62 protein-coding genes and 1 tRNA gene (2 of these 63 only partly in view) are annotated in these 56203 nt (G+C 51.0%); 20 read left to right on the top strand and 43 right to left on the bottom strand.

Features of this window, described 5'->3' with window-relative positions; translation table 11 throughout:
- Positions 1-414: the 3' portion of a superoxide dismutase gene (locus AQULUS_RS03035; protein WP_148340266.1), read on the top strand. It extends 168 nt beyond the left edge of the window; 414 of the gene's 582 nt are visible here — the last part of the coding sequence; its start codon lies off the left edge, out of view; the stop codon is at positions 412-414.
- 126 nt (positions 415-540) lie between these two features.
- Here AQULUS_RS03035 and AQULUS_RS03030 read toward each other — a convergent pair whose 3' ends face one another.
- Positions 541-1929, bottom strand: coding sequence for a C2 family cysteine protease (locus AQULUS_RS03030; protein WP_148338504.1), 1389 nt, complete (start codon positions 1927-1929; stop codon positions 541-543).
- A 266-nt stretch (positions 1930-2195) separates the two neighbouring features.
- Between AQULUS_RS03030 and AQULUS_RS03025 the strand changes: the two genes are divergently transcribed.
- From AQULUS_RS03025 to AQULUS_RS03010, 4 genes are all read left to right on the top strand, one after another.
- Positions 2196-2579: a hypothetical protein gene (locus AQULUS_RS03025; protein ID WP_148338501.1), complete on the top strand. Its 384-nt coding sequence runs from the start codon at positions 2196-2198 to the stop codon at positions 2577-2579.
- Positions 2580-2657: 78 nt separating this feature from the next.
- Positions 2658-2897, top strand: coding sequence for a hypothetical protein (locus AQULUS_RS03020; protein ID WP_148338498.1), 240 nt, complete (start codon positions 2658-2660; stop codon positions 2895-2897).
- A gap of 116 nt (positions 2898-3013) precedes the next feature.
- Complete coding sequence (locus AQULUS_RS03015) at positions 3014-4177, top strand: SGNH/GDSL hydrolase family protein (RefSeq protein ID WP_172622710.1); 1164 nt, start codon at positions 3014-3016, stop codon at positions 4175-4177.
- Positions 4178-4385: 208 nt separating this feature from the next.
- Positions 4386-4751 (top strand): nucleotide pyrophosphohydrolase, encoded by a 366-nt coding sequence (locus AQULUS_RS03010; RefSeq protein WP_197737280.1) that lies wholly within the window; start codon positions 4386-4388, stop codon positions 4749-4751.
- Positions 4752-4776: 25 nt separating this feature from the next.
- Here AQULUS_RS03010 and AQULUS_RS03005 read toward each other — a convergent pair whose 3' ends face one another.
- The 19 genes from AQULUS_RS03005 to ruvA form a co-directional block, all read right to left on the bottom strand.
- Positions 4777-5637, bottom strand: coding sequence for a phosphatase domain-containing putative toxin (locus tag AQULUS_RS03005; RefSeq protein ID WP_172622709.1), 861 nt, complete (start codon positions 5635-5637; stop codon positions 4777-4779).
- A gap of 155 nt (positions 5638-5792) precedes the next feature.
- On the bottom strand, positions 5793-6116 hold the full coding sequence (locus tag AQULUS_RS03000) for a chaperone modulator CbpM (RefSeq protein ID WP_148338489.1): 324 nt from the start codon (positions 6114-6116) through the stop codon (positions 5793-5795).
- Positions 6117-6128: 12 nt separating this feature from the next.
- The gene (locus AQULUS_RS02995; RefSeq protein WP_148338487.1) at positions 6129-7091 is read right to left on the bottom strand and encodes a DnaJ C-terminal domain-containing protein; all 963 of its coding nucleotides are present in this window, start codon (positions 7089-7091) and stop codon (positions 6129-6131) included.
- 9 nt (positions 7092-7100) lie between these two features.
- Positions 7101-7529 (bottom strand): universal stress protein, encoded by a 429-nt coding sequence (locus tag AQULUS_RS02990; RefSeq protein WP_148338483.1) that lies wholly within the window; start codon positions 7527-7529, stop codon positions 7101-7103.
- A 65-nt stretch (positions 7530-7594) separates the two neighbouring features.
- Positions 7595-10186, bottom strand: a complete 2592-nt coding sequence (gene clpB / locus AQULUS_RS02985) for an ATP-dependent chaperone ClpB (protein ID WP_148338480.1) — start codon at positions 10184-10186, stop codon at positions 7595-7597.
- 176 nt (positions 10187-10362) lie between these two features.
- A tRNA-Lys gene (locus AQULUS_RS02980) sits at positions 10363-10435 on the bottom strand.
- A gap of 165 nt (positions 10436-10600) precedes the next feature.
- Complete coding sequence (locus AQULUS_RS02975; RefSeq protein ID WP_197737279.1) at positions 10601-11341, bottom strand: SDR family NAD(P)-dependent oxidoreductase; 741 nt, start codon at positions 11339-11341, stop codon at positions 10601-10603.
- Positions 11338-12072 carry an SDR family NAD(P)-dependent oxidoreductase gene (locus AQULUS_RS02970; protein WP_148338478.1) on the bottom strand — a complete coding sequence of 245 codons (735 nt, stop codon included), beginning with the start codon at positions 12070-12072 and terminating at the stop codon, positions 11338-11340. Before AQULUS_RS02970 ends, AQULUS_RS02975 begins: the two co-directional genes overlap by 4 nt.
- Positions 12073-12121: 49 nt before the next feature.
- On the bottom strand, positions 12122-12763 hold the full coding sequence (queE, locus tag AQULUS_RS02965; protein ID WP_148338475.1) for a 7-carboxy-7-deazaguanine synthase QueE: 642 nt from the start codon (positions 12761-12763) through the stop codon (positions 12122-12124).
- Positions 12763-13791, bottom strand: a complete 1029-nt coding sequence (ybgF, locus tag AQULUS_RS02960; protein ID WP_148338473.1) for a tol-pal system protein YbgF — start codon at positions 13789-13791, stop codon at positions 12763-12765. The genes queE and ybgF overlap by 1 nt, the downstream gene beginning before the upstream one ends.
- A gap of 6 nt (positions 13792-13797) precedes the next feature.
- Positions 13798-14328, bottom strand: coding sequence for an OmpA family protein (locus AQULUS_RS02955; RefSeq protein ID WP_148338470.1), 531 nt, complete (start codon positions 14326-14328; stop codon positions 13798-13800).
- 83 nt (positions 14329-14411) lie between these two features.
- The gene (tolB, locus tag AQULUS_RS02950) at positions 14412-15719 is read right to left on the bottom strand and encodes a Tol-Pal system beta propeller repeat protein TolB (RefSeq protein WP_148338466.1); all 1308 of its coding nucleotides are present in this window, start codon (positions 15717-15719) and stop codon (positions 14412-14414) included.
- 144 nt (positions 15720-15863) lie between these two features.
- Positions 15864-17390, bottom strand: coding sequence for a putative bifunctional diguanylate cyclase/phosphodiesterase (locus AQULUS_RS02945; RefSeq protein ID WP_148338463.1), 1527 nt, complete (start codon positions 17388-17390; stop codon positions 15864-15866).
- A 148-nt stretch (positions 17391-17538) separates the two neighbouring features.
- Entirely contained in the window at positions 17539-18399 is an 861-nt protein-coding gene (gene tolA / locus AQULUS_RS02940; RefSeq protein WP_148338460.1) for a cell envelope integrity protein TolA, read from the bottom strand.
- 9 nt (positions 18400-18408) lie between these two features.
- Positions 18409-18864, bottom strand: a complete 456-nt coding sequence (tolR, locus tag AQULUS_RS02935) for a protein TolR (RefSeq protein WP_408608924.1) — start codon at positions 18862-18864, stop codon at positions 18409-18411.
- A gap of 5 nt (positions 18865-18869) precedes the next feature.
- A complete protein-coding gene (tolQ, locus tag AQULUS_RS02930; protein ID WP_148338457.1) occupies positions 18870-19571 on the bottom strand; it encodes a protein TolQ in 702 nt (233 codons plus the stop codon).
- On the bottom strand, positions 19568-20077 hold the full coding sequence (locus tag AQULUS_RS02925; RefSeq protein ID WP_197737278.1) for a YbgC/FadM family acyl-CoA thioesterase: 510 nt from the start codon (positions 20075-20077) through the stop codon (positions 19568-19570). The genes tolQ and AQULUS_RS02925 overlap by 4 nt, the downstream gene beginning before the upstream one ends.
- Entirely contained in the window at positions 20074-21120 is a 1047-nt protein-coding gene (gene ruvB, locus AQULUS_RS02920; RefSeq protein ID WP_148338454.1) for a Holliday junction branch migration DNA helicase RuvB, read from the bottom strand. The genes AQULUS_RS02925 and ruvB overlap by 4 nt, the downstream gene beginning before the upstream one ends.
- Positions 21120-21725, bottom strand: a complete 606-nt coding sequence (gene ruvA / locus AQULUS_RS02915) for a Holliday junction branch migration protein RuvA (RefSeq protein ID WP_148338452.1) — start codon at positions 21723-21725, stop codon at positions 21120-21122. Before ruvA ends, ruvB begins: the two co-directional genes overlap by 1 nt.
- A gap of 220 nt (positions 21726-21945) precedes the next feature.
- Between ruvA and AQULUS_RS02910 the strand changes: the two genes are divergently transcribed.
- Complete coding sequence (locus AQULUS_RS02910; RefSeq protein WP_148338449.1) at positions 21946-22983, top strand: hypothetical protein; 1038 nt, start codon at positions 21946-21948, stop codon at positions 22981-22983.
- Between the two features lie 39 nt (positions 22984-23022).
- Here the strand turns inward: AQULUS_RS02910 and ruvC are convergent, their stop codons facing one another.
- The 5 genes from ruvC to AQULUS_RS02885 form a co-directional block, all read right to left on the bottom strand.
- Positions 23023-23505 (bottom strand): crossover junction endodeoxyribonuclease RuvC, encoded by a 483-nt coding sequence (gene ruvC, locus AQULUS_RS02905; protein WP_148338446.1) that lies wholly within the window; start codon positions 23503-23505, stop codon positions 23023-23025.
- 119 nt (positions 23506-23624) lie between these two features.
- Positions 23625-24374 (bottom strand): YebC/PmpR family DNA-binding transcriptional regulator, encoded by a 750-nt coding sequence (locus tag AQULUS_RS02900; protein WP_148338443.1) that lies wholly within the window; start codon positions 24372-24374, stop codon positions 23625-23627.
- Positions 24375-24378: 4 nt separating this feature from the next.
- Positions 24379-26145, bottom strand: a complete 1767-nt coding sequence (aspS, locus tag AQULUS_RS02895; protein ID WP_148338440.1) for an aspartate--tRNA ligase — start codon at positions 26143-26145, stop codon at positions 24379-24381.
- A 112-nt stretch (positions 26146-26257) separates the two neighbouring features.
- Positions 26258-26896, bottom strand: a complete 639-nt coding sequence (locus AQULUS_RS02890; RefSeq protein WP_148338438.1) for a DUF502 domain-containing protein — start codon at positions 26894-26896, stop codon at positions 26258-26260.
- The gene (locus AQULUS_RS02885; protein WP_148338436.1) at positions 26893-27219 is read right to left on the bottom strand and encodes an FmdB family zinc ribbon protein; all 327 of its coding nucleotides are present in this window, start codon (positions 27217-27219) and stop codon (positions 26893-26895) included. The genes AQULUS_RS02890 and AQULUS_RS02885 overlap by 4 nt, the downstream gene beginning before the upstream one ends.
- 326 nt (positions 27220-27545) lie before the next feature.
- Between AQULUS_RS02885 and AQULUS_RS02880 the strand changes: the two genes are divergently transcribed.
- The 3 genes from AQULUS_RS02880 to AQULUS_RS02870 are packed head-to-tail and all read left to right on the top strand — an operon-like array spanning position 27546 to position 29441.
- A complete protein-coding gene (locus AQULUS_RS02880; protein WP_148338433.1) occupies positions 27546-28376 on the top strand; it encodes an SDR family NAD(P)-dependent oxidoreductase in 831 nt (276 codons plus the stop codon).
- Between the two features lie 37 nt (positions 28377-28413).
- Positions 28414-29007, top strand: a complete 594-nt coding sequence (gene wrbA / locus AQULUS_RS02875; protein WP_148338431.1) for an NAD(P)H:quinone oxidoreductase — start codon at positions 28414-28416, stop codon at positions 29005-29007.
- 17 nt (positions 29008-29024) lie between these two features.
- Positions 29025-29441 carry a type IV pilin protein gene (locus tag AQULUS_RS02870; protein ID WP_148338429.1) on the top strand — a complete coding sequence of 139 codons (417 nt, stop codon included), beginning with the start codon at positions 29025-29027 and terminating at the stop codon, positions 29439-29441.
- A gap of 33 nt (positions 29442-29474) precedes the next feature.
- Here the strand turns inward: AQULUS_RS02870 and AQULUS_RS02865 are convergent, their stop codons facing one another.
- From AQULUS_RS02865 to rimI, 5 genes are all read right to left on the bottom strand, one after another.
- A complete protein-coding gene (locus AQULUS_RS02865) occupies positions 29475-30038 on the bottom strand; it encodes a GspH/FimT family pseudopilin (protein ID WP_148338427.1) in 564 nt (187 codons plus the stop codon).
- Positions 30039-30140: 102 nt separating this feature from the next.
- Positions 30141-30896, bottom strand: a complete 756-nt coding sequence (locus AQULUS_RS02860) for an FkbM family methyltransferase (protein WP_172622708.1) — start codon at positions 30894-30896, stop codon at positions 30141-30143.
- 178 nt (positions 30897-31074) lie between these two features.
- Positions 31075-32583 (bottom strand): lysine--tRNA ligase, encoded by a 1509-nt coding sequence (gene lysS, locus AQULUS_RS02855; protein WP_148338423.1) that lies wholly within the window; start codon positions 32581-32583, stop codon positions 31075-31077.
- 63 nt (positions 32584-32646) lie between these two features.
- A protein-coding gene (gene prfB / locus AQULUS_RS02850) for a peptide chain release factor 2 (RefSeq protein ID WP_148338421.1) occupies positions 32647-33745 on the bottom strand; the annotation gives its coding sequence in 2 pieces (ribosomal slippage) (positions 32647-33669 and positions 33671-33745; 1098 coding nt in all).
- A 93-nt stretch (positions 33746-33838) separates the two neighbouring features.
- Positions 33839-34285: a ribosomal protein S18-alanine N-acetyltransferase gene (rimI, locus tag AQULUS_RS02845; protein ID WP_148338419.1), complete on the bottom strand. Its 447-nt coding sequence runs from the start codon at positions 34283-34285 to the stop codon at positions 33839-33841.
- A 283-nt stretch (positions 34286-34568) separates the two neighbouring features.
- On the opposite strand from rimI, the gene AQULUS_RS02840 reads away from it, so the two are divergent.
- Positions 34569-35114, top strand: coding sequence for a cob(I)yrinic acid a,c-diamide adenosyltransferase (locus AQULUS_RS02840; protein ID WP_148338417.1), 546 nt, complete (start codon positions 34569-34571; stop codon positions 35112-35114).
- Positions 35115-35220: 106 nt separating this feature from the next.
- On the opposite strand, the gene AQULUS_RS02835 is transcribed toward AQULUS_RS02840, so the two are convergent.
- The 6 genes from AQULUS_RS02835 to AQULUS_RS02810 form a co-directional block, all read right to left on the bottom strand.
- A complete protein-coding gene (locus AQULUS_RS02835; RefSeq protein ID WP_148338415.1) occupies positions 35221-36042 on the bottom strand; it encodes a hypothetical protein in 822 nt (273 codons plus the stop codon).
- A 251-nt stretch (positions 36043-36293) separates the two neighbouring features.
- Positions 36294-37733: a dihydrolipoyl dehydrogenase gene (lpdA, locus tag AQULUS_RS02830; RefSeq protein WP_172622846.1), complete on the bottom strand. Its 1440-nt coding sequence runs from the start codon at positions 37731-37733 to the stop codon at positions 36294-36296.
- A gap of 6 nt (positions 37734-37739) precedes the next feature.
- On the bottom strand, positions 37740-39038 hold the full coding sequence (gene aceF, locus AQULUS_RS02825; protein ID WP_232051820.1) for a dihydrolipoyllysine-residue acetyltransferase: 1299 nt from the start codon (positions 39036-39038) through the stop codon (positions 37740-37742).
- A gap of 85 nt (positions 39039-39123) precedes the next feature.
- Positions 39124-41787, bottom strand: a complete 2664-nt coding sequence (aceE, locus tag AQULUS_RS02820) for a pyruvate dehydrogenase (acetyl-transferring), homodimeric type (protein ID WP_148338411.1) — start codon at positions 41785-41787, stop codon at positions 39124-39126.
- A gap of 294 nt (positions 41788-42081) precedes the next feature.
- Positions 42082-42438: an RT0821/Lpp0805 family surface protein gene (locus tag AQULUS_RS02815; protein ID WP_148338409.1), complete on the bottom strand. Its 357-nt coding sequence runs from the start codon at positions 42436-42438 to the stop codon at positions 42082-42084.
- Between the two features lie 39 nt (positions 42439-42477).
- The gene (locus AQULUS_RS02810; RefSeq protein WP_148338407.1) at positions 42478-42834 is read right to left on the bottom strand and encodes an RT0821/Lpp0805 family surface protein; all 357 of its coding nucleotides are present in this window, start codon (positions 42832-42834) and stop codon (positions 42478-42480) included.
- Positions 42835-43029: 195 nt separating this feature from the next.
- Here AQULUS_RS02810 and AQULUS_RS02805 point away from each other — a divergent pair, with 195 nt between their 5' ends.
- From AQULUS_RS02805 to minE, 4 genes are all read left to right on the top strand, one after another.
- Positions 43030-44247: an OmpP1/FadL family transporter gene (locus AQULUS_RS02805; RefSeq protein WP_172622706.1), complete on the top strand. Its 1218-nt coding sequence runs from the start codon at positions 43030-43032 to the stop codon at positions 44245-44247.
- A 127-nt stretch (positions 44248-44374) separates the two neighbouring features.
- Positions 44375-45085 (top strand): septum site-determining protein MinC, encoded by a 711-nt coding sequence (gene minC, locus AQULUS_RS02800; protein ID WP_148338403.1) that lies wholly within the window; start codon positions 44375-44377, stop codon positions 45083-45085.
- Between the two features lie 20 nt (positions 45086-45105).
- Positions 45106-45930, top strand: coding sequence for a septum site-determining protein MinD (gene minD / locus AQULUS_RS02795; RefSeq protein ID WP_148338401.1), 825 nt, complete (start codon positions 45106-45108; stop codon positions 45928-45930).
- The gene (gene minE, locus AQULUS_RS02790) at positions 45927-46205 is read left to right on the top strand and encodes a cell division topological specificity factor MinE (protein WP_148338399.1); all 279 of its coding nucleotides are present in this window, start codon (positions 45927-45929) and stop codon (positions 46203-46205) included. The genes minD and minE overlap by 4 nt, the downstream gene beginning before the upstream one ends.
- Positions 46206-46234: 29 nt before the next feature.
- Here minE and AQULUS_RS02785 read toward each other — a convergent pair whose 3' ends face one another.
- From AQULUS_RS02785 to ampD, 3 genes are read right to left on the bottom strand one after another with little or no spacing between them, the layout of a single operon-like run.
- The gene (locus tag AQULUS_RS02785; RefSeq protein WP_148338397.1) at positions 46235-47116 is read right to left on the bottom strand and encodes a cobalamin-binding protein; all 882 of its coding nucleotides are present in this window, start codon (positions 47114-47116) and stop codon (positions 46235-46237) included.
- Between the two features lie 10 nt (positions 47117-47126).
- Complete coding sequence (ampE, locus tag AQULUS_RS02780) at positions 47127-47966, bottom strand: regulatory signaling modulator protein AmpE (RefSeq protein ID WP_148338396.1); 840 nt, start codon at positions 47964-47966, stop codon at positions 47127-47129.
- Entirely contained in the window at positions 47963-48523 is a 561-nt protein-coding gene (gene ampD / locus AQULUS_RS02775) for a 1,6-anhydro-N-acetylmuramyl-L-alanine amidase AmpD (protein ID WP_148338394.1), read from the bottom strand. Before ampD ends, ampE begins: the two co-directional genes overlap by 4 nt.
- On the opposite strand from ampD, the gene AQULUS_RS13105 reads away from it, so the two are divergent.
- The 4 genes from AQULUS_RS13105 (at position 48522) to AQULUS_RS02760 (ending at position 50837) form a co-directional block, all read left to right on the top strand.
- Complete coding sequence (locus tag AQULUS_RS13105; RefSeq protein WP_269472862.1) at positions 48522-48647, top strand: hypothetical protein; 126 nt, start codon at positions 48522-48524, stop codon at positions 48645-48647. The two genes, ampD and AQULUS_RS13105, sit on opposite strands and share 2 nt — an antisense overlap.
- A 77-nt stretch (positions 48648-48724) precedes the next feature.
- A complete protein-coding gene (locus tag AQULUS_RS02770; RefSeq protein ID WP_148338392.1) occupies positions 48725-48979 on the top strand; it encodes a BolA family protein in 255 nt (84 codons plus the stop codon).
- Positions 48980-48981: 2 nt separating this feature from the next.
- Complete coding sequence (gene murA / locus AQULUS_RS02765) at positions 48982-50253, top strand: UDP-N-acetylglucosamine 1-carboxyvinyltransferase (RefSeq protein ID WP_148338390.1); 1272 nt, start codon at positions 48982-48984, stop codon at positions 50251-50253.
- Complete coding sequence (locus AQULUS_RS02760; RefSeq protein WP_148338389.1) at positions 50253-50837, top strand: pentapeptide repeat-containing protein; 585 nt, start codon at positions 50253-50255, stop codon at positions 50835-50837. Before murA ends, AQULUS_RS02760 begins: the two co-directional genes overlap by 1 nt.
- On the opposite strand, the gene AQULUS_RS02755 is transcribed toward AQULUS_RS02760, so the two are convergent.
- The 3 genes from AQULUS_RS02755 to AQULUS_RS02745 are packed head-to-tail and all read right to left on the bottom strand — an operon-like array spanning position 50825 to position 53558.
- Positions 50825-51838, bottom strand: a complete 1014-nt coding sequence (locus AQULUS_RS02755) for a bifunctional UDP-4-keto-pentose/UDP-xylose synthase (RefSeq protein WP_148338387.1) — start codon at positions 51836-51838, stop codon at positions 50825-50827. The genes AQULUS_RS02760 and AQULUS_RS02755 overlap by 13 nt on opposite strands.
- Positions 51839-51850: 12 nt before the next feature.
- Entirely contained in the window at positions 51851-53005 is a 1155-nt protein-coding gene (locus tag AQULUS_RS02750; protein ID WP_148340260.1) for a DegT/DnrJ/EryC1/StrS family aminotransferase, read from the bottom strand.
- Positions 53006-53042: 37 nt separating this feature from the next.
- Positions 53043-53558, bottom strand: coding sequence for an EamA family transporter (locus AQULUS_RS02745; protein ID WP_197737277.1), 516 nt, complete (start codon positions 53556-53558; stop codon positions 53043-53045).
- 109 nt (positions 53559-53667) lie between these two features.
- On the opposite strand from AQULUS_RS02745, the gene AQULUS_RS02740 reads away from it, so the two are divergent.
- Positions 53668-54273, top strand: coding sequence for a peroxiredoxin (locus tag AQULUS_RS02740; RefSeq protein ID WP_148338385.1), 606 nt, complete (start codon positions 53668-53670; stop codon positions 54271-54273).
- 103 nt (positions 54274-54376) lie between these two features.
- Here the strand turns inward: AQULUS_RS02740 and rnt are convergent, their stop codons facing one another.
- Positions 54377-54982 carry a ribonuclease T gene (gene rnt / locus AQULUS_RS02735; protein WP_148338383.1) on the bottom strand — a complete coding sequence of 202 codons (606 nt, stop codon included), beginning with the start codon at positions 54980-54982 and terminating at the stop codon, positions 54377-54379.
- 80 nt (positions 54983-55062) lie between these two features.
- Between rnt and putA the strand changes: the two genes are divergently transcribed.
- On the top strand, positions 55063-56203 hold the start of the coding sequence (gene putA / locus AQULUS_RS02730; protein ID WP_148338381.1) for a bifunctional proline dehydrogenase/L-glutamate gamma-semialdehyde dehydrogenase PutA. It continues 2003 nt past the right edge of the window; 1141 of the gene's 3144 nt are visible here — the first part of the coding sequence; it begins with the start codon at positions 55063-55065; its stop codon lies off the right edge, out of view.

Below are 56203 nucleotides of genomic sequence, written 5' to 3'. Positions count from 1 at the left end.
ATCATGAAATCTACCGGCGGTATTTTCAATAACGCCGCACAGGTTTGGAACCATACCTTTTACTGGAACAGCTTGACGCCGCATGCGAAAGGCGAACCCGAAGGCAAGCTCGCTGATGCCATTAAAAAGAAATTTGGTTCGTTTGACGAATTCAAAAAAGCCTTCACTCAGTCTGCGACCACCTTGTTTGGCTCAGGCTGGACCTGGCTGGTCAAAAACGCCCAGGGCGAGCTGGAAATCATGAACACAGGCAATGCCGGGCTTCCCATGAAAGATGACAAGACCGCGCTGCTCACCTGTGATGTCTGGGAACACGCTTATTATATTGACTACCGCAATGTACGCGCCAATTATGTGGAAAATTTCTGGAAGCTGGCTAACTGGGATTTCGCCGCGGAAAATTTCGCGGGATAAGCAAACAGCCGCATCAGCCTGAGACGCACTGTCCTGCCCGGTCATCCTGAAGAATGCTTCTTGCAGCCACGGACTTTCCCGCAAAAACAGTGCTCTCGGCTGAAAATCCCCGGACAAAAAGATGAATTAACACTTGTTGCCGGAAACAAGCCTGCAATCCGCTTTCACTCGCTCATTCATTGCTTGCACCGTCACTGCAGAAAACGCATCAATGAATGCGAATGCCTGGCAAAAGTCGCTTAATTCCATGCGGGAAACAGACTGGTCTGTGGATTTGATTTTGACAACCCACTGTCTGACCGCGCCGCTCTGCAAAACATCTTCACTGGTGCGCCCGCCGCTGATAAACATTTTGGACAAAAACGAACGCGAAGCGCCGTGCGGGTTTTGCACAAAAATATATTTACGATGAGTTTCGGCGTTTTCTTCACAGCCTGTCACTGCGTAAGTATGCCTAGGCAGCAAGCCTTCCTTGAAATCCTCATCAGTGCTCACCGTCATGGGACAGTTTTGCCGCAAACGCTTTTGTATGGCGGTAAACAAATCCAATTCTTCACGGGAATATTCCCCTGTCAAAGCCGGGCCTGATAACACTTTTTCTTTCTCCAGCCAGGCCTTCACTTTACCCACCGCTTCTTCAGCTTCCACACTGATCGCGCAGGAAGAAAAAAACTCCCGCACATCCTGTTTGCAAACCGGATGACAACGCTGGATCAGCTTCATCCAGATGTCTTGCTTGCCTTGAATCCATTGCATCCATTGTTGAAATAAATTCAGATTATCCTGAAACACTTGCTGCGACATTCGTTTCTGAATCGCCCTGGGCGTGGAAGGTGTGAGACGCATTAATTCATTAAGCAAGTAAACCCCGTTGCCGTCAACATAGTCGCGCAAAGACGCCAGCGATTTAGCGCTCTGGAAAGGGAACGAACAATAACCTTCCAAAAAATATTGATTGCTTGCTCCTGCCAGCGCCGCCATGGCAGTGTGTGAAAATCCTTTCTCCAGTATGGAATATCGGCCTCCATGGAACGCGGCGTAGGCCTTTTCCATGAGTTTCACCCATAACGCCCCGCTGTTCAGGATGCCAAAATGATGAGGGACAGATTTTTCCAGCCGCATGAAGCGGGGTTTGTGATAATCATCAAATAACCGGACGACCACGGTGCCGCCCTCGTCTTTCATCATGCTCTGTATGCTTGCCGCGCCTTGTGGCAGCGCCAATATCGCGAGCAGCGACGCCAGCAAATAGCAGTCACCGGTTAATCCGCCCTGATTAATATCCTGGAAACAAGGCGGATGAAGAAACAAATCCTGACTGATTTTCGTATGAGTAATAGGTCTCAAAAGGGATTTTCCCTCAGGATCGGGACAGAAATGAACAGCAGCTTCTTCGGGAATATGCAGGGTTCCCCTGGCTGCGAATTCGGCGTCCGACTGATTTTCAGACATTCTGGTCTGCATTTCTATGGCATCCGTTTCCGGCGCCTTGTTCTCAAAAAATCGCAACTGCATAAATGAATCGTTATCCCGGCTGGCGGCAAAAAAAGGCGATTATATCCTCATTACCTGCGAAGTGCACAGGCACAAGACAAGGAAGACATTCCAAACGTTCCCGAAACAAGCAACATTATTGCAGCAAGACCGCAGCGCACCCTTGCTTTCCCATCTAAGTCATTGCTTATATTGTAAAAATTCCACATTCATCCCTTTGTTTGCATCAATCCGGGTCTTTTTGTATAATTTATATACATAATACAAAACGTTGGGTGATAAAATTGATGAAAAGCTTATTCTTTTTTGTGTCAGTTATCCTTTTTACACTATTCTCATCCAGTACTGTCCTGGCCGCTTCCTATCCGGATGGCGAAATCATTTTTTACAATGCATCAGATGACTTGATTACCGCCCAGGTCAGCTCCAGCAGCTTCGGTAAATTTACGCTCTCCGCCAACGAACAAAAGAATGTCGCATACAGTTCGCTCATGCAAGTGTGTTCATCCAATCCCACGAACTGCAAAGCACATTTCTATGTTAATAATGTTCCGGCAGGTTCAGCCACCATCAACGCGCTCACAGGCAAACTGGTGAAGATGAATCTTTCCATGAATATAGCGACCGCCAAAAACGCCCAGCAGGTTTTACGCAGAGTGGTTATTAAGTAGATCGGATGAATCAGGCCAGTCAGCGCAGACAATGCGGGAAATAAAATAAAACCCAAGAAAACAAGAGGAACTTCCAGCTTGCAACGCAATAACAAACCAACCATTTCACATTTCGTCATGATGGGAGACAGTCTTTCGGACCGCGGAACCATGGACCGCAGAAAACTGTTCGGCGTAATTCCCATGTCCTGGTTAAGCGGTCTGGCGGGGCGTTCGCCGCGCGGACGCTTTACAAACGGTTTTGCCTGGAGCGACTACATCAGCGCCATGCTGGCGGATGAATTCATCATTCAGCATGCGGAAAAAAAGGGCATTTAGGCGGACACAGAAAACACCACCTGGATGCCGCCGATGTCGCTGACGACATTCTGACAGGACGGAAACTGAATGCGAACCGAAAATTTTCGCATGAAGACAGTCTGGATGCGATGGACGTGGCTGATGAAGTCATCACTGACAGCCGGTTTAAAAAACGCATTCAAAACAGTTACACGCTGGACAATGATTTGCACGTTCAATATCAAGGACGCGATTTTGTAAGAAGTTACGATGAAGGCGGCCTGACTTCTCATGATTATAGCTGGGTGCCCAGCACTAGCGTCAGCCGGTTTTTCAGCCGCCTCATTTTATCGACCCTGAGTGAGAAACGGCAAAAATTAATGGAAGACGATCACAGGCATGCCGTCACCAAAAAACAAAAATCGGAAACGCTGGTAGTAGAGTGGTCCGGCGCGAACGACCTGATTACAGTAAACAGGGAGCCTTCACGAAAGGAAGCTGACCGCGCCATACGGGACCGGATCCGAAATGCAGAAAAACTCATCGCAAGTGGCTACCGGAATTTTGTCTTGTTTAATTTGCCGGATCTTTCACTCACGCCGCGCTATCAGAACAAGACCGGGCCTGACGGCGAGAATGAGCGCAAAAACGCGCATGAAGTGAGCCTTTATTTTAATGATAAATTAAAGCGGGCCTGTAAAAAACTGCGGAGAAAATACCCTCAATGCAAAATCGATGTTTTCGATGTCTGCTCCACCTTTACTGACATTTACAACGATACAAAAAACCAGACACACAAATATCCCGGCCATTTTGAAAAAGACAAACTGACCACGCCGTTCACTTCAGAAAAGCCTGAAATTCGCAACAACCTGTCACCAGCCACAGGATATATGTTCTGGGACGATGTACATCCGACCGCAGACATGCATGCGTTATTGGGCAATGAATTTTATAAAAAATACCGCAACAAGTTTCATTTCACCCAGCCGGTGGTGGATGCCAGGTCGCTGTGTGAGGCATTCAAGAAAAAATATAATGAAAAACTGGGCGACGATTTGTTTGGCCTGTTTGGCCTGTTCCGAAACGCGAATCCACCCCGTCTTGATCCAGAGAATCCCAGCCGTTCAATCACCATCATTTTGCGCCATGCCTTGTATGAAGGCGGCGGACGCACTAAAAAAGTCATCATGGAGTTGGGGTGGATTGATGACAAAGGCAAGATTAATGTCCAGATTCCGGCATTAAAAATCGCGAAGGCCGCCCTGGATTCAGAAATCTTTGCCCGCGACCGCAAATCACCGCATAGACGTTCGTAACCCCACTGTCTCACAGCCGCAAAACATGCGCCTTTCTTACCCGAAGGGCGCATGCATTCCTTCTCGCATCGTGAATAAACGCAGCAGATGAAACAATCCATCATTGTTTCGCTTTTCCTTCAAAATCCCTATTGCTTGAAACCCGGACACACAGCATAGTATATCTTTGGCTGAAATGAGTCTTATGACCAAAGCGGGAGGATAGGACTTGCCTGACATCATTGATTTTCTGCGTCTGAAAGCGCAGCTTCAGAATTTTGCCGATGCACGCGACTGGAATGGCTTTCATCATCCCAAAAATTTATGCATGGCGTTAAGCGTGGAAACAGCCGAGCTGGTGGAAATCTATCAGTGGATGACTGAAAGCGAGTCAAACAATGCCTGTCATGATCCCGTTGTCAGGGAAAAAACCGCGGAAGAACTAGCCGATATTCTGCTTTATCTCACACGCATCGCTGACCTGATGAAGATAAACATCAGCGAAGCCGTCGAAAAGAAGCTGGCGATTAACAATCAAAAATATCCCGCTGACACGGTAAAGGGCAGCGCGAAAAAATATAATGAATATTTCTGATTGCTGAAAGCGGTTACCGCGTCTATTAATCTGACTTTTCCAGCCATTGCGACCAGCTTGTCTGAAAATGATCCTGGTTGGTCTGGGCATATTCATAAAACCGTTTGATAAAGTTCAACCTGTCCACCGACAATTGATATTTGAAATGATTCCTGGCAGGCAGCTGGGTCAAATCCTTGCCGCCCAGCGCTTTCTGGCGCGCAAGAATATCACGCAGTGATACAGATTTGGCATTGCGCATCATGTCATACATCACCATGAAAACCGTCGTTCTGCCTATGCCGGCGCGGCAATGCAGGTAAACCCATTGATTGGGCGGCAGGTTTCTGACAAACGCGATAAAACGGTCTACCTGCTGGTTGGTTGGCGCATGATAATCCTGCACAAAAATACGTTTATATTTATGCCCCATACCTGTCACCAGTTCTTCTTCCGTCGTGGTTTGATGAACCATGTACTCAGCAGGTTTGACTGCGGCAATCTCGCCATTTTCCGATTTCTTTAAAATTTTATTCACCACAGCGATTTCCTGGCTGCCCAGGTCTACTAGTAACCGCGACTGGTCATTTTCAATTTCGCCGGGAGTTTTTCCAGCATTTTCCGCATTACGCGGCCCATACCAGCTCACGGCATTTCCATTCAACAAACCGTGCGACTCCTGCCGCAAGTCAATAACAGTAAAGCGTTTCACATTCAGCCTGCGCGCGGCTTTCTCCAGTGATGCCCGGGAAAACTGGCCGCTGCCAGCAATGTGCAACTCGGATAATCCGGTGATGTTCACATTCAAGGGCAGGGAGTCTGAGGTGGTGCGAAAATGTCTTGGCAGTTCGGGTGAATTGCGCATATCCATCACCAGCAGTGGTTGGGAATATCTGGCCCACGCCATAGTACTGACTCCAAGCAAAAAGAGACAAAGAATTCTCACTATCCCTGATTTTATCATGCGGTATAAACCTTTTATGATTGATATTTAGAGAACGTTCATCGAACTGTGTCATGCAGCCAAACAGTAGTCTTATGATGACATTCCGGCGTTCAGGTTTAACGCTTGCCAAACTGCCGTTCCAGAAACTCGGCGCGTGCGCGCAACGATTCCATTTCATCCAGCAAATCCAGGACCAGGGCAACGCCCGCCATATTGACTTCCAGATCATGTTGTAAACGCAGCGCCGTTTTAACCCGTTGCAGTTCTGCCAGGCCAAATAACGGCTGATCACGTCTGGATTGCGCCGGGTGAATAATTTCGTAAGCGATGAACTCCTGGACTGTATCAGGCGAGATTTGGCAGATAGAACATAATTCTTCCAGCGTCAGAGACGATTCATCGGAATAATCTGCAATAATCATCAACTCATGTTTTACCATAAAGAGAATCCCTCACGCTGGCCAGTCTTTGCGAGGATTAAACGGCATCACTTGTGCCATTTTCTCATATAGATGTCGTTGTTCATCTGTATGCGCCGGCGGTGTATGTATCTGCAATACGGCATATTGATCACCCGGAGCAGGCTTGCCTGGCATACCTCGTCCCTTGAGTCTGAGCTTTTGCCCGGACTGCGACCCCGGCGTCAGTTTCAAACCCACGCGTCCGCCCAGCGTCGGAATCTTGATTTCCGCGCCCAAGGCTGCTTCCCACGGTGTAACCGGAAGAGTCAAATACACATCACGGCCTTCAAGGGAATACAGTGAATGCGGTTGAATTTCAATTTCCAGATAAAGATCACCCGCATCTGCTCCGCCTATCCCTGGGCCACCCTGTTTCGCGAGACGCAATTGCTGCCCCTGGGATGCGCCAGGCGGAATGGTGACTTTAATCGTGCGCACCGCAGATCGCATAGCACCCGATGCGTCAACTTCCGGCATTTGCAGCTGCAATGTCTTTGTTACTCCATGAAACGCATCTTCCAGTGAAATACTGATCCTGGCAGTTTGATCATTGCCGCGCTGCCTGAAACCGCCGCCCGCGTGGCCTTGAAAATCCGGTCGTGCCCGGCCGAACAGGTTGGAAAAGAATTCGCTGAAACCGCCAAGATCACTTTCTGAAAAATCACCCATATCCTCTGTTGAATAATAACGGGTGCGTCCTTCCCAGTTTGGCGGCGGACGAAATTCCTGCCCCTGTTTCCAGTTGCTGCCGAGCTGATCGTATGCCATGCGTTTTTCGGGATCTTTTAAAACTTCGTAAGCTTCCTGCAAATTTTTGAATTTTTCTTCTGCGTTCGCTTCCTTGCTGACATCTGGATGGTATTTTCTGGCCAACCGTCTATAGGCTTGCTTGATATCATCCTGGGATGCGTTTCTTGGCACACCCAGGACTGAGTAATAGTCTTTATATTCCATGCAGGCAGATTATTGTTCTTCAGGTAGACGTACAGTCAGGACATCGCATTTGGCGCCGTGCAAAATGGCATTGGCTGTTGAACCCAGCAATAAGGACAAACCATGACGGCCGTGACTGCCGCAAATGATCAAGTCTGCGCTGATATCATCAGCCACCTTGAGAATTTTGGTTTTCGTGGGCCCCACTTCCACAAACTGGTCGTTCTTGCTTACATTCATTTTTTCACCCAGCTTTTCTATAGACTGCCGCGCCTCCGTAATCAGCTGGCCTTCAATGTCTTCTATGCCCAGATAAGCATAACTGTAGCCTGGCAGCGGTTCTACCACATGCACCAGGCTGAGTGTGGCACCCGTGAAACCGCGGATAGCACGTACTTTCTCAATGAGGTATTCGGTATCTTCGGTCAAATCCGTTGCAAACAGGATATGTTTATACATGATAGTCATCTCTCGCCCTAGTTAGTGGGAGCACCATCACTGTGCTCCCGCATATACATATTTGTTTATACCGTCGCCGTGGCTTTGGAAAAAACGATTTTGTCGTTCTGAAATCCAATATGGATTGTATCTCCTGGCACAAACTTTCCAGTTAGCATTTCCTGGGCCAGCGGATTTTCCACATGCTGCTGAATAGAGCGTTTCAAAGGCCGTGCTCCATACACGGGATCATACCCTGTCGCCGCCAAATAATCCAATGCTTCATCGGAAATGGATATGCCGTATTCACGCTCCGCCAGACGCGCGCGCAAACGGTTAATCTGGATCTTGGCGATGACTTTTATCTGTTCCTGATCTAATGGATGGAACACGACGATTTCATCGATGCGGTTGATGAATTCCGGGCGAAAATGCTTGCCTACCACATTCAACACTGCTTCTTTCATTTCAAAATAATCGCCATGCTTGGAAATATCCTGTATCAGTTCAGAACCCAGGTTGGATGTCATGGCAATAATAGTGTTTTTAAAATCTACCGTACGCCCTTGACTGTCTGTTAATCGCCCATCATCCAGGATTTGCAGCAATACATTAAAAACATCGGGATGGGCTTTTTCCATTTCATCCAGCAGGATGACAGAATAAGGTTTGCGCCTGACTTGTTCAGTCAGATACCCGCCCTCTTCATATCCCACATAGCCGGGCGGCGCACCCAGCAAACGAGATACGGAATGTTTTTCCATGAATTCCGACATATCCAGGCGTATGACCGCTTCTTCAGTATCAAATAAAAACTCGGCCAATGACTTGCATAATTCGGTTTTCCCGACGCCGGTCGGCCCCAGAAAGAGAAATGATCCTATGGGTTTGTTAGGGTCTGCCAGCCCGGCCCGCGACCGGCGAATGGCGTTACACACTGCTTTCACAGCCTGGCTTTGACCGACAATACGTTTATGCAGCGCGTCTTCCATTTGCAGCAATTTGGTTTTTTCACTTTCCAGCATTTTCGAAACCGGAATATGTGTCCACTTGGAAACCACTTCAGCAATTTCCTCATCCGTCACCCGGTTGCGCAATAAACGTGTTTCTTTTTTCTGGGAACCGGATGCGGCATCCGCAAGTTTTTTCTCCAGATCAGGAATGCGTCCGTACTGCAGCTCTGCCATGCGCGTCAAATCACCGGCACGGCGCGCGCTTTCAAATTCCGTGCGCGCTTTCTCCAGCTCAGTCTTGACAGATTGCGCATCCTGCAAGCTGCTTTTTTCAGCCTTCCAGATCGTTTCCAGTTTTTTATATTCTTCCTCCAGCTTTTGCAAATCGGACTCAAGCTTTTCCAGGTGTTTTTTGGAACCTTCGTCCTTTTCCTTTTTCAGCGCTTCGCGTTCAATTTTCAACTGTATGATGCGGCGTTCGAGATTATCCATCATTTCCGGCTTGGAATCGATTTCCATGCGTATATTGCTGGCAGCCTCATCAATCAAATCAATCGCCTTGTCTGGCAGGTTTCGGTCTGTGATGTATCTATGCGATAAAGTCGCAGCAGCGACAATGGCAGCATCAGTGATTTCCACGCCATGGTGCACTTCATAGCGCTCCTTGAGTCCGCGCAGGATGGCAATAGTGTCGGTCACTGAAGGCTCTTCTACCAGGACACGCTGGAAACGCCGCTCCAGGGCCGCGTCTTTTTCTATGTATTTTCTATATTCATCCAGCGTGGTTGCGCCCACGCAGTGCAATTCTCCGCGCGCCAGCGCCGGTTTCAGCATATTGCCGGCATCCATGGAGCCTTCTGCCTTGCCGGCGCCCACGACTGTATGCAGCTCATCGATAAACAGAATGACTTGTCCTTCTTGCTTGGATAATTCTTTCAATACTCCCTTCAGACGCTCTTCAAATTCACCGCGAAATTTCGCGCCCGCGATTAACGCACCCAGGTCCAGAGAAAGCAGCCGCTTATCACGCAGCCCTTCGGGCACTTCACCGTTGACTATGCGCTGCGCCAATCCTTCCACGATCGCGGTTTTACCCACGCCTGGCTCGCCTATCAGAACCGGATTGTTTTTCGTGCGTCGCTGCAACACCTGAATGGTGCGGCGAATTTCAGCATCACGTCCTATCACGGGATCAAGCTTGCCCTGACCAGCCAGAGCCGTCAGATCAATCGTGTATTTTGCCAGGGCATTACGCTGGTCTTCGGCATTCGGATCTTCAACCTTTTGCCCGCCGCGTTCCTCGTCTATCGCTTTTTCCACAGTGGATTTTATCGCGCCGCACTTGCGCAGGATATCGCCCAGCGTTCCATTGTCTTCGGTCGCAGCAAGCAGAAACAATTCACTGGATATGTACTGGTCCTTACGCTTTTGGGCAAGCTTGTCTGTCAGATTCAATATTCGGTTCAATTCATTGGAAACGTGCACTTCACCGCCGGTGCCTTCCACTTTTGGCAGACGCTTGATGGCCGAATCCAGCTCGGAGCGCAATTTTGAAGTATTGACGCCCGCTTTGGACAGAATGGAAGAAACGCTGCCGCCCTCCTGATCCATTAATGCTTTTAACACATGCATAGGCTCAATCACGGCGTGATCATTACCCAACGCGAGTGATTGCGCGTCTGCCAACGCCGTCTGGAACTTACTGGTCAATTTGTCCATGCGCATTCAGTCAACCCTCTAAAGATTATATTTCTAAAGATAAGGTCAGTTTCAGAAAGTTCAAGTCAACATTATACACCATGAATGGATTGCGCGTTTGCAGCCCAATGGCAAGCCAGGCATCTCCTGGACAGCAAACTGTTCGCTTTTTTTGCAGAAACACAAATAGAGAGGATTTCAAGTGGGTCGTCTGCGATTCGAACGCAGGACCAACAGGTTAAAAGCCTGCTGCTCTACCGACTGAGCTAACGACCCGGCATGATGGACAACAAAATGATAAACAAACATCACTCTGGCAGAGCCGCATATATTACTGATTCTCAGAAAAATATCAACGATTAGAAGCGGCTGATGGAAAAGAATCGTGAAACAGGGCCCATTCCGAGCTGTCAGCGCCTGGATCTTCTTTCGAGAACAGGCTTATGCCAGCACTCCGCCGTCCAGAACCAGCGCCTGCCCCGTCATGCCTGCGCCCGCTTCGGAAGCAATCAGGAAATAAGCCAGGTCCGCTACTTCATGCGGTTCAATGAATCGCCCCAAGGGAACAGACTGCGCAAGACTGCTTTCTTTCAATCCTATGTCACGCATGCGGTTTACCGCCATGTCCGTGCGTACCCATCCCGGGCAAATCGCATTGACCGTAATGTGCCGCGGAGCAAGATCATGCGAAAGCGCCCGGGTCAATCCCACCACCCCGTGTTTGGCGGCACAATAAGCCCCGGCTTGCGGAACGCCTTTAAGGCCCAAGACAGAAGCGATATTGACGATGCGGCCTGTCATATCCGGCAAATGCGCCAGGGCAGACTGACAGACATAATAAGTTCCATTGAGATTTACACTGATGACACGGTGCCAGTTCTCAATGTCTTCGTCAGGTCCCAAACTTTCAGACCCCGCCAGACCGGCATTATTAATGACTGCATCCAGGCGGCCAAACCGGGAAATGAGTGCGTTAATCACCGCGCGCACCTGCGCCGGATCAGACACATCACACACCATGCCCCAATCCGCCCCGCTTCCCCGTACGCCTTCCTCTGTGGTTGAACAGGTTGCCGCCCGCCAGTCATGGGATTGAAATTTTTCTACTATCGCCTTGCCAATGCCGCGAGAGCCGCCAGTCACAAAGACGACCCGGTTATCCAGCTTGTCGTGTATCATCATTGTGCTACAAAACCTCCATCAACAGACATTACCGTACCCGTCACAAAAGAAGCGGCATCCGACGCCAGAAATACAATGGCCCAGGCGATTTCCACCGGGGCAGCGAAACGATTCAATGGCACACTGCTTTGGTAAACGGATTCCTTGTTCGCGGAAAATTGCTCGGGATATCGCTCATGCAATTCATTGATGACACGCCGCAGCATGGGCGTGTCCGTGCTGCCCGGCGCCACACAATTCACGCGTATGCCATGCGGCCCCCAATCCAGGGCGGCGCTCTTTGTTAATTGCGCGACTGCTGCCTTGCTCGCCCCGTAGACGGCGCTGACCCGTTTGCCGACGAAGGCCTGATCACTGGCATTATTCACAATCGCGCCCCTTTTTTTCTTCAGCATGTAGGGAAGAACAGCCTGCATCAGGAATAAGGGCGCCTTGAAGTTAACAGAAAATACCTGGTCCACGTCTTCAACACGGGTTTCAAGAATATTACCCATGACGGTGACACCCGCGTTATTCACCAGGATATCGATGTTACCGCCTTCTTTTTGCGCGACCGCATCGACATGAGAAACAATCCCGGACGTATCCGCGAGATCCACTTCAGGCAAGTCAAACCCGTAAACACGCGCGCCCAATTGCTGCAATAATTGGTAAACCGCTAACCCGATTCCAGCTTTGTGTCCTGTCACAATAGCAACCCTGTCCTGGATGCCTGGCAATAAAAATTTCAATCAAACATTCTCCTGATTAATCCTGATCCGGCCTGATGAGCATGTGGTTTTATTTTCCGGCAACATCACCCCACAGATATTTATGCAGCTGGATTTGCAGTCGTACCGGTAATTGATCATGCAGGATCCAGTCTGCCAGTTCCCCGGCTTTCAGTTGATGATAACTGGGAGAGAATAATACATGACACCGGGACGCAAGCCGGTATTGATCCATGATTTGTTTGGCCCATTCATAATCCGCCTGATCACAGATAACAAATTTGATCTGATCATGAGGAAGCAGGTGAGCGAAATTAGCCCAGTCATTTTTTTCACTCTCTGACGAACCCGGTGTCTTGACGTCTACCACCTTGATGACGCGCGGATCCACTTGAGCAACCGATAACGCGCCGCTGGTTTCAAGCGAGACTTCATATCCCTCATCACACAAGCGGGTTAAAAGTGACAAACATGATTTCTGCGCCAGCGGCTCACCGCCTGTGACAGTGACATAACGGACGGTATATTTTCTTACTTCCGCCAATACCGCTTCTTTCTCCATCCATTGACCGCCCTGAAAAGCATAGGCGGTATCACAATACTGGCATCGCAGCGGACATCCTGTTAAACGCACAAAGACAGTCGGGAGTCCGACTGTCCTTGTTTCACCCTGCAAAGAATAAAAGATTTCAGAGATGCGCAGCCTGTCCACTAATGGCCCGCTTGTTTGATCTGCTTGAGCTGTTCCGCAGCCAGTCTTGCAGATGCGGATCCGGGATAACGGTTAACCACTTTTTTCAACGCGGTCTTGGCATCAGGCCACTTGAATTGGGAAGCCAGTATCATTCCTACTTTCAACTGTGCGTCAGACACACGCGGACTATCCGGATAAGTCTGGACTACGGTATTGAATTCACTCAATGCCTGGTCATTTTTACCCATCAGCCCAAACAATTCTCCCAGCCAATAATGCGCATTTGAGGCAAACTGCCCGGATGGATATTTTTTCAACATACCCTGCAGAGCGCTTACCGCTTCATTATATTTTTTTGCCTTGATCAGATTGTATGCTGTCTGGTAAATCTGTTGTTCTTCGGCAACATTGGGCTGGTCTCCTGCTGATTTTTCAAGCCCGACTGACGTACTGGCTGCCACTGGGGCGGAAGACTTGGCGCTTTGTTTGGATGACGCGGACTTCACGCTGGTCTTGCCTATTGCAGATGGAAGAGTTGCGTCCGGGCCAGGAACGGATGGCGCCTCAGCCGTAGCCGCGGCAGGGCGTGATTCGGGTTTCACAGCTCCCGTATCACCCTGCGCAATCCGCTTGTCCAAATCCGAATACATGGCTTTCTGCTGGTTTTGCATCACTTCAAGTTCATGCGTCAACTGCTCAACCAGTCCGCGCAAGGTCTGCACCTGGTTCTGCAACGACTCGATACGCGAAGCGGCATCGCTGGTCTGCATATTGTTGACTTGCTGCTCAATCCGCTGCACCCGCTGTTCCATGCTAAGCGATGACGCAGGCTGTTGCGCAGGTCCCATAGGCACAAAAGTGCCCGCGCTTTCCTGGCCCGGCGGTGGAGGCGGCGGAAGATATTGATCCGGTACGCCTTCATCCGGCATTTCCTGCTGAATGGTATCGGCATCATAGACTGGCGCAGATTCCGCGAATACGGGCACAGCAAAGCTTAGACATAATGCCATGCCCATGATTTTGATTATCCGTGTAGAAGTCAGCATAAATGACTACTTCAGATAGACAAGAACGACACGGCGGTCTTGGCGGTAATCCGCTTCCGTGTGACCGGGAGAAGCAAGCTTTTCCGCGCCATAGCTGACAACCCGGATTTGCGCGGGGCTGACACCTTTGGCGGTGAGTATGCCGGCAACCGCATTTGCGCGGCGCTCGCCCAGACCGATATTGTATTCACGGCTGCCGCGGGGGTCAGTGTGACCTTCCAGCATCACCTTGCTGCCCGGATGGCTGAGCAGGTAGTTGGCATTCGCGAGAATAGCCGGCTTGTCATCATCGTGGACAATATTGCTGTCATAATCAAAATAATAGACGCGATTGGACAAGAGGCGTTCGCCCCCGTTTGCCCTGTCGCCAAAGCCGGATTCATGACCCAGGCCGGACGCATGCGCCCCGCCATTGCTGTAAGCGGCATTGGCAGCATCAATCGCGGATTGATCAGGCTTTTTATGAGAGGAACAAGCCGCCAGTGTTAACACACTGCAGCCAACCAAAACCATTTGCATCCATTTTTTTATTTCCATGTTCTCCCCCTGTCACCAAAAAGTAAGTTAAGCAAAAGTATACCTTGAAATACCCACTTATCAAGACCGCATGAAGCAGGCCTTTAACCCATAAACGGCGACCACGCCGGATCCTGGGCTTCCCCATTCCGCGCGGGCAGCCGCAGCTGGATACGGCCGTCGGTTGAAACCATCGCCAGCACATTGCGGCCGCCATAAACGGTATCATAAAGAATCATGCTGCCGTTGGGAGCAATGCTGGGCGAGGCACTGTCTCCCGCCGAGCTGCCCAGCACCCGCATGGTGCCGGTGTCCAGATCCAGAAGGCCGATATTATAAATACCGGATACCTTGTGAATCATGGCAATATATTTTCCATCCCGGGTAAACGAAGCACGCGCGTTATAATCACCATCGAATGAAACACGCGATGACGCGCCGGAAGCCAGATTGGCCTGGTAAATTTGTGGTCCGCCGCTGCGATTTGAAGTATACAGCAGGGATTTTCCGTCCGGCGCCCACGCGGGCTCCGTATTGATGTAATAATCACGCGTGATCTGAGTCAGGCTGCCAGACCCTATGTCCATGACATAGATGTTGGGCGAGCCGCTTTTGGATAATACCAGGGCAAGCCTGCCGCCATCGGGCGACCAGGCCGGCGCCCCATTAATGCCGGGGAACTCGCTCAGCAGACGCCGGCCGCCGGTCATGACATCCTGCAAATAGATTCCCGCCTTGCGGTTTTCAAATGATACATAGGCAATCTGGCGTCCGTTGGGCGACCATGAGGGAGACATGATGGGTTCCGGTGAATTCAGGAGCGGACGGGGGTTATAGCCATCCTGGTCAGAAACTTCCAGAATATAGCGCGGTGCCGCGTTAACCGGCCGCTGAATCACGACATAAGCGATTTTGGTCGAAAAAACACCGCGTACGCCGGTAATGCGCTCGTAAATCAAATCGCTGATGTGATGAGACAGCTTGCGCAGTTCCCCGCCGGATACAGTATAGTTTTTTTCCAGAACAACACGTTCAGCACCCTTGCCGCGAAACATGTCCAGCAGCTGAAACCTGACATTATAGCGGTCGCCGGAAAGCGCATTCACCTTGCCAATCACCACATTGTCCGTGCCCAGCCGCCGAAAATACTCCACGGACACCTGGTCAGCCTCACTGGGAAATTCACTGAGTGCATTACGGCCAAACACCTTAAAACGTCCGCTATTAGTCAAATCATTGGTCACTACCCCGGACACATCCTGGGGCGCATCAGCAGCGCCGGCGAAAGGCACAACGGCCACGGGAATCGCACCAGCGACACCCCGGGTCAACTCCATGCTCAAGATGGCGGAAGCGGTATAAGGGAGAGTGATGGTCACGACAAATAAAATCAGGCTCAAAATTTTGCGCATATCGGGATTACCTCTTTCTATCGGGTGTTTTATATCACATCTCTGGTCATTTTTCAGCTATTCCCGCGGACTGAGCCGATCTGACGAGACGGCGCAATACACCCGGCACAGACATAGGACTTTGGACAACTTAAGAATCGCTCATTACCGAAGAGACTGTGCTTCCATGACATCCGCTTCGGAACAAGGCTCGCCCAGATGCCGGCCTTGCATCAGATAACAACCCAGTCCGCTCAGAATCGACAACTGCTGTTCGTCACTCACCCCCTGAATGATCAACGGCGAGGAAAGACTATCTCCCAGCACAGCCAGCGCCTTGACCAGTTTCCTGGCCCGGCTGTTCTGCTGTATATCCTCTATCATGGAGGGATGGAGTTTGAGATAGTTAGCAGGAAAGTGCTTGAGACAGTACAAGGATAGCGGTTCGGCGCCAAAATCATCGATCGCCACCTTGATGCGCAGATAATCCAGCATGTTAAACGCCTTGTCCAGCGCATCCGCACCGATTTGGCCAGCACTCTCCTTGATCTGAAGCAACAGCCATTCCGGCTTGAAATCGAGTTCCCGGATAATTTGTGAAACTCGATAAATAAAATGCGGATGCTTTAACTGTGTAAAGGACAATGACAAACCTAACAATGCCGGTTCAAACCCCAGCGAGCGCCAATGAAGAAACTGTTTGCAGGCTTTTTGCAGCACCCACTCGGAAATCACATTCAATTTGCCCTGTTTTTCAGCATGAATGAAAATCTCTTGCGACTCAATCAGGCCCAGCAGCGGATGATGCCAGCGCACCAAGGTCTCCATGCAAAAAACGCTATGGCTATGAACATTCATGATCGGTTGATAATAGATCTCAAGTTCCTGAAGCATGGACTCATTCATCAGATGGGTGGAGAGCACGAAATCCCGCTGGCTGTTGACAGGCTGCTGCTCTTGATAAAACTGATAAACCTGATGCCCTTTTTTCTTGGCCATGGTCAAGGCCTGATTCGCGTTGCGCAGTAATGAAGACGCATCCTGTGCGTCCGCAGGATAAATGGCTATCCCCACACTGGCGGTGACGTAAATCGAATGTTCGCCTGCCCGGATAGGTTGATCCAGTGTTTGCAGCATGCGCCGGGCTATCATCGCGGCGGTTTCCGGCTTGCTTAACTGCGTCAACAGGGCGACAAAAATATCCTTGTCAAGACGGCTGAGTGTATCGACCTGCCTAATGCAGGAACGCAGCCTTCGGGACACTTCCAGCAAAACCGCATCGCCGGTTTCATCACCCAGCGCGTTATTAATCACATTAAAATCGTTAATATCAATATATAAAACCGCCAGGTTAAATTGATAGCGGTCGCATTCATTCAGGTTCTGACGCATACGGTCGGCAAATAATTCGCGTCCGGGCAGATGTGTCACAGGATCTTCAATCGCATGATGCAGCCGGGTTTGCAATTCAGTCAGCTGCTGCGTCAGCGCAGACCCGGTCTGGCGCAGACCAGCCAGTTCTGTTTCCGCGGCCACAGCACGGCTTTCAGCCTGCCGTGCCAGGCTTTTGATTTTGAAACAGGCATAAACCAGCGCCGCAAAAGCGATGACCAGGATTAAAAACAAGAGTATCAAGACGGCCGTCTCCCTGTGCACAGATTGTTTCCGCAGGCCTTGGAACCCATTTTCCATTCCCGCCTTGCCCGGCGCATCCGGATACAGGCTGTATCCTGCGCATTGGCCAGAATTCACAGACACTGACAAATACTATACCGCCCGCCAGGAGAGATGAAAAATGTTTATTTCGACGTCTGCACTCTGGCAGACAGCGGCTATGGTTTTAACCGACGCCCAACCCGCCATCCAGGACATTTTCAGGCTTCACCTTGAGAACAAACTGTCTGAAGGCTTCAAACGCGGAGGATTCGGACGGAACAGGCAAGGGCGAGGCTTTTAATACCGCCGCGAGCGCCGAACTATCAAGTGAAGGATCGCCGCTGGATTTTGTCACTTGCACATCCAGTACCGCGCCGCCGGGCGCGACACGTATCATCAGTTCACAATACAGACTTTTGTTGGCTTGCGTGGGAATAATCCAGTGTTCACTAATGGCTTGCAGTATCAATGCCTTGTACTTGTTGACCTCACCTTGCGACAAATGCATTTCAGCGCTTTTCAGACGTATATCTTCATTCATGATTTGCTGCCGCAGGGTTTGCTCCGCCTGTTCGCGCAGGGTTTTCTGAAACTGTGACTGCAATTTTTTTTCTTTCAGTTTCTGCTTGTCCGTCTGCTTCTTAATATCCGCCAGTAAATCCTTGCCGAAAATATCGGGTTTTTTTAATGCTTCCAGCGCTTTTTGCTGCTTCAGCTTTTTCTTGTCTTCAGGCTTTTTCAGCGCGATGACTTCTTTCTCTACCTGTGCAGGAACTTGCTGTCTGACCGGCTGCGGCTTGGGCGCCGGATCAGGTTTTTCCCTGACCGGCTGGCGCACGGGTCGGGAAGCTAGTTGTCTGGGCAGTATCCTGCTTTTATCCGTGTCTCCCAGAACCACCGCGCTGATCACATCTTGTTTGTTCGTATTTTCAAAAACCGGCAAGGTGGCGGCGCGCTCAAAGCTCAATACCAGCACACCCAGAATAACGATATGAAAAACCGTCGAGAAAACAAAGTATTTGTTAGATTCTTGAGGTGCCGCCATGTTACCCCGTCAACTCACTGTTTTTTCCGCAGAGGCTGGCTGTGTGATTAATCCGACACTTTTGGCGCCGGCCTGCTGCAGCAGCACCATGGCTTCCACAACCTTGCCGTAATTCACACTCTTGTCGCCGCGCACCAGAACCGGCCGCTGTTCCGCTCCCTGCTGTGCAGACAACTGGGTCGTCACAAGATGACTGAGCGTGCGCGCAGTAATGGGCTGGTTAGGCTTGTCAGAGAGATTCAGATAATAATTACCCGAGGAATCCACCGTTACAATCAGGGGTTCTTTTTGCTGCTCAGGCATGGCCTTCGCTGCTGTTTTTGGCAATTCCACTTTCACACCCTGTGTCAGCAAGGGCGTGGTAATCATGAATATCACCAGAAGCACCAGCATGACGTCAATGAAAGGCACGACATTGATATCAGACATGGGGCGCCGTGATCCGAGTTGGTGCATGTGCGCCATAATAATTACTCCACTGCTTCGAGTTTGGCAGTATTATGCTGCGACTGCCGGATAAGAATGTTGGTAAATTCTTCTTCAAACGCGTCAAACCGGTTCATCAACCTGCCGATGTCAGTGATAAAACGGTTGTAAGCAATCACCGCCGGAATGGCCGCGAACAATCCCAGTGCTGTTGCGATCAAGGCTTCGGCAATGCCGGGCGCGACCATGGAAATAGTCGCCTGCTGCACATTGGCGAGAGCGCGAAATGCCTGCATGATACCCCAGACCGTTCCAAACAGACCAACGTAAGGACTGGTCGAACCCACAATGGCGAGAAACGGCAAATGGGCTTCCAGTTTGTCCTGTTCACGCATTTGCGCGACACGCATGGCGCGTCTGGTATTTTCCATCACCAATTCCATGGTGGCGCCAGCCTGTTTGCGAAAACGTTGAAACTCCTTGAAACCGGCGTAAAAAATCGCTTCTAATCCTTCCAGGGATCCACGCCCTCTGCTGCCCGCAGAGTACAGCTTGGACAAATCTTCCCCCGACCAGAATGCCTGCTCGAATTTGCCCGCCGCCTTGTCGATGTCTTTCAGATAAAATCCACGCTGCAAAATATAGGTCCAGGAAAAAATCGAGGCACCAACCAGGATCAGCATGACAATCTTGACCACCAAACTGGCATGTATAAAGTAACCTAACAAACTGGCATCATAATTCACGATAATGATCTCCGAATCGACTCTAAAATGGGTGCTTCCGGTATGGCCCTCGGCAGCATATCTTTATCAACACAGGCAATCTTAATTTCCGCCCTGCATAATATTTTATCGGGCATACTGTCCAAGCGCAAACACTGATCGAAAATAATACTGGCAGCCCGCACCGAAAGAATCCTGCTCACCACTTCAATGCGGTCATGCAGCCTCGCAGGCTGCATGAACTGGATACGCAGAGAGTGGACCAAAAAATGAACGCCTGCGGATTCACGCCAGTCAGCGCCTATGCCCAGGGAATCTATCCATTCGGAACGGGCGCGCTCCATGAATTTAAGGTAATTCGCATGATACACCACACCGGTACAGTCCGTATCTTCAAAGTGAACCCGTAATGGATAAAAATGTTCGTTCATCATCACCACCCTGTTGTCCTGCTCTGCCACCTGACCTGCCCGCGCCCAACCTGCTTCTAGCAGCCATGAATCCGCCCGGTTTCGGGATAGTTTCATTCCACACTCTCAAAGAGACTGGCTGTCTGAGGGACCTGCAGCTTCTCGGGTGTTTTTAATCCGAAATGCGTATATGCCTGTTTTGTCGCCATACGTCCGCGCGGGGTCCGCAGCATGAATCCCTGTTGTATCAAAAAGGGTTCAATCACATCTTCAATCGTGCCTTTTTCTTCATTGATAAACGCAGCCAGACTTTCCAGACCCACCGGGCCGCCGCAAAAATTTTCCATTAGCGCCAGTAATAATTTTTGATCCATAACATCAAAACCCTGGCTGTCCACATTGAGAAAATCCAGTGCGTGTCTTACGATCTCGCGTGTAACGCTGCCATTGGCTTTCACTTGCGCGTAATCCCGCACCCTTCTTAACAGGCGGTTGGCGATGCGCGGTGTTCCGCGCGAACGGCGCGCGATTTCTTCCGCGCCCAACTGATCAATGGCAACATTGAGAATTTGCGCTGAGCGAATCACGATCTGCGTAAGAGCAGGTATCTGATAAAATTCCAGCCGCTGCACGATACCAAACCGGTCACGCAGGGGAGAAGTCAACAGACCGGCGCGCGTGGTCGCGCCTATGAGCGTGAATTGCGGTAAATCCAGCTTGATGGAACGCGCCGCCGGCCCTTCCCCTATCATGATGTCAATCTGATAATCTTCCATGGCAGGATACAACACTTCTTCCACCACGGGACTCAGACGGTGAATTTCGTCTATAAATAAGACGTCTCCTGCCTGCAGGTTGGTCAACAGGGCGGCGACATCCCCAGGCCGCTCCAGCACCGGGCCTGAAGTCTGTTTCAGCCCCACCCCCAGTTCATTCGCGATGATATTGGCCAGCGTTGTCTTTCCCAAGCCCGGCGGCCCGAAAATCAGCACGTGATCCAGCGCGTCGCTGCGAGCTTTCGCCGCGCGAATAAAGATATCCATTTGCTCGCGCACGGAATCCTGGCCTATATAATCGCATAGCTGCCTGGGGCGCAGCGCGCGGTCAACCGGATCATTTTCCTGTTGTTCCGGCGCGATTATCCTGTCGGTCTGCATCATTACATCATCTCCCGTAACGCCCTGCGTATCAGTTCTTCGCTGCTTGCCGCGCCATCATCAATCCGGGTAACCGTGCGGTTGGCTTCCTGCTGCTTGTAGCCCAACGCAACCAACGCCGCGATGGCGTCTTGTAAAACCTGATGACGGCCTTGTGTATCCTGCTTCAGCAAATCCGCCCCATTCACTGGCACCGCCTGGCACCAGTCTGAAAGCTTGTCCCGCATTTCTATTACCAGACGTTCCGCCGTTTTTTTACCTACCCCGGGCAAACGCACCAGGCTCGCGGTGTCGTTGTTCAACACGCAGCGCACGAATTCATCGGGTGCGATACTGGATAAAATGGTCAGCGCGAGGCGCGGACCAACGCCGTTCACTTTTAACAGCGTACGAAACAATAACCGCTCGTCGCGCGTATAAAATCCATAAAGATGATGCGCATCTTCACGCACCACGAAGTGCGTAAACAAGGTAATTTCCTGGCCCGGATCCGGCAATTGATAAAACGTGCTCATGGGAGCATCGATTTCATATCCCACGCCCTGGACATCCACCAGTAATTGTGGCGGTTGCTTTTCCAGAATGATGCCGCGTATTTGTCCAATCATGTGCCGTGAAATCCTTGCCCGAATGATCCCTCAATGATATAGGCTGCACAGGAGTTTTCAATAAACAATTGATATTCTTTCCCACAGCACAGCATAGCTGTGCTGGACAGGGGTTGATTATTAATTACACAGTCTGATATGATTCAGCCAATATCGTCGCGGATGAGCCGCCACCGCGCCAACAAAAAAAATAAATACCCAACACACAAATGAGGCTTGCATGATCATCGTTGTTTACTACCCTGATTCCACCAGCCATCTGGCCATAGGATTAACCGGCCTGTGCAGAGATAAAAATCTCTATATCAGTTTTTTTCCGGCAAATGAACGCTCACTAGCCGGCTTCCGGCTGCATGAACTGGACCACGACCGGCTCAAAGATTCTGCCAGCCGGACATCCCGCGCCGCCTCCGTCGTCATTCTGCCGACAGAGGAATCGTGCGGATATGGCCTTTCGGAGCAGGCGGTTTATGACTGGTGGAAAAATCATTTCAAGCCGAATCAGGAAAATTTTGGCTGGTTCGATAATAACTGCTCTTCTGTCGTCTACCGCGCCCTGTGTCAGGCTCAGCTGGGTTCTGCCTCGTTAAATCATGCGTTGCTACTGGAGAAAAAATGGTTTTGCACGCCAGGCAGTATCCTGTCTTATGCCAGCGAGCTGGGCGCCGCCATGGTGCACCAGAATTCGGATGAACAGAATCTGCTGCAAAAATACGCCGAAATGCGGGAAATTTGTGAACATAGCAAATTTTGTAATCCCTATGATCAAGCCGTCGCACTCTCTAGCCGACTGCAACAACTGACGACCGACCGCCTCCAGCCTGTCATTAATCAATTCTTTTGTGCCGCTGTCAAAAATGTCTTGCAGCAATTCGGACAACATCTGGCAACGAATGAACAATATGCGTCTTATTCCGATCTGGCAGCCAAAACCCGGACACAGGATTTGTCCGAAGCGGATGTGGCGGCGCATATCCAGCGACTCAATGTTCTCGCCAACACCATCGCTGGAAACCCGTCCCTGCATGACACGCTTTTTCCTGTCCTGCAATCCGGCATAAGTACCATGCTGCTGGCACCCATGGCTGACATCATCGGCGCCTACCTTCCCCGTCTGCTGCAGGAGCGCAAGTTAATCAATGCGACCTTGCAGGATGCCGCGGATAAAATTGATCCGAAAAAAAATCCGCACATGCGCTACGTGCAGAAAAGCGATGTGATGCCGCAGGAGTTTCACCATTTCCACAGAGCAATTTAAAATCGCTCTCCCTCTGACGCGGCAGCAAGTCTGCCGCAGTCATTTTTCAATACCCCATTTTTTCATGCCGCGTGCATGTGCGTGACACAATGCGACCGCCAGTGCATCCGCTGCATCCGGCTGCAAGCTTACGCCTATGTTTAGCAAGCGCTTCACCATGAATTGCACTTGTGATTTGTCCGCGGCACCATGGCCGACCACGGATTTTTTTACCGCCCGAGCCGAATATTCCGCCACTGGAATATCCAGGGCAACAATCGCGGCACCACGCGCCTGTCCCAGCTTGAGAGCGGAATTGGGATTTTCCTGCATGAACACTTGTTCAATGGCCGCCTCGTGCGGCTGATAGGTTTGCATGATTTTTTGCAGGCCGAGATAGATTTGACGCAGACGCTCATGCGCAGGAAATGCCAGCAGATTGAGATAACCGCTGGCCAGATAAACGTGGCGGTTGCCTTCCAGCCGGATCACCCCATAGCCTGTGCGGCGAGACCCGGGATCAATTCCAATGATCACCGTCATAAGAACATCCTTTGCACTGATTTCCACACCGGACCATCCGGATTCAGCAGCCCGCTCTCAGTTTCCACCGGAATACGATTGTATCCATCCGGCGCAGGCTGGGCGAACGGCGCTGCCCATCAGGACAATTCATTCAGTATCTCTTCTGCGATATCAGCATTGGAATAAACAGACTGGACATCATCCAGATCTTCCAGTGTATCGATCAGGTTCATCACTTTTTCAGCCGTTTCCTTATCGCTAATAGAAACACTGGTCTCAGCGCGCATGATAACATCCGCCTGTTCAGGCCTGAATCCTGCTTTGGCCAGAGCGTCTTTGACCATGATAAAGTTGTCCGGCCCGGTGATGACATCCACACTTTTATCACTGTTTGAAATAACGTCATCCACACCCAGTTCCAGCGCGTGTTCCATTAATCGTTCTTCATCCACGCCGGGTGCGAAAGTCATTTGGCCCTGCTTTTTAAAAAGATAGGACACGGAGCCGTCTGTTCCCAGATTACCGCCGCTCTTGGTGAAAGCATGCCGGACTTCAGCGACCGTGCGGTTACGGTTATTGGTCATGCAATCCACCATCACTGCAATACCGCCCGGCCCGTAACCTTCATAACGGATTTCTTCCACACTTTCACCTTCCATGCCGCCCGTACCGCGCTTGATCGCGCGTTCAATGACATCTTTGGTCATGTTGGCTTCCTGGGCCTTATCCAGTGCGGCCCGCAACCGCGGATTGGAGCCGGGATCACCGCCGCCCATTTTCGCAGCCACCGTCACTTCGCGGATGATTTTCGTGTAAATCTTGCCGCGCTTGGCATCCACTTTCGCTTTATGTCGCTTGATGTTTGCCCATTTGCTATGCCCTGCCATCGGTTTATTCCTTTGCCTTGGTAACGCGTATGCCTAATTCGATTAATTGTTCCGGTTCAACGGGAGCCGGTGCATCCATGAGAGGACAGCTTGCCGTTTGTGTCTTGGGAAACGCAATCACATCGCGAATCGATGAAGCGCCCGTCATCAACATGACCAGACGATCCAGACCAAAGGCAATTCCGCCATGCGGAGGGCATCCCAGACGCATTGCCGTCAGCAAATGTCCAAACTTGTCTTCCGCTTCTTCATCGCTGATATTGAGAATATTGAAAACCGCTTTTTGCATGTCCGATGAATTGATACGCACCGAACCTCCGCCAATCTCACTGCCGTTCAAGACCATGTCATAAGCGCGCGCCAGCATGTTGTGGGGGTCCCGCATCAATTCTTCCACGGTATCCGCCTTGGGTGACGTGAAGGGATGATGACATGCGGAGAGACGGCCTTCGCCTTTTTCAAACATGGGAAAATCCACCACCCACAGAATGCGCCAGTCTGACGACACCAATCCGCGGTCCTGGCCCACCTTGAGACGCAGGGCACCCAAAGATTCATTCACCACGGATGTTTTGTCGGCACCAAAGAAAATAATATCGCCGACTTGCGCTCCGGTCCGCTCAAGAATGCTGTTCACGACCGAGTCGGGCAGAAATTTGAGTATGGGTGATTGCAGGCCTTCCTTGCCTTCAGCGTTGATTTTGATATACGCAAGGCCGCGCGCGCCAAAAATACTGATATAACTGGTGTACTCATCAATTTCCTTGCGGCTGATCGCGGCACCGCCTGGCACCCGCAGCGCGGCAACACGGCCATGCGGGTCTTTCGCCGGTTCGGCGAATACCTTGAATTCCACTTCCTTCATCAAGTCGCCAACATCCACCAGTTCCAGCGGGATGCGCAGGTCCGGCTTGTCCGAACCGTAGCGGCTCATGGCTTCCGCATAACTCATGCGTGGAAAAGGATCCGGCAGTTTGACACCGAGTAATTCAGCGAACAGACCGCGTATCATTTTTTCCATGATGGCTTGTATTTCATGCTCGCCCAAAAAAGAAGTTTCAATATCCAGCTGGGTGAATTCCGGCTGTCTGTCGGCGCGCAAATCTTCATCACGAAAACAGCGGACAATCTGGTAATAACGGTCCATGCCCGCCATCATCAACAACTGCTTGAATTGCTGGGGCGATTGCGGCAAAGCAAAAAAACTGCCGGGCTTGGTGCGGCTGGGAACCAGGTAATCACGAGCGCCTTCCGGCGTGGCCCGGGTCAACACCGGAGTTTCAACGTCAATGAATCCTTGTTCATCCAGATAGCGGCGCAGATAACGGGAAATGGCTGCGCGTGTTTTCAGGCGCTCCAGCATTTCAGGCCGGCGGATATCCAGATAGCGGTAACGCAGTCTCGCTTCTTCACCCACTTCATGATATTCATCGTCTATCGGAAACGGCAATGGTTCGGAGCGGTTGAGAATGACCAGCTCGGACGCCGCGACTTCAATTTCACCCGTGCGCAGATTGGGATTGACGGTACCGTCAGGGCGTCTCCTCACCGTACCTCTGACCTGGATCACATATTCACTGCGCACCGTTTCAGCATTGGCAAACGCCGATTTCTGCTCAGGCGCCACCACAACCTGAACTATCCCTTCGCGATCACGTAAATCAATGAATATGACTCCCCCATGATCACGGCGGCGATGCACCCAGCCTGCCAATCTGACTTCCTGGCCTAACAAATCCGCGGTCGTTTGTCCGCAATAATGACTACGCATGAGATACCTTCGTATTAGATTAAATTTGCCCTGAATAACGCAAAGCCAACCGCCTGCCAGCCGCGCGGCTCAAGATACACGCGCAGTCTGAAGCATCCCCAGGTTCAGACTTTCATTGACCAGAGGGATAAGTTGTTTTTACCGGCAGCGAGCCTGGCTGTACCACTCCTAAAGAGATCACGAATTTTAACGCCTGATCAACGCTAATATCTAGTTCTTTCACCCTGCTCCTCGGAGCCATCATCAAAAAACCCGACGTGGGATTGGGTGTGGTGGGAATAAAATAAATGACCAGTCTTTCACCCGTGGGCTTCCCCTGTATGACTTCGTCCACTTCACCAGTCTGAAATGCAATGCTCAAAACACCGGGACAGGGATACTCCACCAGCAGCACCTTGCGGAATGACTGGCCGCCCGGCTTGAACAGTGTTTCGGTAACCTGTTTCACTCCGGTGTAAACCGAACGGACGAGCGGGATACGCGTCATGATGCGCTCGCTCATTTCCACCAAACGCTGGCCGATGAAATTGGCCGCGAACAAGCCGGTAAAAAAGATCACCAAAAGCGTCAGGACAACGCCGATACCCGGCACATGAAAACCCAGTAAAACATCAGGTTGAAAAGCAGGCGGAAGCAGCAACAAGGATTTGCTCAACAGGTCAACCAGAAATTTGATCACGACAAGAGTGATAATGACTGGCAGCCAGACCAATAGACCAGAAATAAAATATTTGCGTATGGCTGCAATCATGAAGCCTCTCCGGAACCGGTGCTGCCGGAACCTGTCGATGATGAGGAAGAGGCGGGTTCCTTGCCCGCGCTGTTCTCAGGCTTGGTTTCTGTGCTGCCCCCGGTGGAAGCTGCTGATTCCTGGGCAGATTTGGATTTACCCTTGGCACTATAATCCGTCACATACCAGCCTGACCCCTTGAGCTGAAAGCCCGCGGCTGAAACCAGCTTGTTGAGAGCAGGCTGATGACATTCAGGGCAATCTGTCAGCGGCTGGTCAGACATCTTCTGGATGGCCTCCAAATGATGCCCGCAGACAGAACATTGATATTCATAAATTGGCATACTTTACCCCAATCACAATGATGAAATACTTGGCCGCTGCTTGTCCTGCGCGGCAATAATCCTAAAATTGAGACAGTTTCTAAGAACCAGATATTTTAATAAGATATGATATCGACAGTACAGATAAAATTAATATTTTTAATATTCTTTTAAAAAATGATCATCAAAAAAGCGCGTATAACGCGCCAATCCACTCATTATTCCCTATAAACACACCCTTTGACAACCGGCATGCGGCATGAATATCCTTACGGAAAGATAATCAGCGCAAGCCCTGCGACCAGCCGATAACCGGCAAATCTGCGCCCAACCACCCGGGGTAACACATGGAATCGAAATCAATTCTGATCACCGGCTGCTCCAGCGGCATCGGTTTTCATGCCGCGGCCTTTCTCAAGGATCGCGGTTATCGCGTCTTCGCCACAGCGAGAAAACCCGAAGATGTGGAAACTCTCAAAGCTCATGGATTTGACGCCTTGCAGCTGGATGTCAATGATTCCCCCTCCATACGCCGCGCCCTGGATCATATTCTTGACGCCACCGATGGGACGTTATACGCCTTGTTCAATAACGCGGGTTATTTGCAAGCCGGAGCGGTGGAAGACTTGTCGCGCGACGCGGAACGGGCACAGTTTGAAACCAATGTCTTCGGCCCCATGGAACTCGTACGCCTGACATTGCCCATCATGCGCAGACAGGGTTACGGGCGTATCATACAGAACAGTTCCATATTAGGCGTGGTCGCCATGCCGTTTTACGGCGCGTATAACGCTTCCAAATTTGCGCTTGAAGGTTTCAGCAATACATTGCGGCAGGAATTGCGCGGCACACCGATTCACGTTTCCATTCTCAACCCCGGACCGATTACGACGCATCTGCGAGAAAATGCCTTTCAGGTATATCAACGCACCCTCAAACACACTGTCGCCAGTCCTTATCAAAAAACGTATAAAAAAATGGAGCAAACGTATTTCGCTCCTCAGGAGAGGAAAATCGCGCAGCATCCGGAAGCAGTAGTCAAAAAACTGCTTCACGCGCTGGAAAGCCCGCGGCCGCGCACCCGTTATTACATCGGCCTGCCGGCACACATACTCGCATTTTTAAAGAGAATTCTGCCGGATTCTGCGCTAGACTGGGTCATTTACAAAATCCGTTAGCAGTCTGCGGAGATATCCAGGCCAAGAGGAACATTACATGTCTTACCTGCTCGTTCTTTATTACAGCCGTCACGGGTCAGTCAAGCAAATGGCGCAATATATTGCGCGCGGAATTGAATCCCGGCCCGGCCTGGAAGCGAGAATACGCACCGTGCCTCCTGTTTCCCCGACGACTGAAGCCACTGATCCCTACATTCCGGACAGCGGCGCACCTTATGCGACACTGGATGATTTGAAACATTGCGCGGGACTGGCACTTGGCAGCCCCACCCGTTTTGGCAACATGGCAGCTCCTGTGAAGTATTTCCTCGACCAGGCCAGCGGTCTTTGGCTGTCCGGCAGCCTGGTCAACAAACCGGCTGTCGTGTTCAGTTCCACTTCCACCATGCATGGCGGCCAGGAAACCACCTTGCTCAGCATGATGCTGCCCTTGTTTCATCTGGGTTTTATTGTGCTGGGCATCCCCTATACCGAACCAGACCTTAATACCACGCAGAGCGGCGGTACGCCCTACGGCGCGTCTCATGTCGCCGGCGTGTCAGGAAAAAATCCCGTCACAGAAGAAGAACAGCGGCTGTGCTTCGCGCTGGGCAAGCGCCTGGCGGATATCACTCTTAAATTGAATGGATGATCGCTCAAGGATGACATATGAAAACGGCTTTTCAAAATGCATCAGGTTTTCACCTGATTGAAATTCTGCTGACTATCGCGATGGCCGGCATTATCGCGGCGTTAAGCCTGCCGTTGTATTCACAATATATGGTCCAGGCGCGGCGCGCGGAAGCCGCCGGCATGCTGGCCAGGCTTGCGGTCGCCATGGAACAGTTTCACATCGAACATAATAGTTACGCCGGCGCAACGCTTTCGGATTTGAAATTTCCGGACGTGATCGCCAGGAATTCGTATCACCTGGCGATTCAGCAAACAAGCGTCGGCGAGTATCAGCTGCGCGCCATTCCGCTGGGCAAGCAAGCGCAAGATGATCAACGCTGTGCTGCGCTCATACTCTATTCCAGCGCACAAAAAGGCGTGAGCGGACCGGGCAGCGTGAGTGAATGCTGGTAAGCCCCGTTTTTAATTAATATTTTAATGTGAGTTTTAATTATCCGTTTTTTCACAGCTCAACGGCTTGCCATGCGCATCTTTAATGATGCCGTCTGCATCCGGATAAGACGTGCGCATGCGTCCTGATTGACTGATCATGACAGCCCATACCGCCAACGCTTCTCGACAATACCAGAATGTGCCATTATCACCATGCGTCAAATTGTAGGGTAAAAGCAACATGTGGTTACGATGAAATGGAAATGCGCGCCAGCGCAGAGAGGCGCGGCGAAATTGCGCCTGTGACATCAAAATGATTTTTTCCCGCGCTTTCGGCACACCGTCAGCACTCTCATCCACAAATACCAGATATCCTCTTCCCTGGCCGCCCGAACACGCGGCCTGATTTTCAATCAAACAAAGTGATACTGGTTTTCGGAGCGTGGTGACCGTGGTTTTTGCAAGCCGTATTGCGTCCATTAATTGTCCCAGCGCCGCCTCGTCTTGTGTGTTTTCATAGAAGTGCCGCAAGACTGGCAGAGCTGACGCCGTCAGCACTGCTGTGATCAGGAGTGCAACCATCATTTCCATGAATGTAAAACCCAGTTGTGATTTCATGAGTGTGTTACCTGGGATCAGATTGGTTTCAAGAAGACATACTCGTCATCTGCGCGCAAGCGGCAACCCAGCGCCGGCGTGTAAACGGTTCTGCCGTGATAATCAGGCGATACGCTGGTAAAGAAAATTCATGACATCTTTTGTTTCCGGAGTCGCAAAAACGGGGTTTTGTTTTTTATGAGCGAAATACAGATTGCCGCGGTTCAAGATTCTTGTCACCCCCATGACTTGCTCATGGTCTGAATCAATCAGCTCTATGGATACCGATTTCACTGCCGGATTTGCAAACGTCCGGCTTCCACCCTGGATGATATCCAATTCGATTCCGTCCACATCAATTTTGAAATAATGGGGTACCGGCAAATTGAAATCGGCAATAAAACTGTCAATATCATAGCCAACCATGCCTTGACGAAATACCGGCTGGTAAGGGTTCCCACGAAAGTCCAGATTGCTCCCGAAACTGGACATGGACGTGCCAAAATCCACACTGGCGAGATTGATGGTATCAACGGACTTTTTATGCGTGAGCGCGAGACACAAAGGCAGGACGCGGTCCTGCAGGTTGTTCAGCATCACGTTCAGGCACAATTGAAAGTAATTGGCGAAATGCGGTTCAAACGCAACCACCCTGACGCCTTTTTTCGCGGCGTAAATCGTATAAATTCCTACGTTCGCGCCTATGTCCCAAAGGATTTCCCCGGGCTGAAAGCTGTCTATCCATGCAATGGTTTCGGGTTCTTTTTCCAGCAGGGTATCAAACCGCCAGCCGCTGCCTTTTGCGAGATAATGGATAAGAAGCTGATTGACTGTGATGGATTTAACTTCACCCAGATTAAGATTTTCAATCAAGCTCATGATATTTCCCTTTTCGAAAAAACAATACCCAGGCATTGCTCTCCGTTGTGCGTCCATGGTTGAAACGCCGCGCGGCAAATGCAACCGCGTGCTGCTGCTATATTTTCAGATTTTATCCCTGATGGCAAGGCAAGGCTAAGCGTATCCGCCGGCGGCCGCACAAATCATTCTGCTGATGTCACTCCCGGGGACGCATATGCGGAAATAAAATCACATCACGAATGGAAGGTGAATCCGTAAATAACATGACCAGCCGGTCTATTCCTATGCCTTCTCCGGCTGTCGGGGGAAGACCATGTTCAAGCGCGGTGATATAATCCGCGTCATACGGCATGGCTTCTTCATCGCCCGCCGCCTTGTCCAGCATTTGCTGGCGGAAACGTTCCGCCTGATCATCCGGGTCATTCAATTCAGAAAAACCGTTCGCGATTTCGCGTCCCGCTATAAATAATTCAAACCGGTCCGTGACAAAAGAATCCGTGTCACTGCGGCGCGCAAGCGGGGAAACTTCCGCCGGATAAGCCGTGATAAACGTAGGCTGCAGCAATTGATGCTCCACTGTTTTGTCAAAAATCACGACTTGCATTTTCCCCAGCCCGTAATTTTCCTCAAAAGGAATTTCCATTTTAGCGGCCGTGTTTTTAATCGCCTCCGGCGAATCAATATCCCGTTCCGATAGAGCAGGATTAAATTTCAAAATGGATTGCCTCAGGGTCAAACGCTCAAACGGCTTGCTGAAATCAAATTCAATGTTCTGATAAGAAAACCGGGTATGACCCAGGACATCCATTGCTATCTGTCTGAACATTTCTTCCGTCAGATTCATCAAGTCATGATAATCTGCATAAGCCTGATAAAACTCCAGCATGGTGAATTCCGGATTATGCTGTGTCGACACACCTTCGTTGCGGAAGTTGCGGTTGATTTCAAAAACGCGTTCAAATCCGCCCACCACCAGGCGCTTCAGATACAATTCCGGCGCAATACGCAAAAACAGCGGCAAATCCAGCGCATGATGGTGTGTGACAAACGGCTTCGCCGCCGCTCCGCCCGCGAGCACCTGCATCATGGGGGTTTCCACTTCAAGAAATTGCCGTTCCTGAAGGAAGCGGCGTATGGAATTGGTGATATGCGAACGCATCATGAAGGTGCGGCGAGTTTCATCATTGGCGATCAAGTCCAGGTAACGCTGCCGGTATCGTGTTTCCTGGTCCGTCAAGCCGTGAAATTTGTCAGGCAGCGGACGCAGCGCTTTTGTCAACAGCCGCATGGCTTGCACCTTGACAGACAGCTCTCCGGTTTTGGTTTTGAATAACAAGCCTTCTGCGCCTATGATATCGCCCAGATCCCATTGCTTGAACGCTTCATACACTTCCTGAGTCACATCGTCCTGGCGTATATAAAGCTGTATGCGTCCGGACATATCGAGAATATGGGTAAAACTCGCTTTGCCCATCAGTCTACGCGTCATGATACGGCCCGCGACTTTCACTCGCACCGGATGCGCTTCCAATTCCGGCTCGGATTTGCCGCTATATTGATCCAGCAGGTCAGCCGCCAGGGCGTCACGACGGAAATCCGTGGGATAGGCGCGGCCTGACCTGCGCCATTCCTCCAGTTTGTGCCTGCGCTGCTCTATCAGGTCATGCGTGTCCAGCGCTTCATGTTCGTGGTTTTTATCTGACATATTCTCTATCCAATTTCTATTTGAACCCAATGTCCGAGCATATCACGCGCTCACCGCAGCGCGTTACAATCCCGCCAGCAGACTGGCTTCTATGAACTTATCCAGATCTCCATCCAGCACCGCCTGGGTATTGCCGACTTCTACTCCAGTCCGCAAATCCTTGATTCGCGACATATCCAACACATAAGAGCGAATCTGGCTGCCCCAGGTAATATCTTTCTTGTTTGCTTCCAGCGCCGCCTGCTTGTCTTCCTGTTTCTGTATTTCCAGTTCGTACAGTTTCGCGCGCAATTGTTTCATGGCCTGGTGGCGATTTTTATGCTGGGAGCGCTCTGATTGGCATTGCACCACAATATTCGTGGGCAAGTGTGTAATTCTGACTGCGGAATCCGTCTTGTTGACATGTTGTCCGCCCGCACCGCCGGCACGATACGTATCCACACGCAAATCCGCGGGATTGATTTCAATCTGCACGTCATCATCAATTTCAGGTGAAAGAAAAACCGAGGCGAATGAAGTGTGACGCTTGTTATTGGAATCAAACGGCGATTTGCGTACCAGTCTGTGCACACCGCTTTCCGTGCGCAGCCAGCCATAGGCATACGGGCCTTCGAATTTGACTGTTGCGCTTTTGATGCCCGCGACTTCACCCGGAGACACTTCAATCAACTCGGCCTTGAATCCATGCCGCTCACCCCAGCGCAGGTACATGCGCAGCAACATGTTTGCCCAGTCCTGGGCTTCTGTTCCGCCTGACCCGGACTGAATATCCATGTAAGCATTATTCGCATCCATTTCGCCCGAGAACATGCGGCGAAACTCGAGGTCTTCAATCTTTTTGGTCAGTTTTTCCACATCTCTGGAAATCGCTTCCAGGGTATCGGTGTCATTTTCTGCCGTAGCGAGTTCATACAGTTCTTCGGTATCGTGCAGGTTTTTTCGCAGCGCTTCCATCATATCGACCACTTCTTCCAGCTGGGAGCGTTCCTTGCCCAATGCCTGGGCTTTTTCCTGCTGCTTCCAGATGTCCGGCGATTCCAGTTCCTGCCGGATCCCGGTCAATCTTATCTTCTTTTGATCAATCTCAAAGATACCCCCAGATACCGTCTAGGCGGGATTGTAATTCCTTGAGGTAGTTCCGCATGGATGTAATTTCAATCATGATGTAAACCTTTTATGCTAATGGGCGACAATTTAACAAGTTTTCGCCCTGGAATCCAGGGTATATGCAAGGCCAGCGGCCAGGGTCACGTTATTACTTGAAGTCGTGCAGGCTGATCGCGAAAATCAGGGCATCTTCATGACCTGACACAGTGGGATAATAATCCTTGCGCTCGCCGACAAGATGAAATTTCATTTTTCTGTAGAGTGCAATAGCCCGGCTGTTGGAACGCCGGACTTCAAGATAGGCGATGCCCACACCGTGGTCCCGCGCGTGGAACAGCGCATGCTGCAGCAGTTTTCTGCCCCATCCCTGGTGCTGGTATTCATTGGCGACGCCCAGATTCAGGATATGACATTCTTCTATCGTGATGGAAATAATAATGAACCCTGCGATTTTCTTGTCGATTTCCACGACCCAGCCCACATAACCCGCCTGAAAACACGCCTTGAATGTCGTATCAGTCCAGGGAACGACATGTACGGCATTTTCTATCGTCAATAACTGATCCAGATCTGAGGGGTATAACGTTCTCAACATAACGGGAAATCAATTCCTTGAATCAGGATTCGTTCTCACAATGCGCTCACCATCCATAATAGCACGACATGGCTTGTTATCTCTCAAGACAGCATGCGCGTCAAGAGTGCAGTCATTCTGGGGAGCGTGTTTCCTGTTTACGTCATCCCGAATAGCGCTTTTTGCGATTCAGAGCCTCCCTGGTAACAACAGGTTTTCATCAATGGATTCTTTAGCACAAAAAACGTGCTTCAGGATAATAACCGGCAGTATAGTATAGGTATTTTTCAGAGAGACAAACCGCATGCCCTATCGACTGACGAAGATTTACACGCGCAAAGGAGATGAAGGTTATACCACACTGGGAGACAAGCCCCTGCCCAAAGATGATTTGTTAATTGAGGCGCTGGGAACGGTTGATGAATTGAATTCTGTAATCGGTTTTATCGTCTCACTGCAAATACGCGACAAAGCGGTTGAAACCGTACTGACACAAATACAGAACGATTTGTTTGATCTGGGGGGAGAATTGCATTTGCCCCAGCGCGCCGCCATTACCGCTGAAAAAGTCACGCGCCTGGAAGAAACACTGGATGCATGGAATCAAACCCTGCCGCCGCTCAAGGAATTTATCCTGCCGCGCGGCACTCCCCCGTCCGCCGCGTGCCATGTGGCGCGCACGGTTTGCCGCCGCGCGGAACGCAGCATGGTCAGACTGCACCGCCAGGTCACACTGGAAAATCCGCAAATTTTGCGCTACCTGAACCGGCTTTCGGATTTGCTCTTTGTCACCGCGCGCAGACTCGCCAGCGAAAACAGCGAAACAGAATTACAATGGCAGCACGACTAGCGGCGAGAGCATTCATTGAGCCGTATCAGTCCTTTGCCATGACTGCTTCGCTCCCAGCGGCTGCCGAACCTGAGCACTCTTATCCAGTCATCTGCGCCCGCGGCTATCATTTACAGAGTATTGCATGCCTTTGAACGGCTGTATCCCGGGCTTCAGCTTTTGTCACAGATTCATCCGCCACTCTCGCAGGCGGAAACAACGTCATGGTGTTTACCGCGGATCTTTTGGCAATGCTGGTAACAGGAGATGGCACCGGGTGCACCATGGCTACTTCCTCATGACGCCATTGCCAGCACTTCACGCCTAAACGATCATACAAACACCGCGATGCTTCCAGCGCGGCAGACATGGGAACATAATACTCCCGTGCACGGCCCGCTCTGTAATTGGCATCAAAAACATAATACTTGTCATCACGATAAAATATACCAATCGTATGAGAATACCTGTTGTTGCTGGAAACAGTAATCGCCGGATAGGCTTTAGCCCGCTCACCCAGTGTTTTGGAAAGGAATTTCGTTGAAAAATACGTGTTCATATACAATTCCGTGGGCGCGTCAAGAATCTTGTCCACATCTTTCTGCCTGATGAGCTGACCATAACCATAATGAAGACTGTTTTGAGCAAATTCGATTTGTGCGATAAACTTTTGCACATCAATATCCTCATCCAGTTCACGGATTTTTTCCAGCGGCTGGTTGATGATTTTTTTGATGACTGCGTAATATTCTTCTTCGCGATAATCAGCCATTTTTTGCAGCCACACCAGAGCCAGACCATGACAATATCCTTTTGTATCCCATGGTTTGCGACCAAATGCTTTTAAATAATTATTGATTTGAGCAAGCAGTCTGTTCTGACTGAAATTTGCCGGCGGGGGCAACACAACGGTGGATGAATCTTCTTCATCATTATTTCTCCCTATCATGGCAACCTCCTGTTTTCATTTTATTCACAAATAATAGCTTCCCACTTTGATCATAGCGCGTAAAGATTAAAAAAATCTGAAAGGAGGATGTGGATAGAGTGAAATTCCACACTCATCAAAAAAAATGAGTGTAAAAAAATAACCTTGCTTTAACTTTCCGGTCTAAAAAATGGATACCTGGACACGCGATTCACTTGATCGCGTATATCACAGGTATCCTCATATCAGATGGGTATGCGGCGCTCCGGCTGCTAACTTCCGGCTTTTTCCGTCTTTTTCTTGGGCATGTACAAATCTGTAATAGTTCCTTCAAACACTTCGGCAGCCAGCGCGACAGTTTCGGAAAGAGTAGGATGCGGATGAATGGTGAGGGCGATATCTTCCACATCACAACCCATTTCAATCGCCAGCGCGGCTTCGGAAATCAGTTCGCCCGCATTGGGGCCCACAATTCCCGCGCCTATCACACGATGTGTTGTTTCATCAATAATCAGCTTGGTCATGCCTTCACTGCGGCCCAGACTGAGGGAGCGTCCGCTGGCGGCCCAGGGAAACACGCCTTTCCCATACTTGATGCCTTTGGCCCTGGCTTCATTTTCAGTCACTCCCACCCAGGCCACTTCCGGATCGGTATAGGCAACACTGGCGATACATTTTGCATCGAAGTAATGCTTTAATCCCGCGATCACTTCCGCGGCAACACGGCCTTCGGGCATGGCCTTATGCGCAAGCATGGGATTACCCGCCACATCGCCGATGGCAAAAATGTGCGGCACATTGGTGCGCATTTGCTTGTCCACCGCAATAAATCCCCTCTCATCCACCTGGATACCGGCCTTGGCCGCGTCAATCTGGTCGCCGTTCGGGCGCCTGCCCACCGCGCACAGTATACGGTCGAATTTTTCAGGTTCGCGCGGAGCATTCTCGCCTTCAAAGGTCACATACAAACCGTCTTTTTTAGCCTCGACTTTAGTAACCTTGCATTTGAGGTAGATATTTTTATAGCGTGACTTGATACGCTTGTACAACGGCATGACCACATCATTATCCGCACCCGGAATGATCTGATCCATTAATTCGACTATGGTAATTTCCGTGCCCAGCGCTTCATAAACCGTAGCCATTTCAAGACCGATAATCCCGCCGCCTATGACCAGCATCCTGCCGCCGGCATCAGCCAGTTCCAGCGCGCCGGTGGAATCCACAATACGAGGATCATCAGGCAGGAACGGCAGTTTCACCGGACGGGAGCCCGCCGCAATGATGGCATTTTCGAATTTCACGGTTTCCTTTGAACCATCCTTTTTGGTCACTTCGATTTCATGTTCCGAAACAAACCGGGCGACGCCGGTCACGACTTCAACCTTGCGCACCTTGGAAAGCGTTTTCACACCGCCTGTGAGCTTGGCTACCACACTGTTTTTCCATTCCAGCAGCTTTTTGAGATCAATCTTGGGCTTGCCAAACTGCACACCGTGCTCAGACATTTCAGAAGCTTCATCAATCACCTTGGCAGCATGTAATAACGCCTTGGAAGGAATACAGCCCACATTCAGGCACACGCCTCCCAGCGTATCATATCGTTCCACCAGGACCACCTTCTTGCCCAGGTCCGCCGCGCGGAAAGCGGCTGTATATCCGCCGGGACCGCTGCCGATTACCACTACTTCAGTTTGCATAGTCATTTTTATTAATCCTTATAGCAACAAATTACGAATGTCAGACAACATATTACCTAAATGCGTGATAAAGCGTGCGCCATCCGCACCGTCAACCACCCGGTGGTCATAAGACAAAGACAAGGGGAGCATCAGGCGCGGTACAAAAGCACCGTCCTGGTAGACAGGTTTATAGCTGGATTTGGAAACACCCAGGATCGCGACTTCAGGCGCATTGATGATGGGCGTGAACGCGGTCCCGCCTATCCCCCCCAGGCTGGAAATTGAAAAGCAGCCGCCCTGCATGTCTCCAGGCACCAATTGTTTATTGCGCGCCTTTTCACTGACCTGGGCCAGTTCCCTGGCAAGATCCACCAGCCCTTTTTTATCCACATCGCGAATCACCGGCACCACCAGACCATCCGGTGTATCCACGGCAACGCCCAGATGAAAATATTTTTTCATAATGAGATTTTCGCCGGATGTGTCAAGCGAAGCGTTGACATGCGGAAACGCCTTCAGCGACGCAACGGCTGCTTTCATGATAAAAACCAGCGGCGTCAATTTGATTTTCTGTTTTTCCATCTCAATCTTGTGCGCCAGCCGGAACTCTTCCAGGGATGTGATGTCCGCCTCGCCGAATTGAGTCACATGAGGAATCATCATCCAGTTGCGCTGCAGGTTTTTGCCCGAAATTTTCTTGATGCGGGACAGTGCCTGCGTGTCAACAGGCCCAAACTTGGAAAAATCCACGACCGGCGCGGGCGGGAAGGACAGAGACATGCCGCCGGACTGTATTTGTGACAACTGGCCTTTCACATACGCCTGCACATCTTCTTTCAGGATGCGCGATTTGGGACCGCTGCCCGCGACTTGCGTCAGATTGACACCGAATTCCCGTGCAAGACGCCGCACGCCCGGACCGGCATGCACATCGCTGTCGGATTGAACGGTGCCGGTCAAGACTTGTTTCACTGGAACAGGTATTTCTGGCTGCCGGACGGCGGGCGCCGGTTTTTCTACCGGTACTTCAGCCGGCTTTTCAGGTGATTTCACTGTCGGTGTTTCTGCGGCAGCCACTTTTGGCGCTGCAACGCCCGCGGCGGCCTCCAGTGTCGCCAGGATAGAACCATTGGAGACTTTATCACCCACTTTGACTTTGATTTCCCTGACTATCCCCGCTTCCGCGGCCGGCACTTCCATCGTGGCCTTGTCAGATTCCAGCGTCACAATGGGCGCATCAGCCTCGATTTTATCGCCTGGTTTCACCAGCACTTCAATCACAGTCACATCAGCGGCGCCGCCTAAATCCGGGGTAGTAATATTCTTCAATGCCAACGTCTTATCCTCCATTGTCCAGGTCAATACCAATTTATCCTCATCCTCATTATCACGAGGATAAGGCGGATGACAACATGATTTTTCATACTGTCACAGGATTGGGCTTCTTGGGATCAATACCATATTTTTTCATTGCGGCTGTGATCTGGCCGGCGGATACGGCGCCGTCTTTCATTAACGCATACAAGGCAGCCACGACTATATAATAGCGGTCGACCTCAAAGAAACGACGCAGATTTTCACGCGTATCACTGCGTCCAAAACCATCCGTCCCCAATGTCACATACGTACGGTCCAGATACGGCCTGGCCAGATCTGCATAGGCGCGCACATAATCAGTCGCCGCGATTACCGGCCCGGGATGCTCTTGCAGACATTTCGTCACATAAGGCACGCCGGGTTTCTTTTCCGGAGCCAGCATATTCGCGCGCTCTGTCGCTGAACCGTCACGATGCAATTCGCTAAAGCTGGTCACACTCCAGACATCGGCTGAGACATCAAAATCCTGTTTCAGCAAGTCTGCCGCAGCAATCACTTCATTCAAAATCGCGCCGCTGCCAAACAACTGAACCTTGTGTGCACCTTTCTTTCCGCTGCTTAGCAAATACATGCCGCGGATAATGCCTTCCTCCACTCCCTTGGGCATGGCAGGCTGCACATAGCGCTCATTCATGGCCATCACATAATAAAAGACATCTTTTTCCTCAGCATACATTTCCTTGAGACCATGTTGAATGATCACGGCCATTTCATATCCAAACGCAGGATCATAGGCACGGCAATTGGGAACATTAGCGGCGGCCAGCAAGCTGGTGCCGTCCTGGTGCTGCAAGCCTTCGCCTTCCAGCGTGGTACGTCCCGCGGTCGCGCCAATGAGAAACCCGCGCGCGCGCATATCACCCGCTGCCCAGATGAAATCACCGACACGCTGAAATCCAAACATGGAGTAATAGGCAAAAAATGGAATCATGGGATAGCGGTGCGTGGCGTAAGAAGTCGCGGCGGCAATCCAGGATGACATGCATCCTGCTTCGGTGATGCCTTCTTCCAGCACCTGCCCGTCTTTTGCTTCCTTGTAATAAAGAAACTGTTCCTTGTCCTCGGGTGTATAAAGCTGACCCAGGGGAGAATAAATGCCTATCTGGCGGAATAATGCCTCAAGACCAAATGTCCGTACTTCATCAGAAAAAATAGGGACAATGCGCTGGGCAATGGATTTGTCTTTAAGCAGCACATTCAGGATGCGGCCAAAGACCATGGTGGTAGACATGGTTCTGTCGGCGGATCCCTGTAAAACAGAGTCAAATGCATCCAGCCCGGGAACTTCCAGGGGACCGGGCATTACCTGGCGCATGGGAAGATGACCGCCAAGCTTTTCGCGCCGCGACCGCATGTAGTGCATTTCCGGGCTGTCGTCTGCGGGCTTGCAGAAACGGAAATTCAAAAGATCCTCATCCGCGAGGGGCAGCTTGAAACGGTCACGAAACGCTTTTAATTCCTGTTCGCTCATCTCAAGCGAGTTATGCGCGACATTCCTGCTTTCCGCCGTCCCGGTACCCAGTCCATAACCTTTTACACCCTGGGTCAGAATCACGGTAGGTTGTCCCTGGTGCCGCACTGCGGCGGAATAAGCCGCGAAAATCTTGAGGGGATCATGCGCTCCCCGGCTCAGACGTCCCAATTCTTCATCTGTCCAGTCAGCGACCAGAGCTTTTAATTCATCCGTATTAAAAAGGAACTCGCGCAGGTAAGCAGGACCGCGCGCATAAGCCGTCTGCAAATCGCCATCCACGCATTCATCCAGACGCTTAAGCAAAGCACCGGATGAATCTTTCTCAAACAGTTTATCCCAGCGGCTGTCCCACAAGACCTTGATCACATTCCAGCCCGCGCCGTGAAATAAACGTTCAAGTTCCTGCACCACTTTGTAATTGCTGCGAACCAGTCCATCCAGACGCTGCAGATTGCAATTCACGACAAATATCAGGTTATCGAGTTGTTCGCGGGCTGCAAACGCAAGCCCCGCCATGGATTCCGGTTCATCCATTTCACCATCACCGCAAAAAACCCATACCCTGCGATCATTCGCAGCCATCAAACCCCGGTTTTCCAGATATTTTAAAAACCGTGCCTGGTAAATACCCTGCAGCATGCCGAGGCCAAGAGAGACAGTGGCAAACTGCCAGAAATCAGGCATCAGCCAGGGATGTGGATAGGAAGAAATCCCTTCACCATCCACTTCCCGACGGAAGTTTTGCAATTGCTTTTCCTGAATACGGCCTTCCAGATAGGCTCTGGCATAATTACCTTCAGAAGAGTGGCCCTGGAAGTAAATCAGGTCGCCCGCAGACTCACTGGTCGGGCCGCGAAAAAAGTGATTGAGACCCACTTCATAAAGCGTTGCGATAGAAGCGAATGAAGACAAATGACCGCCGATACCACCCGCCTGTTTCCTGGCTAACAATACCATGGCGACCGCATTCCAGCGTATATATGCTTCAATCGCTGCCTCAAGCTTGAGGTCACCCGGGTAGTCCGGCTGCTGATCAACTGGTATGGTATTGATATAAGGAGTAACCAATGGCGAAACGCCTGACGTCACGCCTTTCTTTTTGGCTTCATCGAGCAGTTTTTGCAAAACATACTGAGCGCGCTCCCTGCCCTCGTACTTCACCAGAGAGGCAAGCGCATCCAGCCATTCTTTTGTTTCTACGGGATCAAGATCACTCCGCGATTTCGTCATCACAATCTTCCTGTTGGTCTGTTTTGCGGCTAAGTTTACTCGAATACAGCAAAAATCCAAGACCTGTACTGAAAGTGAACCCTATCCTATCCCTGAAAGTCATGTTTGTCTTTTATTTATTGTAACCCAATCCTTATCCCGTTTCTCCGATGAAGCAAAGCCCGCGCCAGCCCGAAGTCAGATTCTTTTCATCATAAAAATAACATGATAGATAGCAGTCACACGCCGCCGCTCAACTGAATGAGCAAGCCGTCCGCCGCATGTGTCAAAATGAAGGGGTTCAACCGGCTGACGTTATCAGACGATTTTCCACTCATTATGTAATTTACAGAAGGTATAACTGGCTTTCTCATTCACCAGGTTAGCTGTATTCAGGATTTTAAGATGCCTGCAAACCGACCCATGTGTATGGGTGGTATGGGAAGGCACATAAATGCCATGGCTGCCGGTACGGGGATTATGCCAGGCCACTTTTATGCCATCCCGGGAATGATTGAGTGCGTCACTGAGCGCCGCCTTGGACAACTGCCAATCATCTTTTGTAAAAAAACTCATGGCCGAGTTGCTCAGGAAGCTGCAATTCGAAGCAGCCGCCGAAAATGACAAAGTGCTCACTATCACCGCGGCCATCATAATCCGAACAGGTTTATTCATAATCACAATCCTTCGCTAAAAACAAAAATACCGATAGACTTAATAAATCATCCATTTATTATTGGTCTTGCAAAACTTGTACGTTCCTTCCCCCTGGATCTGGTTGGCTGTGTTGAAGAAAAACAGTTTGCGGCAAGTCATGCCGTTTTCCTTGTGGGTATCGGATGGAATCATGTAGCCAAACGCGCCTGTGCCGGGATTTTGCCAGGACGTTTTATCCCCATCCTTGGTTTTATCAAGCACATTCGCTTGGGTTTTGTTGAAAATCTGCCAGTCTTCCTTGGTAAAATAGCTCATGGCCGAGTTACTCATAAACGCCTGATTCACCGCCCACGCAGAGAGACCCACCAGACAGAAGAACAGACAAAGGATACTGATTTTGGTCGTGGTTTTCATATTTGCATTCCTTGCCAATACGAAGATATGAGGTATTTATCATATCACAATAAAATAAATCACGCCCCAAGTCACCCATGCCGACCTGCGGGCACGCAGGCAAAATACAGGCCAGCGGCGATTAAAAAACGCTTGCGCTGTCATTGGAAATCATAGATAAGATTATGGTTAAACTTTTTGTCACAAGGAATGTGCATGCGCCGATTACCGCTCTCTTTACTGACACTCCTGGTTTCTTCATCCTTCATGAGCACTTCCGCTCTTGCCGCTGCGTTTCAGCTTTATGAACTGGGGACGCCCATCATAGGCACCGCGGGCGTGGGTCAGGCAGCTGTCGCGGAAGACGCATCCATTTCCTATTTCAACCCTGCGGGCATGGGTTTGCTCAACCAGTCGCAATTCATGCTGGGCGCGCAAGTTCTCTTGCCGTATACCAATTTTTCCAAAAATACGGCCAATACCATCAGCGGAGGCAATGCCAGCAATGCCGGCATGCTCACGCCCGGAATGGATGTCTATTATGTTTATCAGTATTCCCCCAGTTTAAAATTCGGCGTGAGCCTGACTGCGCCCTATGGCGGATCTCTTAATTATACCGATGGATGGGCAGGCCGTTACATTGTCCAGGATGTTTTGTTCTACACTTTGAACCTGAATCCAAGCATCGCTTATCGAGTCAACAACTGGCTGTCCCTGGGCGCGGGGGTAGCCGTGGAATACATGAATCTGCAGGAAACCGTCGCCCTGCCTATCGAGCCGTTAGTTGACGGCCAGATCGATCTCAAACTGGATAATTTCGCCTACGGCTTCAATCTTGGCGCCATGCTGACACCCTACCAGTCAACCCGTATCGGCATCGCCTACCGCTCCCGTATCAAGCATAACCTGCATGGCAGTACGACATTCCTGAGAGTCACGGATGAGCCGGGGACATCCACTCAGATGATCATGCCCCAAAACGTGATTGTCAGCCTCGCACAGGATTTATCCTGCCAGTTCACACTGCTTGCCGAACTGGGCTGGTCGAACTGGTCTTCCATGCAAAATACCATCTTGCACGTAGACAGGTTTTCTGAAACCACGCCCCGGCACTGGAACAATACTTATCGCGCGGGATTGGGAGGGCAATTCAAGGCCACGCCGGATTTCACCCTGCAGGCCGGCGCCTCATTTGATTCTTCACCGACAAACACGTCGCACAGACTGCCGGACATGCCTATGGACAGGCAAATACGTCTTGGCGTCGGCATTCTCTATGCCATGATGAAACCGGTGACGCTGGGTGTATCGTATGAATACATGAACCTGGGCAAGGGTGATATCCATAATGTTTCCTCAAACGGTGTGCTCGCCGGTTCTTACTCAAGAAATTACGCCAATACCGTACAAGTCAGCCTCAATGTTGCAACCTGATTATTACCCCTGATAAAAGCACTATTGCGGGCGACGGGAAGATTGATTTGCCTGACTGTTTAATGGATACTTCAACGATTTATCATTTCAATCTACAAAGGAAAGGATGCGGCACGCTTAAAATCTTATGTCATCATCAAGCAGACTCACAGCTACGGCACAAACTTATTTTCAATTCAAGGCAAGCTTCTCACCTTGTATCGTTTTTGAAATCCTGCAGTATGATCTTGAAGGCATCAAACATCATCTGGCGGAAACCATACGCAAGACACCGAATTTTTTCATGGGCGCGCCTGTCATCATTGATCTGGAAAAAATGAAATCCATAGACATCATTCCGCTTGAACCCGTCAAGAATTTGCTGCTTTCTCACGGCATTCTTCCTATCGGCACACGCGGCGGCAATGAAGAACAGCAAAAAGCAGCGGCGGCCGCCGGACTGCCCGCCGTCATGGCAGGCAGGCAGACGGCCAGCGAACCCGCCAAAAACAAATCCCGAGCGCTGCCTGTGCCGGCGAAGCTGATAACACAACCCATACGTTCAGGCATGCAGGTATACGCCGGGGAAGGCGATCTGATTGTCACGACTCAGGTCAGTCCGGGAGCTGAATTGATGGCAGACGGTCATATCCATGTTTACGGCACACTGCGCGGCAGGGCCATGGCAGGCGTGCATGGCAACCAGGAAGCGAGAATTTTCTGCCGATCGCTGGAAGCGGACCTGGTTGCGATCGCGGGATATTATCTGACCCGGGATGAAATCCAGCTGCCCCAGGATAAAAGCAGTTTCATTCAGATATATTTAAAAAGCGAACAATTGCAAATCGAAACTTTATAAACAGAAAAAAGGAGATGAAGGTGGCCAAAATAATTGTCGTCACATCCGGCAAGGGCGGAGTTGGCAAAACAACGACCAGCGCATCGTTTGCAACAGGATTAGCCACGCGCGGTTTCAAAACCGTGGTCATTGACTTTGATATCGGCTTGCGCAACCTGGATTTAATCATGGGCTGCGAACGCCGCGTGGTATACGATTTCGTGAATGTGATTCGCGGCGAGGCAAGCCTGCAGCAAGCCCTTATCCGCGACAAACATGTCAAGGATCTTTCCATTCTGGCCGCGTCGCAAACCCGCGATAAGGACGCCCTGACACTGGAAGGTGTGCAAACGGTTTTAAACGACTTGTCCAAAATGTTTGATTATATTGTTTGCGATTCGCCTGCAGGCATAGAGCGCGGCGCACAGCTCGCGATGTATTTTGCCGACAGCGCCATCATCGTTACCAATCCTGAAGTTTCTTCGGTACGGGATTCAGACCGGATACTCGGATTATTGGCGAGCAAGACTTTGCGCGCAGCGGAAGGACGCGAACCCGTGACTGAACATTTGCTGCTGACCCGTTACTCTCCCAAGCGCGTGGCGAACGGCGACATGCTCAGCTTGTCTGATGTGAACGATATCCTGGCGATACCCTTGCTGGCCGTGATTCCTGAATCACAAGCGGTATTGCGCGCCTCCAACTCAGGCGTCCCCGTTTTTCTGGACAATGACAGCGACGCGGGCCAAGCCTACCAGGATGCCGTGGCACGGTTTTTGGGTGAAACAGTACCGCACCGTTTTATTGAAGAAAAAAAACCATGGATTAGACGTCTGTTTAGCTTCAAGGAAAAGGAGGCGGTATGAGCATCCAGCTGCAATTGAATAAGATCCTGAATTACTTCCGGCGTCCGGAAGAGACGGCCAAATGCGCAAAGGAACGCTTGCAGATCATCATCGCGCATGAGCGCGGCGAGCGGGACAAACCCGATTATCTGCCTTCGCTTCAGCAAGACTTGCTGGATGTCATTTCAAAATATGTCTCCATCAAAAAAGACGACGTCAAGATCGAACTGGAGCGCCAGGAAGGGTGTTCGATACTGGAATTAAATGTTGTGCTTCCTTCCGCGCAAAAAAAATGACGCGCGTGCCGGATTACCGCGGCTGTTATTCATGTCAGGGTTCGCGCCTGCTGCAAGGACTGGCACACACGTTCCATTCCTTGCAGCAGCCGCGGTCCGGGGCGGTCTATCAAATCTGCGGGGATAGTGAATAACTGTCCGTTTCTGACAGCCGAAATCCCGGGCCATTTCAACCATTCGGTTTTCCAGCCGGCCTGATCCGCATCGCTCAGAATAACTTGCGGGTCTGCGGCCATGACGGATTCCCGGCTGACTTCAGGCGCGGGAAACCGCGTATCAGCGAACACATTCACGCCGCCGCAAAGTGTAATAATCTCGCTGATCCAGCTGTTTTTGTTGATTGTGATCAGTGCGGGAAAACCGATCTGATAGAAGACACGCAGGCGGGAAACGTGTTGATATTGTTTGGCGAACCGAGCCAAGCGCTGGTTATAGGCGTTTGCAGCATCCTGCGCTTTCTCTTGCTGACCGAGCAGACACCCCAGATTTTGCATGGTGCGCGGAACATCGCTGATTTGCCGCGGCTCGCTGACATAAACCGGAACTCCCATTTTTTTTAACACTTCCAGCGGCCTGGCGAAAGAATTGCCCCACACCACAATCAAATCCGGCCGCAGTGAAATGATTTTTTCAAGATCAATGCCCTGATAAGAACCAACGAGAGGAAGCTGCCGCGCCGCGGGAGGATAATCGCTGCCTTGTATCACACCGGCAATGCGCTCGCCGCCGCCGATAGCGAACAGAATCTCGGTGATATCGGGAGCTAGACTAACGACTCGCCGCGCCGGCTGTTTTAACTGCACAAGATGATGATAATCATCCGCGACACTGCAGACGGCATGAGCGGCAGGGGAACATAAAACCGTCATCATGAAAATCACGGCCGTCCCTGCGGCGCAGCAAATACGCACTGCGGTTCCTCTAGCCCAGCAATACAATAATGGCAACCATCACCAGGGTGATGACGAATGAACGATCCAGCAAGCCGATTGCGTTTTTAACCGCCGCACCCTCGCCTTCAGCCGCATTCTCTGCGCCCAGCGCTGCGGCGCCGCATTCTGTCAGCAGTTTTTCGTTGATATCCAGTGACAGAACTGATTTTTTCCGCCAGCAGGAGAATACTTTCACAAAATGTCCGCCCAGGGCGAACACGCAAGTCAGGATACGGACGGGAATCCAGTCCAGCACAGACTCCACCCATCGCGCTTCTTTCATCTTGTCTGCCGTGACATCACGCGCAGATGGCATTCCTGTTAAAACGGTGACGGCACGATACAATACCGCGCCCGCCGGACCTAGCACCATAAACCAGAATACGATTGCAAACACGCGGCGGTTGGCGGCAATGAAAACCTGATTCAATAACTGGTCAGGACAGGTTTGCGTGTCCTCCCCTTGGGGGGCGCCAAACGCAGCCCGCAGTTTTTGCTTCGCCGCGGAAGCATCTCCCTGCACCAGCGCATTGACACAGGCGAAGGTATCCGCCCAAAGATTTTGCGGACCCAGACAATAGAGAAACACCAGCAGCTGGAATAATAATTCGACAAATCCGAACAAGGCGTCTTTCAGCATGAACTGGACCAACACGGTAACAAACAGGGGAGGAATCAGGGTGACCGCCAGCGACAGATACGGCGGCATGCCTGCGGCACGCTGCGAAACCATGCGCTGATAACCCAGGAACCAGTTCCAGCGCCGCAGATGGCTCCAGTCAAAAAAACGCTCTATCAGCAATGCGATTAATGTCACAATGAAAATCATTTGAGTATTCCTCTCAAGTAAGCCCAGTCAAATGAATGCCCCGGGTCGGTCTTGCGCCCGGGAGCAATATCAGCATGCCCGACGATACGGTCACGCAAAATAGCAGGATAAGCCCGCACCAATGCATTGATTACCTCCCCTAGCTGAGAATACTGCACCGGCTCGTAAGGGATATCATCCGTTCCTTCCAGTTCAATTCCGATGGAAAAATCATTGCAGCGAGCACGGCCATGGAAATGCGACTCGCCTGCATGCCAGGCGCGGCGAGTGAATGGAACAAATTGAATGATTTCACCCGAGCGGCGAATCAGCAGGTGTGCTGACACCCTGAGCGCAGCGATATCAGCAAAAGCAGGATGGGAAGCGAAATCCAGCCGGCCGCAAAAAAAATCCTCAATCGCTCCGGATCCGAATTCTCCCGGCGGGAGACTGATGCCATGGACGACAATCATATCGACAGGCATCCCTTCCGGCCGCTCGTCATGGTGCGGGGAAGGCCGGTAGGCAACAGGCTCAAGCAAGCCTGTTACGGCATTGATTTTAAAGGTGTCTGTCATGACGGTCATTATAATGTGCGCACCGGATTTCGTCATCAGGATTGAATCGGATTTAAAACCCGCCCAGGCACGCGCAAAGCCGGGAACACCACTTTCTCATTGCAAATCCGGTCAAAATATGTAAAAAATGACACCCTTTATGTTCCAGAGTAACCTCGGCATCCTTTCAATGAACCAGTCCAATTGATGAGATAGACTTCCATGCAGCCTGAAGAAATCAAACGATTGATAGAAGCAGGTCTCGCCGGCAGCGAAGCGTTTGTTGACGGCGACGGCGCCCATTTCCTGGCGTGCGTTGTCTGTCCAGCGTTTGCCGGCAAATCCCGCCTGCAAAAACAGCAAATGGTATATGATACTGTAAGAACCCGACTCCTGGATGGCACATTGCACGCGCTTTCCGTGAAAGCCTACACGCCGGAAGAATGGGACCAACTAGACCAAGATGAGAACAAGTAATCATGGAAAAACTGATCATTAAAGGCAACATTCCCTTAAATGGAGAAATCAAGATCTCCGGCGCCAAAAATGCCGCTCTGCCAATTCTGGCAGCCACTTTACTCAGCAGCGCACCCATTCAGATCAGCAATATTCCCCACTTGCAGGACGTCACCACCATCGTCAGCCTGCTGGGCCAGATGGGTGTTCGCATTACACTGGATGAACGCTCCAACATCGAAGTGGACGCATCACGGCTGGAATCCTTTCATGCTCCCTATGAACTCGTGCGCACCATGCGCGCCTCGGTTCTGGTACTGGGACCGCTGTTAAGCCGATTTGGCGAAGCAGAAGTTTCCCTGCCGGGCGGCTGCGCCATCGGAACACGCCCCGTTGACCAGCACCTGAAAGGCATGCAGGCCATGGGCGCGGAAATCCGCATAGAAAATGGCTATATCAAGGCCAAGGCCGCCAAACTGCGCGGCGCAACCATCGTCATGGATATTGTCACTGTCACCGGCACAGAAAATATCATGATGGCCGCAGCCCTCGCGAAAGGACAAACCATCATACATAACGCCGCCCGCGAGCCGGAAGTGGAAGACCTGGCCAACTTCCTGAATACCATAGGCGCGAAAGTCAGCGGAGCGGGAACATCCACCATCGTCATAGACGGCGTGGAGAAACTGGGCGGCGGTCGATATCACGTATTGCCCGACCGTATTGAAACAGGAACTTATCTTGCTGCCGCAACCATTACCCGCGGAAAAATCAAACTTAAAAATACCCGGCCGGACTTGCTGGAATCCATTCTGCTCAAGCTGGAAGAAATCGGTGCGATCATTGATACCGGCATAGACTGGATTTCACTCGACATGAAAGGCCGCAGGCCGTACGCGGCGAACATCAGCACCGCGCCTTATCCTGCATTTCCCACCGATATGCAGGCACAAATGATGGCTGTCAACACGATCGCCGAAGGAACCGGGGTCATTACCGAAACCGTGTTTGAAAACCGCTTCATGCATGTGCAGGAATTACAGCGCATGGGCGCGAATATCGCCTTGAAAGGCAACACGGCTATCTGTACCGGCTCGGATCATCTGCATGGCGCGCCGGTCATGGCGACCGATTTGCGCGCATCCGCCAGCCTGGTGCTGGCCGGCCTCGCGGCGCATGGCGAAACCACCATAGACCGTATATATCACATAGACCGCGGCTATGAATGCATAGAAGAAAAACTCGCGCAGCTGGGAGCGCAAATTCACCGCATTCCCTCGGAGCATAGAGAGTAATGAAAGCGTATGCCATGCTGATCGTTTTATTGACGCTCCCCGCGCTCTCAGCGGGTGCGAACCAGAGCGACCTGGAAAAACTCGCGCCGTTAACACAGCCGCATCCGGGCAGGCTGGATTTATCCAGCGCCGACTTGCGCAGTTATCAATTCACGCCCGGCAAGGTTGATTTGCAAAATGCCAACCTGTCCCATAGCAATTTGTCCGGCATGGATTTATCCAAAATGAATCTGGGCGGCGCGGATTTGAGCTTTGCCGACTTGTCCAACACCAGACTGAACCAGGTCAATCTGGCAGGCGCAAATCTTGATCATGCCAATCTGAGCGGCGCGCAATTGCAGCAAACTGATTTGACTCGCGCCAACCTGAGTTTCGCGGATTTGTCCGCGAGTAATCTGACGCAGGCGGTATTGACAAAAGCCAACCTGCAATGCGCCAACCTCAATCGGGCCGATCTGACCCGCTCCCGATTCAATGAAGCCGTGATATCCGGCGCCACTTTTGTCAATACGGTAACAGCGGATATCACCGGCTATGACTCCATCGTCGAAAACACGGTCAACTGCGATTCTCAGGCCAGGTAAAAATCCAGCGTCTTGCGCAGCCCGGTTTCCATATTAACGCGCGGTTCCCAGCCCAGTTGTTCGCGCGCATGCTGTATGGATGGAACCCGCAGCGACACATCCTGGTAACCTTCGCCAAAATAATTTTTCGCCTCCACGTCAATCAGCCTGACCCCCCGCGCCTTGTCTGCGTACTTCGGGTAATGCGTTGTAATAAACCGCACCAGCATTTCCGCCAGACTGCGTATGGAAATATTTTCCACCGGATTGCCAATATTGAAAATCCTGTTATGCGCGGCGTTATCCTTGTTTTCAATAATGCGCAGCAAAGCCTCGATACCATCTTCGATGTAGGTAAAACAACGCTGCTGAGCACCGCCGTTCACCAGATTGATGTTTTCTCCGCGCAAGATATTGCCGATGAACTGGGTCAACACGCGGGAACCGCCCGGTTTGGGATTGAAAACATTATCCAGCCTGGGACCGTACCAGTTGAAGGGACGAAACAGGGAGTAAGACAAACTCTTGTGTTTGCCCATGGCATAAATCACCCTGTCCATCAATTGTTTTGAAGTTGAATAAATCCAGCGTTCCTTGCTGACAGGGCCGGTAACCAGATGGCTCTTTTCTTCGTCGAATTCCGGATCCGGGCACATGCCGTAAACTTCCGAAGTGGAAGGAAAAATGACCCGCTTGTGATGGTCCGCGCACAATCTTACCACTTCGAGATTGGCTTCAAAATCCAGTTCAAACACACGCAGCGGATCCTGCACATACAAAGCGGGTGTTGCGACCGCGACCAGGGGCAATACCACATCGCATTTTTCAACATGTTCACGCACCCATTGTTTTTCCCGTGTCATATCACCTGCAGCAAAATGAAACCGCGGCTGGTTCACGCAATGGCCCAGCTTGTCTTGCGCGAGATCCATCGCGTGCACGGTCCAGGAAGTTTTGGCAAGAATTGTTTCGCTTAAATGACTGCCAATGAAACCGTTGGCGCCAAGAATCAAAATTTTCATAAGGGTACCTGATCAAGAATTAAAAAGGGTATACATCACATCCAGCACTCTATCGTGTTCCGCATCGGTCATCCCTGGGAATAATGGCAGGCTGACTATCCGCTCGCACACGTCTTCGGCGTTCGGATAATCTCCGAGATTAAAACCGAATGCCTGGCGGTAATACGGATAAAGATGGACCGCGCGGTAATGCAATCCCGTGCCAATATTCTTTTCTTTCATCGCCTGCATGAATTCATTGCGATTCATGCCTGCGGCATCTTCATTGATAAGAGGCGTATAAATATGCCATGAATGCAAATGATCAAAAACCGGGCGCTGCGGCAGCGTCCATTGAGGCCAGTCAGACAATGCCTGCTGGTAACGCGCGGCCAGCTCATTGCGGCGCACGATGAATCCGCCGAGTTCCCGAAGCTGATGAATGCCTATGGCGGCCTGAATATCCATCATGTTGGATTTATAACCCGGCAGCACGATTTCATAATCCTGGGTGCCGCTTTTACCGTAGCGGTTCCACGCCTGACGGTCTATGCCGTGAAAGCGCAGACGGGCAATCTGATCAGCCATCTGCTGATCGCGGGTGATCACGCATCCGCCTTCGCCGGTGGTCATGTTTTTATTGGGGTGAAAACTGAAGACTTGCGTATCGCCAAAACTGCCAATGCGCCTGCCCTTGTATTCCGTTCCTATCGCATGCGCCGCATCTTCCAGAACACGCAGCCCATGCCGGCCGGCGATCTCATACAAGGGATCCAGGTCAACGGGCAGCCCGGCGAAATGCACAGGTAACACGACACGGGTACGCGGGGTGATCGCGCTTTCGAGCAAATTGATATCCATGTTTAACGTGCGCGGATCAATATCTACCAGAACAGGCTTTCCGCCAGCGAGGACAATAGTGTTAAGCGTGGCCGCGAAAGTCAATGGGGTGGTGATGACTTCATCCCCAGGTTCAAGATGCATGGCCAATAATGACAAATGCAGCCCGGTTGTCGCGGACATCAGCGGCAAGGCATAAGGGGCATTGAAATAGTTTTTGAGATCGTCGGTGAATTGAGCGACTTTCGGGCCGGTCGCGATCCAGCCGCTTTTTAAACAGGCGACGACATCATCGATCGCGGCCTGGCTGATGGAAGGCTTTGAAAACGGTAAAAATTCTTCTGACATGGTTTTCTCTCTATGATTATCCAAGCTCACAGACTTCTCAGGCACCGCGTGCCACCAGATACACACCCGCAATGATAATGAATATTCCCAGCATGCGCACCGAGGTCAGGGGTTCCCCAAACAGATAATACGCAGCGAGCGCATTGACGATATAACCGATGCTCAGCATGGGATAGGCAAAGCTGACTTGTACACGGGACAAAACCAGCAGCCATACAGCCACGCTGACGACATACATGAACAACCCGGTAATGATGGGGGGATTAGCCATGACTTTCACCCCGATAGGCAATGCGTTTGAGACGGTAAATTCGAAATGGCCGATCTGGCTCATGCCGGCCTTGAGCAGCAACTGGGCCCCGGCATTCAGCATAACCCCGCAAAGTATGAGGGCGAATATCATCATGAAAATAACCTTTTGATTTTTAGTAATATTTCTATCTATCAACGCGGCAAATCCCCACGCAGACGACCAACGGGGAAACACCCTCTCTCTTCCTGACTGATCATCTGATGTCGTCTTTATGCCGCTGAGAGTATACAAAATTTTCAAATCAATTTACACATTCGCGGGGAAATTAGATATAATGAACGCCATTTTAACAACCGGGGGCTCAAGCCCCCGGAAATTCCTAATCATTCAAGAACAAAGAGGTATGATCATGACTATTCTTGTTGGCAAAAAAGCCCCCGATTTCACTGCTGCCGCTGTCATGGCAAACGGCGAGATCAATGGCAGCTTCAATCTGCACCAGGCCATTGAAAAAAAATACGGCATTCTTTTCTTTTACCCCCTGGATTTCACCTTTGTCTGTCCGTCTGAATTGATCGCCCTGGACAACCGCATCCAGGAATTCGAATCCCGCAATACCCTGGTCATGGGCATTTCCATTGATTCTCAATTCTCGCATAACGCATGGCGCAACACCCCCGTCGCAAACGGCGGCATCGGACCCGTGCGCTATCCGCTGGTCGCTGATGTTAACCATCAAATCTGCCAGGCTTACGGCGTGGAACATCCTACCGCCCACGTTGCTCTGCGCGGCGCGTTTGTGATTGATAAACAAGGCATTGTGCGCTCGCAAATCGTTAATGATTTGCCGCTGGGACGCAATGTGGATGAATTATTGCGGCTGATAGATGCGCTGGATTTCCATGAAAAACACGGCGAAGTCTGCCCGGCTAACTGGAGTAAAGGCAAAACCGGCATCAAGCCGACCACGGAAGGCATTGCCAATTATCTTTCCAGTGAAGCTCAATCTCTTTAAGAGTTTCCGTCAGCAGTTTTCCCGCGCGTAATCGTGCGGGAAAGCCGCGGCGCGTAAAATCAGCCAAACTGACCAAACGCCGCACCACTTCATCATCCCTGTGTTAGTTTCCCCATTTGTTTGCGATATGGCAAAACAGTTCCGCTGTGCGCTCGGCGTCATAGATGGCCGAGTGTGCCTGCTGGATGTCAAACGGAACTCGCGCCCGGCGCGCGGCACGGGCTAGCACGGTTTCACCCAGCGCGACAGCGGACAAGGAAGCGGTATCGAAGGTAGTGAACGTATGGAAAGGATTTTGCCTGACAGCAGACCGCTTGGCGGCGGCAAGAATAAAGCTCAGGTCAAACCAGGCATTGTGTCCAACCAGAACAGCGCGGTAACACGCGGTTTTCTCCAGTTGCCGGCGAATCTCGGCAAAAATCCTGTACAAGGCCTGGCGCTCGGGAATGGCAAAACGCAGGGGATGGAAGGGATCGATACCGGTTATTTCCAAAGCTTCTTTTTCCAGGCGCGCGCCGATAAATGGCTCCACATGACAGGCAAAAGTCTGATCACGAAAAAGCCGTCCTTCGCCATTCATGGCAAGTGTCACGGCTGCAATTTCCAGCAGCGCATCCGTGGCCGGATTCAATCCGGAAGTCTCCACATCAATGACGACAGGTAACAGACCGCGAAAGCGGCGCGATAAGATAGTTGCTTTATTATTCATTTTTTCTCTAGTCAAAAGCCGGGTTTTCAATAAAATAGGGTCACAATATCGATAACACTAAAAAACCATACGGGAAGAATATGCTGACAACCACACTTCAAACCAAATCCAGTCCTCTGCGCGATCTTATCACAAAAGCCTACAGAATGAATGAGTCAGAATGTGTAGACTTCCTCTTGTCACAGGCTGTCCTTCCTGACCGCTCCCGCACGCAAGTGACAGAAACCGCCAAACAACTGGTCGCTGAAACCAGGGAATATAAAAAACGCCAGGGTAAAATCGACACCCTGCTGCATCAATATGACTTGTCCACTGAGGAAGGCATCGCCTTGATGTGCCTGGCAGAAGCCTTGCTGCGCATTCCCGATAAGGCCACCATGGATAAATTCATCAGTGACAAGCTGTCCACCGTGGAGTGGAAAAACCATTTAAATTCCGGCAATTCCCTGTTTGTGAATGCCGCCACCTGGTCGTTGCTGCTCACCGGCAAGGTCTACGCGCCCGCCCTGGATACCCAGAAATCCCTGCCCAGCTCGCTCAAGCGCGCCACCAGCCGCCTGGGAGCCGCCATGATTCGTCCCGTCATCCTGCAAATGATGAAAGCCATAGGCAAGCAGTTTGTTATGGGCCAGGACATTCATTCTGCCCTGAAAAGAGCGGTAGAGCTTGAAAATACCGGCTATCGGTTTTCCTATGACATGCTGGGCGAGTCCGCGCGCACAGCGGAAGACGCTGAACATTATTTTGCATCCTATGTGGAAGCAATTGACGCCATCGGCAAGGCGGCGAACGCCGGCAGTCCGGCGAAAAACCCCGGTATTTCAGTCAAATTGTCCGCTCTTCACCCCCGCTATGAATATACCCATGATGACCGCGTCATGAAGGAATTGCCTCCGCTTCTGCTGACACTCGCGCAACAGGCAAAAAAATACAATATCGGCCTGACGGTCGACGCCGAAGAAGCGGACCGCCTGGACCTGTCACTCGACATTTTCGAAAAAGTCTTTTCCGATGCTTCTCTAAAGGGTTGGGAAGGCCTGGGATTGGCGGTGCAAGCCTATCAGAAACGCGCCTACTATGTGATCGACTGGCTGCGCGACCTCTCCAGACAGCAGGGGCGGCGCATGATGGTACGCCTGGTCAAGGGCGCATACTGGGACGCAGAAATCAAACTGAGCCAGATGCAGGGCCAGATAGATTACCCGGTCTTCACACGAAAAA

The organism is Aquicella siphonis, from assembly GCF_902459485.1.
Classification (GTDB): domain Bacteria; phylum Pseudomonadota; class Gammaproteobacteria; order DSM-16500; family DSM-16500; genus Aquicella; species Aquicella siphonis.
This window is presented reverse-complemented; position numbering and strand designations above follow the sequence as displayed.

What these genes read in the sequence shown, in the direction of transcription:
- AQULUS_RS02880 (WP_148338433.1), top strand. Translation starts at nt 27,546, where the DNA reads ATGGAATCGAAATCAATTCTGATCACCGGCTGCTCCAGCGGCATCGGT.
- rimI (WP_148338419.1), bottom strand. Translation starts at nt 34,285, where the DNA reads ATGTTGAGAACGTTATACCCCTCAGATCTGGATCAGTTATTGACGATA.
- AQULUS_RS02865 (WP_148338427.1), bottom strand. Translation starts at nt 30,038, where the DNA reads ATGAAATCACAACTGGGTTTTACATTCATGGAAATGATGGTTGCACTC.
- AQULUS_RS13105 (WP_269472862.1), top strand. Translation starts at nt 48,522, where the DNA reads ATGACGGTCATTATAATGTGCGCACCGGATTTCGTCATCAGGATTGAA.
- AQULUS_RS02995 (WP_148338487.1), bottom strand. Translation starts at nt 7,091, where the DNA reads ATGGAATATAAAGACTATTACTCAGTCCTGGGTGTGCCAAGAAACGCA.
- clpB (WP_148338480.1), bottom strand. Translation starts at nt 10,186, where the DNA reads ATGCGCATGGACAAATTGACCAGTAAGTTCCAGACGGCGTTGGCAGAC.
- tolB (WP_148338466.1), bottom strand. Translation starts at nt 15,719, where the DNA reads ATGCGCAAAATTTTGAGCCTGATTTTATTTGTCGTGACCATCACTCTC.
- AQULUS_RS02835 (WP_148338415.1), bottom strand. Translation starts at nt 36,042, where the DNA reads ATGATAGGGAGAAATAATGATGAAGAAGATTCATCCACCGTTGTGTTG.
- minE (WP_148338399.1), top strand. Translation starts at nt 45,927, where the DNA reads ATGAGCATCCAGCTGCAATTGAATAAGATCCTGAATTACTTCCGGCGT.
- AQULUS_RS02750 (WP_148340260.1), bottom strand. Translation starts at nt 53,005, where the DNA reads ATGTCAGAAGAATTTTTACCGTTTTCAAAGCCTTCCATCAGCCAGGCC.
- AQULUS_RS03005 (WP_172622709.1), bottom strand. Translation starts at nt 5,637, where the DNA reads ATGGCGTGGGCCAGATATTCCCAACCACTGCTGGTGATGGATATGCGC.
- ampE (WP_148338396.1), bottom strand. Translation starts at nt 47,966, where the DNA reads ATGATTTTCATTGTGACATTAATCGCATTGCTGATAGAGCGTTTTTTT.
- rnt (WP_148338383.1), bottom strand. Translation starts at nt 54,982, where the DNA reads ATGAATAATAAAGCAACTATCTTATCGCGCCGCTTTCGCGGTCTGTTA.
- tolA (WP_148338460.1), bottom strand. Translation starts at nt 18,399, where the DNA reads ATGGCGGCACCTCAAGAATCTAACAAATACTTTGTTTTCTCGACGGTT.
- AQULUS_RS02925 (WP_197737278.1), bottom strand. Translation starts at nt 20,077, where the DNA reads ATGAAACTATCCCGAAACCGGGCGGATTCATGGCTGCTAGAAGCAGGT.
- AQULUS_RS02860 (WP_172622708.1), bottom strand. Translation starts at nt 30,896, where the DNA reads ATGAGCTTGATTGAAAATCTTAATCTGGGTGAAGTTAAATCCATCACA.
- AQULUS_RS02810 (WP_148338407.1), bottom strand. Translation starts at nt 42,834, where the DNA reads ATGAAAACCACGACCAAAATCAGTATCCTTTGTCTGTTCTTCTGTCTG.
- ampD (WP_148338394.1), bottom strand. Translation starts at nt 48,523, where the DNA reads ATGACAGACACCTTTAAAATCAATGCCGTAACAGGCTTGCTTGAGCCT.
- murA (WP_148338390.1), top strand. Translation starts at nt 48,982, where the DNA reads ATGGAAAAACTGATCATTAAAGGCAACATTCCCTTAAATGGAGAAATC.
- AQULUS_RS02760 (WP_148338389.1), top strand. Translation starts at nt 50,253, where the DNA reads ATGAAAGCGTATGCCATGCTGATCGTTTTATTGACGCTCCCCGCGCTC.
- AQULUS_RS02740 (WP_148338385.1), top strand. Translation starts at nt 53,668, where the DNA reads ATGACTATTCTTGTTGGCAAAAAAGCCCCCGATTTCACTGCTGCCGCT.
- tolR (WP_408608924.1), bottom strand. Translation starts at nt 18,864, where the DNA reads ATGGCGCACATGCACCAACTCGGATCACGGCGCCCCATGTCTGATATC.
- ruvA (WP_148338452.1), bottom strand. Translation starts at nt 21,725, where the DNA reads ATGATTGGACAAATACGCGGCATCATTCTGGAAAAGCAACCGCCACAA.
- wrbA (WP_148338431.1), top strand. Translation starts at nt 28,414, where the DNA reads ATGTCTTACCTGCTCGTTCTTTATTACAGCCGTCACGGGTCAGTCAAG.
- minC (WP_148338403.1), top strand. Translation starts at nt 44,375, where the DNA reads ATGTCATCATCAAGCAGACTCACAGCTACGGCACAAACTTATTTTCAA.
- AQULUS_RS02900 (WP_148338443.1), bottom strand. Translation starts at nt 24,374, where the DNA reads ATGGCAGGGCATAGCAAATGGGCAAACATCAAGCGACATAAAGCGAAA.
- ybgF (WP_148338473.1), bottom strand. Translation starts at nt 13,791, where the DNA reads ATGCTGACTTCTACACGGATAATCAAAATCATGGGCATGGCATTATGT.
- aspS (WP_148338440.1), bottom strand. Translation starts at nt 26,145, where the DNA reads ATGCGTAGTCATTATTGCGGACAAACGACCGCGGATTTGTTAGGCCAG.
- AQULUS_RS03025 (WP_148338501.1), top strand. Translation starts at nt 2,196, where the DNA reads ATGAAAAGCTTATTCTTTTTTGTGTCAGTTATCCTTTTTACACTATTC.
- AQULUS_RS02815 (WP_148338409.1), bottom strand. Translation starts at nt 42,438, where the DNA reads ATGAATAAACCTGTTCGGATTATGATGGCCGCGGTGATAGTGAGCACT.
- ruvC (WP_148338446.1), bottom strand. Translation starts at nt 23,505, where the DNA reads ATGACGGTGATCATTGGAATTGATCCCGGGTCTCGCCGCACAGGCTAT.
- AQULUS_RS02805 (WP_172622706.1), top strand. Translation starts at nt 43,030, where the DNA reads ATGCGCCGATTACCGCTCTCTTTACTGACACTCCTGGTTTCTTCATCC.
- ruvB (WP_148338454.1), bottom strand. Translation starts at nt 21,120, where the DNA reads ATGATGCAGACCGACAGGATAATCGCGCCGGAACAACAGGAAAATGAT.
- AQULUS_RS03030 (WP_148338504.1), bottom strand. Translation starts at nt 1,929, where the DNA reads ATGCAGTTGCGATTTTTTGAGAACAAGGCGCCGGAAACGGATGCCATA.
- AQULUS_RS02955 (WP_148338470.1), bottom strand. Translation starts at nt 14,328, where the DNA reads ATGGAAATAAAAAAATGGATGCAAATGGTTTTGGTTGGCTGCAGTGTG.
- AQULUS_RS03000 (WP_148338489.1), bottom strand. Translation starts at nt 6,116, where the DNA reads ATGGTAAAACATGAGTTGATGATTATTGCAGATTATTCCGATGAATCG.
- AQULUS_RS02910 (WP_148338449.1), top strand. Translation starts at nt 21,946, where the DNA reads ATGATCATCGTTGTTTACTACCCTGATTCCACCAGCCATCTGGCCATA.
- AQULUS_RS02755 (WP_148338387.1), bottom strand. Translation starts at nt 51,838, where the DNA reads ATGAAAATTTTGATTCTTGGCGCCAACGGTTTCATTGGCAGTCATTTA.
- lysS (WP_148338423.1), bottom strand. Translation starts at nt 32,583, where the DNA reads ATGTCAGATAAAAACCACGAACATGAAGCGCTGGACACGCATGACCTG.
- AQULUS_RS02975 (WP_197737279.1), bottom strand. Translation starts at nt 11,341, where the DNA reads ATGATGATACACGACAAGCTGGATAACCGGGTCGTCTTTGTGACTGGC.
- AQULUS_RS02870 (WP_148338429.1), top strand. Translation starts at nt 29,025, where the DNA reads ATGAAAACGGCTTTTCAAAATGCATCAGGTTTTCACCTGATTGAAATT.
- AQULUS_RS02840 (WP_148338417.1), top strand. Translation starts at nt 34,569, where the DNA reads ATGCCCTATCGACTGACGAAGATTTACACGCGCAAAGGAGATGAAGGT.
- AQULUS_RS02990 (WP_148338483.1), bottom strand. Translation starts at nt 7,529, where the DNA reads ATGTATAAACATATCCTGTTTGCAACGGATTTGACCGAAGATACCGAA.
- AQULUS_RS02770 (WP_148338392.1), top strand. Translation starts at nt 48,725, where the DNA reads ATGCAGCCTGAAGAAATCAAACGATTGATAGAAGCAGGTCTCGCCGGC.
- AQULUS_RS02945 (WP_148338463.1), bottom strand. Translation starts at nt 17,390, where the DNA reads ATGGAAAATGGGTTCCAAGGCCTGCGGAAACAATCTGTGCACAGGGAG.
- AQULUS_RS02885 (WP_148338436.1), bottom strand. Translation starts at nt 27,219, where the DNA reads ATGCCAATTTATGAATATCAATGTTCTGTCTGCGGGCATCATTTGGAG.
- AQULUS_RS02890 (WP_148338438.1), bottom strand. Translation starts at nt 26,896, where the DNA reads ATGATTGCAGCCATACGCAAATATTTTATTTCTGGTCTATTGGTCTGG.